49 protein-coding genes, 1 rRNA gene and 1 riboswitch (1 of these 51 running past the window's edge) are annotated in these 57,671 nt (G+C 72.5%); of the genes, 30 read left to right on the forward strand and 20 right to left on the reverse strand.

All coding sequences use genetic code 11. The annotated features are described in order from the left end of the window. The first annotated feature begins 24 nt into the window (after positions 1-24). The 12 genes from rrf (at position 25) to ACXJMZ_RS11850 (ending at position 11,103) form a co-directional block, all read left to right on the forward strand. A 5S ribosomal RNA gene (gene rrf / locus ACXJMZ_RS11795) occupies positions 25-141 on the forward strand. Positions 142-240: 99 nt separating this feature from the next. Continuing rightward, entirely contained in the window at positions 241-855 is a 615-nt protein-coding gene (locus ACXJMZ_RS11800) for a CDP-alcohol phosphatidyltransferase family protein (protein WP_457029952.1), read from the forward strand. 196 nt (positions 856-1,051) lie between these two features. Next, positions 1,052-3,547: a sugar phosphate nucleotidyltransferase gene (locus tag ACXJMZ_RS11805; RefSeq protein ID WP_457029953.1), complete on the forward strand. Its 2,496-nt coding sequence runs from the start codon at positions 1,052-1,054 to the stop codon at positions 3,545-3,547. An 81-nt stretch (positions 3,548-3,628) separates the two neighbouring features. After that, complete coding sequence (locus tag ACXJMZ_RS11810; RefSeq protein WP_457029954.1) at positions 3,629-4,537, forward strand: DUF881 domain-containing protein; 909 nt, start codon at positions 3,629-3,631, stop codon at positions 4,535-4,537. After that, entirely contained in the window at positions 4,534-4,866 is a 333-nt protein-coding gene (locus ACXJMZ_RS11815) for a small basic family protein (RefSeq protein WP_057236160.1), read from the forward strand. The genes ACXJMZ_RS11810 and ACXJMZ_RS11815 overlap by 4 nt, the downstream gene beginning before the upstream one ends. Positions 4,867-4,875: 9 nt before the next feature. Beyond that, positions 4,876-5,700, forward strand: coding sequence for a DUF881 domain-containing protein (locus ACXJMZ_RS11820; protein ID WP_457029955.1), 825 nt, complete (start codon positions 4,876-4,878; stop codon positions 5,698-5,700). Positions 5,701-6,111: 411 nt separating this feature from the next. Further along, positions 6,112-6,681: an FHA domain-containing protein gene (locus ACXJMZ_RS11825; protein WP_457029956.1), complete on the forward strand. Its 570-nt coding sequence runs from the start codon at positions 6,112-6,114 to the stop codon at positions 6,679-6,681. Positions 6,682-6,791: 110 nt separating this feature from the next. Further along, positions 6,792-7,481 carry a transcriptional regulator FtsR gene (ftsR, locus tag ACXJMZ_RS11830; RefSeq protein ID WP_457030009.1) on the forward strand — a complete coding sequence of 230 codons (690 nt, stop codon included), beginning with the start codon at positions 6,792-6,794 and terminating at the stop codon, positions 7,479-7,481. A gap of 63 nt (positions 7,482-7,544) precedes the next feature. After that, a complete protein-coding gene (locus tag ACXJMZ_RS11835) occupies positions 7,545-8,015 on the forward strand; it encodes a bifunctional nuclease family protein (RefSeq protein WP_057236169.1) in 471 nt (156 codons plus the stop codon). A gap of 248 nt (positions 8,016-8,263) precedes the next feature. Further along, on the forward strand, positions 8,264-8,941 hold the full coding sequence (locus ACXJMZ_RS11840; protein ID WP_457029957.1) for a MerR family transcriptional regulator: 678 nt from the start codon (positions 8,264-8,266) through the stop codon (positions 8,939-8,941). Between the two features lie 52 nt (positions 8,942-8,993). Further along, positions 8,994-9,638, forward strand: a complete 645-nt coding sequence (locus ACXJMZ_RS11845) for a SanA/YdcF family protein (RefSeq protein ID WP_457029958.1) — start codon at positions 8,994-8,996, stop codon at positions 9,636-9,638. 64 nt (positions 9,639-9,702) lie between these two features. Continuing rightward, complete coding sequence (locus ACXJMZ_RS11850) at positions 9,703-11,103, forward strand: DNA polymerase IV (protein ID WP_457029959.1); 1,401 nt, start codon at positions 9,703-9,705, stop codon at positions 11,101-11,103. A gap of 142 nt (positions 11,104-11,245) precedes the next feature. Here ACXJMZ_RS11850 and ACXJMZ_RS11855 read toward each other — a convergent pair whose 3' ends face one another. Then, positions 11,246-12,685, reverse strand: coding sequence for an MFS transporter (locus tag ACXJMZ_RS11855; protein WP_457029960.1), 1,440 nt, complete (start codon positions 12,683-12,685; stop codon positions 11,246-11,248). A 136-nt stretch (positions 12,686-12,821) separates the two neighbouring features. Beyond that, a complete protein-coding gene (locus tag ACXJMZ_RS11860) occupies positions 12,822-13,877 on the reverse strand; it encodes a PRC and DUF2382 domain-containing protein (protein ID WP_457029961.1) in 1,056 nt (351 codons plus the stop codon). Between the two features lie 203 nt (positions 13,878-14,080). Next, positions 14,081-14,187, forward strand: a riboswitch (glycine riboswitch). A gap of 238 nt (positions 14,188-14,425) precedes the next feature. Here ACXJMZ_RS11860 and gcvP point away from each other — a divergent pair. Beyond that, on the forward strand, positions 14,426-17,296 hold the full coding sequence (gene gcvP / locus ACXJMZ_RS11865) for an aminomethyl-transferring glycine dehydrogenase (RefSeq protein WP_457029962.1): 2,871 nt from the start codon (positions 14,426-14,428) through the stop codon (positions 17,294-17,296). A gap of 55 nt (positions 17,297-17,351) precedes the next feature. Here the strand turns inward: gcvP and ACXJMZ_RS11870 are convergent, their stop codons facing one another. Both ACXJMZ_RS11870 and ACXJMZ_RS11875 read right to left on the reverse strand, forming a co-directional pair. Continuing rightward, entirely contained in the window at positions 17,352-17,543 is a 192-nt protein-coding gene (locus ACXJMZ_RS11870; protein WP_057236181.1) for a DUF5999 family protein, read from the reverse strand. Positions 17,544-17,863: 320 nt separating this feature from the next. Further along, a complete protein-coding gene (locus ACXJMZ_RS11875) occupies positions 17,864-18,418 on the reverse strand; it encodes a hypothetical protein (RefSeq protein ID WP_457029963.1) in 555 nt (184 codons plus the stop codon). A gap of 340 nt (positions 18,419-18,758) precedes the next feature. On the opposite strand from ACXJMZ_RS11875, the gene ACXJMZ_RS11880 reads away from it, so the two are divergent. The 3 genes from ACXJMZ_RS11880 to ACXJMZ_RS11890 all read left to right on the forward strand — a co-directional run bounded on the left by ACXJMZ_RS11880 (position 18,759) and on the right by ACXJMZ_RS11890 (position 24,373). Next, on the forward strand, positions 18,759-20,258 hold the full coding sequence (locus ACXJMZ_RS11880; RefSeq protein WP_457029964.1) for a glutamate-cysteine ligase family protein: 1,500 nt from the start codon (positions 18,759-18,761) through the stop codon (positions 20,256-20,258). A 135-nt stretch (positions 20,259-20,393) separates the two neighbouring features. Continuing rightward, on the forward strand, positions 20,394-23,510 hold the full coding sequence (locus tag ACXJMZ_RS11885) for a phosphocholine-specific phospholipase C (RefSeq protein WP_457029965.1): 3,117 nt from the start codon (positions 20,394-20,396) through the stop codon (positions 23,508-23,510). 74 nt (positions 23,511-23,584) lie between these two features. Then, a complete protein-coding gene (locus ACXJMZ_RS11890) occupies positions 23,585-24,373 on the forward strand; it encodes a CPBP family intramembrane glutamic endopeptidase (protein ID WP_457029966.1) in 789 nt (262 codons plus the stop codon). A gap of 7 nt (positions 24,374-24,380) precedes the next feature. On the opposite strand, the gene ACXJMZ_RS11895 is transcribed toward ACXJMZ_RS11890, so the two are convergent. The 5 genes from ACXJMZ_RS11895 to ACXJMZ_RS11915 form a co-directional block, all read right to left on the reverse strand. Then, entirely contained in the window at positions 24,381-24,899 is a 519-nt protein-coding gene (locus ACXJMZ_RS11895; protein ID WP_457029967.1) for an HAD domain-containing protein, read from the reverse strand. Positions 24,900-24,969: 70 nt separating this feature from the next. Further along, positions 24,970-26,220 carry an MFS transporter gene (locus ACXJMZ_RS11900; RefSeq protein WP_457029968.1) on the reverse strand — a complete coding sequence of 417 codons (1,251 nt, stop codon included), beginning with the start codon at positions 26,218-26,220 and terminating at the stop codon, positions 24,970-24,972. A gap of 96 nt (positions 26,221-26,316) precedes the next feature. Further along, positions 26,317-27,729, reverse strand: a complete 1,413-nt coding sequence (locus ACXJMZ_RS11905) for a sugar porter family MFS transporter (RefSeq protein WP_457029969.1) — start codon at positions 27,727-27,729, stop codon at positions 26,317-26,319. Between the two features lie 144 nt (positions 27,730-27,873). Next, complete coding sequence (locus ACXJMZ_RS11910) at positions 27,874-28,506, reverse strand: FMN-binding negative transcriptional regulator (RefSeq protein ID WP_457029970.1); 633 nt, start codon at positions 28,504-28,506, stop codon at positions 27,874-27,876. 10 nt (positions 28,507-28,516) lie between these two features. Further along, complete coding sequence (locus ACXJMZ_RS11915) at positions 28,517-29,173, reverse strand: pyridoxamine 5'-phosphate oxidase family protein (protein ID WP_457029971.1); 657 nt, start codon at positions 29,171-29,173, stop codon at positions 28,517-28,519. A 34-nt stretch (positions 29,174-29,207) separates the two neighbouring features. Here ACXJMZ_RS11915 and ACXJMZ_RS11920 point away from each other — a divergent pair, with 34 nt between their 5' ends. From ACXJMZ_RS11920 to ACXJMZ_RS11930, 3 genes are all read left to right on the forward strand, one after another. Beyond that, positions 29,208-30,545, forward strand: a complete 1,338-nt coding sequence (locus ACXJMZ_RS11920) for an aminotransferase class I/II-fold pyridoxal phosphate-dependent enzyme (protein ID WP_457029972.1) — start codon at positions 29,208-29,210, stop codon at positions 30,543-30,545. 275 nt (positions 30,546-30,820) lie between these two features. After that, positions 30,821-31,936, forward strand: coding sequence for a GDSL-type esterase/lipase family protein (locus ACXJMZ_RS11925; protein WP_457029973.1), 1,116 nt, complete (start codon positions 30,821-30,823; stop codon positions 31,934-31,936). A gap of 213 nt (positions 31,937-32,149) precedes the next feature. Next, positions 32,150-34,822 (forward strand): MXAN_6230/SCO0854 family RING domain-containing protein, encoded by a 2,673-nt coding sequence (locus ACXJMZ_RS11930; protein ID WP_457029974.1) that lies wholly within the window; start codon positions 32,150-32,152, stop codon positions 34,820-34,822. A gap of 66 nt (positions 34,823-34,888) precedes the next feature. On the opposite strand, the gene ACXJMZ_RS11935 is transcribed toward ACXJMZ_RS11930, so the two are convergent. After that, complete coding sequence (locus ACXJMZ_RS11935; protein WP_457029975.1) at positions 34,889-36,247, reverse strand: NAD(P)/FAD-dependent oxidoreductase; 1,359 nt, start codon at positions 36,245-36,247, stop codon at positions 34,889-34,891. 119 nt (positions 36,248-36,366) lie between these two features. Here ACXJMZ_RS11935 and ACXJMZ_RS11940 point away from each other — a divergent pair, with 119 nt between their 5' ends. The 7 genes from ACXJMZ_RS11940 to ACXJMZ_RS11970 all read left to right on the forward strand — a co-directional run bounded on the left by ACXJMZ_RS11940 (position 36,367) and on the right by ACXJMZ_RS11970 (position 44,663). Continuing rightward, entirely contained in the window at positions 36,367-37,122 is a 756-nt protein-coding gene (locus ACXJMZ_RS11940; RefSeq protein WP_457029976.1) for a HipA family kinase, read from the forward strand. Further along, positions 37,119-37,505, forward strand: coding sequence for a DUF3037 domain-containing protein (locus tag ACXJMZ_RS11945; protein ID WP_457029977.1), 387 nt, complete (start codon positions 37,119-37,121; stop codon positions 37,503-37,505). Before ACXJMZ_RS11940 ends, ACXJMZ_RS11945 begins: the two co-directional genes overlap by 4 nt. 72 nt (positions 37,506-37,577) lie before the next feature. After that, on the forward strand, positions 37,578-38,006 hold the full coding sequence (locus ACXJMZ_RS11950) for a MarR family winged helix-turn-helix transcriptional regulator (protein WP_457029978.1): 429 nt from the start codon (positions 37,578-37,580) through the stop codon (positions 38,004-38,006). Between the two features lie 71 nt (positions 38,007-38,077). Then, positions 38,078-41,443, forward strand: coding sequence for a hypothetical protein (locus tag ACXJMZ_RS11955; RefSeq protein ID WP_457029979.1), 3,366 nt, complete (start codon positions 38,078-38,080; stop codon positions 41,441-41,443). 69 nt (positions 41,444-41,512) lie between these two features. Further along, positions 41,513-42,952: an adenylosuccinate lyase gene (gene purB / locus ACXJMZ_RS11960; RefSeq protein ID WP_457029980.1), complete on the forward strand. Its 1,440-nt coding sequence runs from the start codon at positions 41,513-41,515 to the stop codon at positions 42,950-42,952. A gap of 134 nt (positions 42,953-43,086) precedes the next feature. Beyond that, entirely contained in the window at positions 43,087-44,064 is a 978-nt protein-coding gene (locus ACXJMZ_RS11965; protein ID WP_457029981.1) for a sensor histidine kinase, read from the forward strand. Between the two features lie 29 nt (positions 44,065-44,093). Continuing rightward, on the forward strand, positions 44,094-44,663 hold the full coding sequence (locus ACXJMZ_RS11970) for a response regulator (RefSeq protein WP_457030010.1): 570 nt from the start codon (positions 44,094-44,096) through the stop codon (positions 44,661-44,663). A gap of 49 nt (positions 44,664-44,712) precedes the next feature. Here ACXJMZ_RS11970 and ACXJMZ_RS11975 read toward each other — a convergent pair whose 3' ends face one another. After that, entirely contained in the window at positions 44,713-46,194 is a 1,482-nt protein-coding gene (locus tag ACXJMZ_RS11975; protein ID WP_457029982.1) for an MFS transporter, read from the reverse strand. A gap of 124 nt (positions 46,195-46,318) precedes the next feature. Between ACXJMZ_RS11975 and ACXJMZ_RS11980 the strand changes: the two genes are divergently transcribed. After that, on the forward strand, positions 46,319-47,104 hold the full coding sequence (locus ACXJMZ_RS11980; RefSeq protein ID WP_457029983.1) for a S1 family peptidase: 786 nt from the start codon (positions 46,319-46,321) through the stop codon (positions 47,102-47,104). 45 nt (positions 47,105-47,149) lie between these two features. Here the strand turns inward: ACXJMZ_RS11980 and ACXJMZ_RS11985 are convergent, their stop codons facing one another. Continuing rightward, on the reverse strand, positions 47,150-48,256 hold the full coding sequence (locus ACXJMZ_RS11985) for a helix-turn-helix domain-containing protein (RefSeq protein WP_457029984.1): 1,107 nt from the start codon (positions 48,254-48,256) through the stop codon (positions 47,150-47,152). A gap of 159 nt (positions 48,257-48,415) precedes the next feature. Next, a complete protein-coding gene (locus ACXJMZ_RS11990) occupies positions 48,416-49,207 on the reverse strand; it encodes a tyrosine-protein phosphatase (RefSeq protein ID WP_457029985.1) in 792 nt (263 codons plus the stop codon). A 187-nt stretch (positions 49,208-49,394) separates the two neighbouring features. On the opposite strand from ACXJMZ_RS11990, the gene ACXJMZ_RS11995 reads away from it, so the two are divergent. From ACXJMZ_RS11995 to ACXJMZ_RS12005, 3 genes are all read left to right on the forward strand, one after another. Further along, on the forward strand, positions 49,395-49,961 hold the full coding sequence (locus ACXJMZ_RS11995; RefSeq protein ID WP_057235105.1) for a DJ-1/PfpI family protein: 567 nt from the start codon (positions 49,395-49,397) through the stop codon (positions 49,959-49,961). A 107-nt stretch (positions 49,962-50,068) separates the two neighbouring features. Next, complete coding sequence (locus ACXJMZ_RS12000; protein ID WP_457029986.1) at positions 50,069-50,734, forward strand: SDR family oxidoreductase; 666 nt, start codon at positions 50,069-50,071, stop codon at positions 50,732-50,734. Between the two features lie 423 nt (positions 50,735-51,157). Further along, on the forward strand, positions 51,158-51,484 hold the full coding sequence (locus tag ACXJMZ_RS12005) for a hypothetical protein (protein ID WP_457029987.1): 327 nt from the start codon (positions 51,158-51,160) through the stop codon (positions 51,482-51,484). On the opposite strand, the gene ACXJMZ_RS12010 is transcribed toward ACXJMZ_RS12005, so the two are convergent. The 7 genes from ACXJMZ_RS12010 to ACXJMZ_RS12040 form a co-directional block, all read right to left on the reverse strand. Then, on the reverse strand, positions 51,459-52,907 hold the full coding sequence (locus tag ACXJMZ_RS12010; protein WP_457029988.1) for an MFS transporter: 1,449 nt from the start codon (positions 52,905-52,907) through the stop codon (positions 51,459-51,461). The two genes, ACXJMZ_RS12005 and ACXJMZ_RS12010, sit on opposite strands and share 26 nt — an antisense overlap. Before the next feature lie 80 nt (positions 52,908-52,987). After that, positions 52,988-54,013, reverse strand: coding sequence for an SDR family oxidoreductase (locus ACXJMZ_RS12015; protein WP_457029989.1), 1,026 nt, complete (start codon positions 54,011-54,013; stop codon positions 52,988-52,990). Between the two features lie 51 nt (positions 54,014-54,064). Next, positions 54,065-55,330, reverse strand: coding sequence for a beta-ketoacyl-[acyl-carrier-protein] synthase family protein (locus ACXJMZ_RS12020; protein WP_457029990.1), 1,266 nt, complete (start codon positions 55,328-55,330; stop codon positions 54,065-54,067). After that, entirely contained in the window at positions 55,321-55,575 is a 255-nt protein-coding gene (locus tag ACXJMZ_RS12025; protein ID WP_457029991.1) for an acyl carrier protein, read from the reverse strand. Before ACXJMZ_RS12025 ends, ACXJMZ_RS12020 begins: the two co-directional genes overlap by 10 nt. Positions 55,576-55,600: 25 nt before the next feature. Next, positions 55,601-56,827, reverse strand: coding sequence for an aspartate aminotransferase family protein (locus ACXJMZ_RS12030; protein ID WP_457029992.1), 1,227 nt, complete (start codon positions 56,825-56,827; stop codon positions 55,601-55,603). Then, entirely contained in the window at positions 56,824-57,309 is a 486-nt protein-coding gene (locus ACXJMZ_RS12035; protein ID WP_457029993.1) for a type II toxin-antitoxin system RatA family toxin, read from the reverse strand. Before ACXJMZ_RS12035 ends, ACXJMZ_RS12030 begins: the two co-directional genes overlap by 4 nt. Beyond that, on the reverse strand, positions 57,296-57,671 hold the 3' portion of the coding sequence (locus ACXJMZ_RS12040; RefSeq protein WP_457029994.1) for a GNAT family N-acetyltransferase. The gene runs 827 nt beyond the window's last position; 376 of the gene's 1,203 nt are visible here — the last part of the coding sequence; its start codon lies beyond the right edge, outside the window; the stop codon is at positions 57,296-57,298. Before ACXJMZ_RS12040 ends, ACXJMZ_RS12035 begins: the two co-directional genes overlap by 14 nt.

A 57,671-nucleotide genomic window follows, 5' to 3' on the forward strand; every position in this document is an offset into this window, starting at 1 on the left:
TGCGGTCATACAGTTTCATAGTGTTTCGGTGGTCATAGCGTGAGGGAAACGCCCGGTTACATTCCGAACCCGGAAGCTAAGCCTCATAGCGCCGATGGTACTGCAGGGGGGACCCTGTGGGAGAGTAGGACGCCGCCGAACAATCATTCAGAGAAGCCCCTCATCCTCAGCGGATGGGGGGCTTTTCTGTTGTAGGGTCAGTGCCGCAACGTATTACGTACCGTACAGGGAGGCCCCCGAGTGGAGGTCCAGGAGACGCGCGTCCAGACCGACCGCGTCCTCACCATCCCCAACCTGCTGAGCATGGGCCGGCTGGTGGGCGTTCCGATCTTCCTGTGGCTGATTCTCTGGCCGGTGTTCGACGGGCCCAACAACGACGGTTGGGCGATCGCGATCCTGATGCTGAGTGGGATCAGCGACTATCTGGACGGCAAGCTGGCCCGGCGGTGGGGGCAGATCAGCCGGCTCGGTCAGATCCTGGACCCGGCGGCGGACCGGCTGTTCGTGCTGTCGACGCTGGTCGGGCTGACCTGGCGGGGGATCCTTCCGTGGTGGGTCACCGCGCTTCTGCTGGCGCGGGAGGTTTTTATCGGTGCGTTGTTGCCGATTCTGAGCAAGCACCGGTACGGGCCCTTGCAGGTGAGTTTTCTCGGCAAGGCGGCGACCTTCAATCTGATGTACGGTTTTCCGCTTCTGCTGCTGGGTGACGGCTCGGGCTGGCTGGCCGACGTGGCCGGTGTGGTGAGTTGGGCGTTCATCTGGTGGGGGACGGTGCTCTACTGGTGGGCGGGCATCCTGTACGCGGTGCAGGCCAGACAGCTGGTGAAGGCGGACGCCGCCGCGGCCGCGAGCTGAGCCGCCGGTACCCGTAGGGCACCCTTTGCACGCCCTTACGGTGCACGACACACCCCCTGATGGGGCGTGGGACGAGACGAGTCCCACGCCCCATCGGTGCGTCGGGAGGGGGTTACCGGGTAGAGATGCCTTCGGAACGGTTTGATGGAACCCCGTGAAGGGGCATTCCAGAGCCGCGAAGGAGGACGCACCCGATATGAAAGCCGTTGTGATGGCAGGGGGCGAGGGAACTCGCCTTCGCCCGATGACCTCGAGCATGCCCAAACCACTGCTACCGGTGGCGAACCGCCCGATCATGGAGCATGTGCTGAGGCTGCTCAAGCGTCACGGCCTCACCGACACCGTGGTCACCGTCCAGTTCCTCGCCTCGTTGGTGAAGAACTACTTCGGTGACGGCGAAGAGTTGGGCATGCACCTAACCTATGCGAACGAAGAGACCCCGCTCGGTACTGCGGGAAGCGTGAAGAACGCGGAGGACGCGCTCCGGGACGACTCCTTTCTGGTGATCTCCGGGGATGCGCTGACCGACTTCGACCTCACCGACCTGATCGCGTTCCACCGGCGCAAGGGCGCGCTGGTGACGGTCTGTCTGACCAGGGTGCCCAACCCGTTGGAGTTCGGGATCACCATCACCGACGACGAGGGCAGGGTGGAGCGGTTCCTGGAGAAGCCGACCTGGGGTCAGGTCTTCTCGGACACCGTGAACACCGGTATCTACGTGATGGAGCCGGAGGTCTTCGACTACGTCGCGGCGGGCGAGTCGGTGGACTGGTCCAGCGACGTGTTCCCGCAGTTGCTCAAGGAGGGCAAGCCGGTCTTCGGGTACGTCGCCGAGGGCTACTGGGAGGACGTGGGCACCCACGAGAGCTACGGCAAGGCGCAGGCCGACGTCCTGGAGGGCAAGGTCGACGTCGAGCTGGACGGCTTCGAGATCTCCCCGGGGGTCTGGATCGCCGAGGGTGCCGAGGTGGACCCGGAGGCGATCCTGCGCGGGCCGCTGTACATCGGCGACTACGCCAAGGTCGAGGCCGGGGTGGAGCTGCGCGAGCACACCGTGCTGGGCAGCAACGTGGTCGTCAAGCGCGGGGCGTTCCTGCACAAGGCGGTGATCCACGACAACGTCTACATCGGGCCGCAGAGCAATCTGCGTGGCTGTGTGGTCGGCAAGAACACCGACGTGATGCGGGCCGCCCGGATCGAGGACGGGGCGGTGATCGGTGACGAGTGCCTGATCGGCGAGGAGTCGATCATCTCGGGCAACGTCCGGGTCTATCCGTTCAAGACCATCGAGGCCGGGGCCTTCGTCAACACCTCGGTGATCTGGGAGTCGCGGGGCCAGGAGCACCTGTTCGGGGTGCGCGGTGTCTCCGGCATCCTGAACGTCGAGATCACCCCGGAGCTCGCGGTCCGGCTGGCCGGCGCGTACGCCACCACGCTCAAGAAGGGCGCCACCGTCACCATCGCGCGTGACCACTCGCGTGGTGCGCGGGCGCTCAAGCGGGCGATGATCTCGGCGTTGCAGACCAGTGCGATCGACGTTCGTGACCTGGAGAACGTGCCGCTGCCGGTGGCGCGTCAGCACACCGCCAGGGGCAGTGCGGGTGGGATCTTCCTGCGGACCTCGCCCGGGGTGCCGGACTCGCTGGACATCCTGTTCTTCGACGAGCGCGGTGCCGACCTCTCGCAGGCCGGGCAGCGCAAGCTGGACCGGGTCTATGCCCGGCAGGAGTACCGGCGTGCGTTCCCCGGTGAGATCGGTGACCTGTCGCACCCGGGCAGCGTGTTCGACTCGTACGCGGGCAATCTGCTGCGGGCGGTGGACACCAGCGGGGTCCGGGAGGCCGGGCTGAAGGTGGTGGTGGACGCCGCGCACGGCAGTGCCGGGCTGGTGCTGCCGAGCATCCTGGGCCGGCTCGGGGTCGAGGCACTGACCGTCAGCGGCGGTCTTGACGAGGCGCGGCCGACCGAGGACGCGGAGTCCCGGCGGGCCGGGCTGGCCCGGCTGGGCGAGCTGGTGGCCTCCTCGCGGGCGGCGTTCGGGGTGCGCTTCGACCCGGTCGGGGAGCGGGTCTCCTTCGTGGACGAGCTGGGCCGGGTGATCGGGGACGACCGGGCGCTGCTGGTGCTGCTCGACCTGGTCGCGGCGGAGCGGCGGAGCGGGCAGGTGGCGCTGCCGGTGACCACCACCCGGATCGCCGAGCAGGTCGCGGCGTACCACGGCACCCAGGTGACCTGGACCAGCACCTCGCCGGACGACCTGGCGAAGGCGGCCTCGGCCGAGGGCACGGTGTTCGGCGGCGACGGGCGCGGCGGCTTCATCGTGCCGGAGTTCAGCGGAGTGCTGGACGGCGCGGCGGCCTTCGTCCGGCTGGTCGGCCTGGTGGCCAGGACGCAGCTGACGCTCAGCCAGATCGACGCCCGGATCCCGCAGGCGCACATCCAGCGCCGGGACATCGCGACGCCGTGGGCGGCCAAGGGCATGGTGATGCGTTCGGTGGTCGAGGCGGCGGGCAGCCGACGTCTTGACACCACCGACGGCGTCCGGGTGGTCGAGCCGGACGGGCGGTGGACGCTGGTCCTGCCGGACCCGGCCGAGGCGGTCACCCACCTGTGGGCCGAGGGTCCGGACGACGAGGCGACGCAGCAGCTGCTGGACGAGTGGGCGGCCGTGGTGGACGGCGCCGGCCGGTAGCGAAACAGTCGGGGCGGGTGGCCATGGCCGCCCGCGTGTACGGCGGGGGGTGTGCACGGCCGTCCCGCGCGACATGGGACGATGGTCGGCATGCCAGCATCGCCGACGCCGAGTGACCGGGACGGACGCTACTCGCGCCCGGACGCCTCGATGTCCCTGCTGACCAGCGTGATGGACCACGGACTGGACGAGGGCTACGCCGAGGCGGCCAAGGCCCGCGCGGACCAGGGCCCCCGCCGGATGCCGACCGCGCTCAAGGGCAAGGCGGTGCTCGCGCTCGGACTGGCGCTCGCCACCACCGTGGTGACGGTCGGCGCGGTCACCTCGCGCCAGGCGGCGCCGACCCTGGCCAAGGAGCGGGACGCCCTGGTGCAGCGGGTCAAGGACGCGAACGGCAACACCGACCAGCTCCAGCAGCAGATCCAGGATCTGCGCGGCAAGGTCGACCGGGCGCAGAGCCAGGCCCTGCAGGCCGACGGCAACGGCGCGCTCGCGCAGCTCGCAGGCCAGGCGGGCACCGCCGCGGTCAGCGGCCCCGGCGTGAAGCTGGTGCTGGAGGACGCCTCCGGTACGGGCGCGGGCGGCTCGGTCTCCAACCCCCGCGAGGCGGACGGCTTCCAGAACACCGGCCGGCTGAGGGACCGTGACATCCAGCTGGTCGTCAACGGTCTGTGGCGGTCCGGGGCCGAGGCGATCTCGGTGAACGGGCAGCGGCTGACCGCGCTCTCGGCGATCCGGGCGGCCGGCGACGCGGTGCTGGTGGACAACCGGCCGCTGGTGCCGCCGTACACCGTGCTGGCGATCGGCAACGGCGCGAAGTTCGCCCAGACCTTCCAGGACGGCGAGGCAGGGCGCTACCTCAAGCTGGTCCAGGACGGGTACGGCATCAAGTCCACCCTGTCCGTCCAGAAGAAGCTGACCGTGCCGGGCGCGCTCGGCATCACGCTGCGGTACGCGCAGCCCGACACCTCAGGAGCAGCTACACCGTGATTGCCGTTCTGGGTCTCGTGATCGGCGTGGTCGTCGGTCTGATCGTCCAGCCCGAGGTGCCCGACGCCGTGGTGCCGTACCTGCCGATCGCGGTGGTGGCGGCGCTCGACGCGGTCTTCGGCGGGGTCAGGGCGATGCTCGACGGCATCTTCGACGACAAGGTGTTCGTGGTCTCGTTCCTCTCCAACGTGGTGGTCGCGGCCCTGATCGTCTACCTGGGCGACCAGCTGGGCGTCGGCTCGCAGCTGTCCACCGGCGTGGTGGTGGTGCTCGGCATCCGGATCTTCTCCAACGCGGCGGCCATTCGCCGGCATGTGTTCCGGGCCTGAGGAGGACCTATGGCAGCGGAAGAACAGCCTGAGGAGCAGCAGCCCGAGGAGCAGCAGCCCGAGCCGGCGGAACCCGAGGCGGAGCCGAAGGTGGAACCCACGGCGGAGCCGGAGCGCAACCCGCGCCGTCGGCTGACCGTCGCGCTCTGGCCGCCCCGGCTGTCCCGGGGGCAGGTCGTGGTGGCGACCCTGCTGATGGTGCTCGGCTTTGCGCTGGCGGTGCAGGTGCGGTCGACCAACGACCACAACCAGCTGCGCGGCGCGCGGCAGGAGGACCTGGTTCGGATTCTCGACGAACTGGACAGCCGTCAGCAGCGTCTCCTCCAGGAGAAGACGCAACTGGAACAGTCCCTGGCGCAGTTGGAGAACAGCTCCAACCAGGCCAAGGAGGCCCAGGAGCAGACCAGGAAGAAGGCGACGGAACTCGGGGTGCTGGCCGGTACGGTCCGGGCCACCGGCCCGGGGATCGTGCTGACGATCGATGATCCCCAACGGCAGGTGAAGGCGGATATGCTGCTGGACACCCTGCAGGAACTCCGAGCCGCGGGGGCGGAGGCGATTCAGATCAACGATGTGCGAGTGGTGGCAGGCACCTACTTCACCGACACGGACGGGGGCGTGCAGGTCGACGGCAAGAACGTGTCGGCGCCGTTCCGGTTCACCGTGGTGGGGAATCCGCAGGACCTGACACCCGCGCTGAACATCCCGGGCGGCGTGGTGCGCAGCCTGGAGAAACAGCAGGCACGCGCCACCATCACCCAGGAGCAGAAGGTCGTCGTCGACGCCCTGGCCGCTCCGACGGTGCCTCAGTACGCCAAGCCGGCGGCGAAGTGACGGCTCGACTTCCGTACGGTCCGTCAGTTCTCGACCGCCCCCGGTGCGGGAGGTCGCCCCGGCATCGGAGACACTGGGACGTACCGCTCGTCCGATCACGGCCGTCAGTCCGGCCGACCGCCTGTCCGAGCCTCACACCCTGCCCCGCGGGCGGGTCTGTCACACGCAAGGGGATTCGCCCGTGAGTCTGTTCTCGAAGCTGTTCGGCCGTTCGAAGAGCCGCGTCGCGGTCGAGGAGCCGASCGCGCGGCCCCCCCCCGCGGCCGTGGGCAGGCGCCGGTGAATTCGGCGGGTTACGGCGCGTCGGTCGATGCTTCCGGTGCTCCGCGCATAGGTTTCCAGTCGGGACCCTCAACCTCTGGTGGAGGGTTCGCCCAGGAGAACCCCTATGCCGATCACACCCTGCCGGGTGTGCCGCACCAGGAGGCAGCGCAGATGGCCGGTGGTCCGACTCCGTGCCTCCGGTGCGGGAACCTGAACCCGGCCACGGCACGCTTCTGTTCCAACTGCGGCACGGCGCTGCGCGGCGGGCAGCTGCCCGAGGGCGCGGCCGAGACCACCTCGACCATCTCGATCTCCGGCCTGGAGTCGTACGACCCCAACACCACCACCGGCACGGGCACCACCCCGGCGCTGTCGGCCGAGGTGCTGTCGGCGATCGACGCGCTGCCGCCGGGCTCGGCCCTGCTGATCGTGCAGCGCGGCCCGAACTCGGGCAGCCGCTTCCTGCTGGACGCGGACGTGACCACGGCCGGGCGTCACCCCGAGGGTGACATCTTCCTGGACGACGTCACGGTCTCCCGCCGGCACGTGGAGTTCCGGCGTCAGCCGGGCGGCTTCTCGGTGGCCGATGTGGGCAGCCTGAACGGCACCTACGTCAACCGCGAGCGGATCGACGAGGTGCAGCTCAACAACGGCGACGAGGTGCAGATCGGCAAGTACCGGCTGGTCTTCTTCGCCAGCCACCAGCGGGGGTACTGAACCCAACGTCGGCAGGAGCCCGAGTGACCGCGCACACCCCCAGCACCGTCGAGCTCTCGCCCGTCCCCGGTTCGCGCCGGGCGGGCGAGGCGCGGCGGCGTGGTGACGAACTGCTCAGCATCGGTGCGGTGCTGACGTTCCTCAGGGACGACTTCCCCGAGGTCACCATCTCGAAGATCCGCTTCCTGGAGGCGGAGGGCCTGGTGGAGCCGCAGCGGACCCCCTCGGGCTACCGCAAGTTCAGCTCCGCCGACCTGGACCGGCTGGCGTACGTGCTGCGGATGCAGCGGGACCACTACCTGCCGTTGCGGGTGATCCGCGAGCACCTGGACGCGATCGAGCGCGGTGAGGCGCCCCCGGCGCTGCCCGCGCCCGACAACCGGCCCGGGCCGGTGGAGGAGGCGGACCGCGAGCTGGTGGCCGCCCCTGGCGGCGGGGTGCGGCTGGGGCGTTCCGAGCTGCTGGCGGCCGCCGAGGCCGGCGAGCCCGAGCTGGTCGAGTGGGAGTCGTACGGGCTGATCTCGGCCGGTCCGGACGGTGGGTACGACGGCGAGGCGCTGCAGGTCGCCCGGCTGGTGGCGGAGCTGGGCCGGTTCGGCCTGGAGCCGCGGCACCTGCGGGCGATGAAGGCGGGCGCCGAGCGCGAGGTGGCCCTGATCGACCAGGTGGTGGCTCCGCTGCGGCGGCACCGCAACCCGCAGACCCGGGCCCACGCCGAGGCCACCGCGCGCGAGCTGGCGACTCTTTCGGTGCGGTTGCACGCGGCCATGGTGCAGGCCGGACTGCGTTCGCGGCCCTAGGGTTGACCCTGGCGCTGACCGGCTGCGCTTTCATATCCGGGGCAGGGGTCATAGGGTTGCGATGTGAACGAGCTCGACGTCGTGGGTGTCAGGGTGGAGATGCCTTCCAATCAGCCGATCGTGCTGCTTCGGGAGGTAGGGGGCGATCGGTACCTGCCGATCTGGATCGGTCCCGGTGAGGCGACGGCGATCGCGTTCGCCCAGCAGGGGATGACGCCGGTACGGCCGCTGACCCACGACCTGTTCAAGGACGTGCTGGAGGCGCTCGGCCAGCAGCTCACCGAGGTGCGGATCAGTGACCTGCGGGACGGGGTGTTCTACGCCGAGCTGGTCTTCTCCGGCGGGGTCGAGGTGAGTGCCAGGCCGTCCGACGCGATAGCGCTGGCGCTGCGTACCGGGACGCCGATCTTCGGGACCGAGGAGGTGCTCGCCGAGGCGGGTATCGCGATCCCGGACGAGCAGGAGGACGAGGTGGAGAAGTTCCGCGAGTTCCTCGACCAGATCTCGCCGGAGGACTTCGGCGGCCAGCAGTAGCCGGGCCGCAGCAGCCCGGCGGCGGTGGTCCGCCACGCCGTACGTCCGCAAATCTTGTTTTGCCAAAAGGCGTTCGCATACCCACACTGAGGGCACGAAAAACCACTCGGCCGAGTGACATTGTCACCGGAGCCCGGCGTGGCGATCGTTGACGGGTCCGGGGCGACTGCTTACCGTCAGGAGTGGCTCCGGTCGGTTACGCCTTCCGGGGGCCGACGGGGCATCAGGACGAGCGGACGGAGGTAGGCATGAGCGGCATGGGCGACGAAGCAGCCGTCGGAGGCCAGTGCTCCGTGCACGTCCCGCGCTCCGCGCGCAGTGTGCTGGAGCGGGCCCGGGACGGTGCCGGGGCCGAGTCGGAGTTGCCGAGAGTCAGCCGGTTCCCTGCGGTGCAGGCGGGCCAGCCCGCGATCGAGCGCCTCACGCCGACCTCGGCACTGGTCGGCTACCGGGGCCCGACGGCCTGTGCGGCGGCCGGCATCACCTACCGTCAGCTGGACTACTGGGCCCGGACGGGCCTGCTGGAGCCGAGCGTGCGGACGGCCTACCCGGCCAACTCGCAGCGGCTGTACAGCTTCCGCGACATCCTGCTGCTGAAGATCGTCAAGAAGCTGCTGGACACCGGTGTTTCGCTGCAGAACATCCGGGTGGCGGTCAGCCACCTGCGCGGCACCGAGGCCGAGGACCTGACCGGGCTGACCCTGATGTCGGACGGCGCCACCGTCTACGAGTGCACCTCCCCGCAGCAGGTGGTCGATCTGCTGAAGGGTGGTCAGGGCGTCTTCGGGATCGCGGTGGGCGCGGTCTGGCGGGAGCTGGAGACGGCCCTGAGTCGGCTGCACGCCGAGCGCACCGACACCGGCGAGACCCTGGTCGGCCAGGACCCGGGCGACGAGCTGGCCCAGCGGCGCAACCGCGCGGGCTGACGGAGCGTCGCTCTCCCCGGACGAAAGATCAAGGGGAGGCACAGTGCGTCGGGTGGTCCAGCGGAGGCTGTTCCAGAGCGTGGTGGCGGCGAGTGCGGTGGCGCTGGCGCCGATGACCTGGCTCTGGCTCGGCGCCGGGGAGCGGGTCGGCACGGTGGCGCAGGCGCCGAGTGCCCCGGTGGCGGTGGTGTTCGGGGCCGGGCTGTTCGACGGCAAGCCCTCGCCCTACCTGGCGCACCGGCTGGACGCGGCGGTGACGCTCTATCAGGACCACCGGATCCAGGCCGTCCTGGTGACCGGCGACAACAGCCGGACCGAGTACGACGAGACCGACGCGATGCGCGACTACCTGGTCGAGCACGGCGTGCCCGCGGTGCGGGTGGTGGAGGACTACGCCGGTTTCGACACCTGGGACTCGTGCACCCGGGCCCGGAACATCTTCGGTGTGGAGCGGGCGGTGCTGGTCAGTCAGACCTTCCACGTCCGCCGCGCGCTGGCGCTCTGTCAGGCGGCGGGCATCGACTCGTACGCGGTCGGGGTGGACGAGGACCCGAACAGTACCTGGTACTACGGCGGGCTGCGGGAGATCCCCGGGGCGGGCAAGGCGGCGCTGGACGCGCTGTTCGAGCCGGACCCGACGTTCCTCGGCGAGCAGGAGCACGGCATCGGCCGGGCACTCGCGGACGCCGCGCACTGAGACCCGGCGCCGCGCAGAACCGAATCGCCCGGTAACTGTCGTACCCCTGCGGGATGATCGGCGGGTGCGGTCAGTGCCGAGCATCCTCCACCTCGACATGGACGCCTTCTTCGCGGCGGTGGAGCAGGCGGCCAAGCCGAGCCTGCGCGGGAAGCCGGTGATCGTCGGCGGCCTGGGCGGTCGGGGTGTGGTCTCGACCGCCTCGTACGAGGCGCGGAAGTTCGGCGTGCACTCGGCGATGCCGATGGCCCAGGCCCGGCGGCTCTGCCCGAACGCGGCCTTCCTGACCGGCAGGTTCGAGGCCTACCGGCAGGTCAGCGAGCTGGTGATGAGCCTGCTGCGAGAGCTCTCCCCGCTGGTCGAGCCGCTCAGCCTGGACGAGGCCTTCGTCGACCTGGAGGCGGGTCCGTACGGGCCGCTGCTGGCGGCGTCCGGGCCGGTGGCGGCGCCGGAGCTGATCGTGGCGATCGCCGCCGACCTGCGGGCGGACATCACCGAGCGGACGGGGCTGACCGCCTCGGTCGGCCTGGCCAGTTCCAAGCTGATGGCGAAGATCGCCTCCGAGCAGGCCAAGCCGGACGGGCTGGTGCTGGTCGAGCCCGGGCAGGAGCGGGCCGTACTGGCCACCATGCCGGTCCGGGCGCTGCCCGGGGTCGGCCCGGCCACCGAGCAGGCGCTCCGCCGGGTCGGCCTGGAGAAGGTGGCGGACCTGGCGGCGGCGGGGGAGGCGGAGCTGGTCCAGCTGCTCGGCCGCTCGCACGGTCTCGGCGTGTTCCAGATGTCGACCGGTCAGGACGACCGGCCCGTGGTGCCGGACCGGGACGCCAAGTCCGTCTCGGTCGAGGACACCTTCGAGGTGGACCTGCTGGACCGGGGGCGGGTGCTGCAGGAGATCGACGTGCTGACGGCCCGTTGTGTCCGTCGCCTGCACGCCAGTGGTCGCTCGGGGCGGACGGTGGTGCTCAAGGTGCGGCGCTTCGACTTCTCCACGCTGACCCGCTCGGAGACGCTGCGGGCGCCCACCGACGACGAGACGGTGATCGCCGAGACGGCCCGGCGGCTGGCCCTGCAGGTGGACATCACCGGTGGCGTCCGGCTGCTGGGGGTCGGGGTGTCGCAGCTGGCCGACTTCACCCAGGAGGACCTGTTCGCCCAGGCGGAGCAGGCCGAGCGCGCTGAGCGGGCCGCTGCGGCAGTGGAGGAGCCGACCGTGGCCCCCGAGCCGGAGCCGGTGGTGGAGGAGACCAGGCACTGGCGCCCGGGGCAGGATGTGACGCACGCTCAGCTCGGCCCCGGCTGGGTTCAGGGCAGCGGGGTGGGCCGGGTGACGGTACGGTTCGAGACCCCGCAGAGCGAGATCGGCCGGGTCCGCACCTTCGCGGTGGACGACCCGGAGCTGACGCCGTCCCGCCCGCAGCCGCTCCGGCCGGGGATGGTCCTCCCGGACGAGGAGGAGGAGTACTGAAAACGGGAGCGGCCCCCGCACCGTGTCCAGTGGTGCGGGGGCCGATCATCCGGCCGGGCCCTCGGTGCGGTCGTGATGCCCTCACGTACCGCCTTGGACCCGGTGACCGCGCGACCCGTCCCTGAGCGCGCGGTCGACGCCGTCAGGCGTCGGTCTTCACCAGCTCCGGGGCGACGGCGGCAGCCTCGACCGGGGCGGGAGTGGTCTTGATCCGGCGGATCGCGAACGGCACCACGGCCGCCACCAGGCACATCGCGCCGGCCACCCAGAAGGCGTGCTGGTAGGCGTCCAGGGTGGGCAGCGGGACCGGCAGGTTCGGGATCAGGTCACCGGTCAGGATGGCGCCCATCACGGCGGTGCCGATGGCGCCACCGACGGTGCGCAGCACGGCGTTCATGCCGTTGGCGATGCCGGACTGCTCGGCCGGGACGGCGCCGTTGATGTAGGCGGGCATCGCGGCGTAGGCCAGGCCGACACCGAGGCCGAAGACGGCGGAGGAGAGGTAGATGTCAGCCTCGGCCCCGTGCCGGACCGCCAGGTACATCAGGCCGACCGCGCCCAGCAGGCCACCGAGGACCAGCGGCAGCCGGGGCCCGCGGCGGGCGATCAGCAGCGCGCCGACCGGGGCGGCGACCATCGAGCCGATCGCGGAGGGCAGCAGCATCACACCGGCGTGCAGCACGCTGGCGGTGAAGCCGTAGTGCGCGACCTTCTCGGGAGTCTGCGCGAAGTTGCTGATCACCATGAACGAGCCGTACATGCCGAAGCCGATCAGCAGCCCGGAGAGGTTGGTGAAGGCGACGGCCGGACGGGCCATCATCTTCATGTCGACCAGCGGGTGGGCGACCTTGACCTCGATGAAGCCCCAGATGAGTGCGATCACGGCGGCGACCGCGAACAGGCCGAGGGTGCGGGTGGAGGTCCAGCCCCAGGTGTTGCCCTGGCTGACCGCGACCAGCAGGGCGCAGAGCCAGCCGGCCAAGGTGAGTGCGCCGAGCGGGTCGGCGCCGCCGTTCTTGTCCACCACCGGGTCGGTCGGGACCCGGAAGATCACCAGGACGACGGCCAGCAGGCCGAAGGCCAGGCCCATCCAGAAGATCGACTTGTAGTTCCAGTGCTCCAACAGCATGCCGGTGGCGACCAGGCCGAGGCCGCTGCCGACGCCCATCGAGGCGCTGATCAGCGCCACGCCGCCGGTGACCTTCTCCTTGGGGAGCTCGTCCCGGACGATGCTGATCGCCAGCGGGAGCACCCCGCCGCCCGCGCCCTGCAGGACGCGGGCGACCACCAGCCAGGTGAACGAGTGGGTGCCGACCGCCAGGGCGGACCCGGCGACCAGGCCGCCGAGCGACACCAGCAGCATCGGCTTTCGGCCGCGCAGGTCGCCGAAGCGGCCGAGCAGCGGGGTCAGTACGGCGGCGGACAGCAGGTTCGCCGTCATCAGCCAGGTGATGTTCGAACCGGAGACGTCCAGTTCCTTGGCCAGTGACGGCAGGATCGGGACGACCGCGGTCTGCACCACGCTGAACGCCAGCATCGCCAACACCAGGGCGGGGAGCACGCGCGCGCTGCTCGGCCTCACGGATTTTCCTCCAGTTCGGGCCACCCGGGCGGAGAGCTTCAGGTGGGAGAAAGTCAATGAACTGAAGTAAAGATGCCGTCAGATACTTCACTGTGTCAAATATTGCTTGGTGAAGCTTTGGCAAAGTGGCGAGGCGTCAGGACGGACGGAGCGGCTCCGGGCGCAGCTGGCCGGTGTTCGAGGCGGCCGTCGGTGGCGACGTGGGCGCCGGTGGCGAAGCGGGCGCGGGCGGCGAGGAGGTGGTGCTGTCGTGGATCTCCACCTGCTCGCGGCGCAGCTCGTCGCGGACCACCGCCTCCTCGGTGAACCGCTCGACCACCATCCGGACCCGCTCGACCGGTGCCAGGTACTTGCGCACCACCGGCCGCTCCTCCCGGAGCGTCACCTCCTCGACCGCCTCGGCGATCTCCTGCTCGCTGAGCGCGGCCCGCTCGGCCTCGGTGACCGGCACCCGCTCCACCCGGACCCGTTCCTTCACCACCGGCACCTTGCGCTCGACGGCCTCGGTGGTGACGTACTTGCGCAGCTTGGCCGTCCCCAGCACGTGCCACTCGGTGGTGACGTCCAGCCGCTCCTCGCGGCAGGTGATCTCCACCGGATCGGCGGGCGCGTTGCCGGGCACGGTCGGGACCGTGGCGGTGGGGTTGGGCGGGGTGATGACCGGCTCGGGCTGCTGCTTGGCGGCCTGGGTGTCGTGGGTGGCGGTGAAGGCCATCGGGGCGGCCGCCACGGTCGCGGCGGCGGCGGGTGAAGCATTCATGCTGGTTTCCTTGCTGAGGGTGCCGAAGTCGAGGTCCTGGCTGGTCCCCGACCCGTTCCTGGCCGCGGCCGGGGGAACGGCACCGCCCGCGTCCAGGCCGTAGTAGCGGTAGAGCTGGAGCTCCTGGGCGGGGGAGAGGTGCTGGCCGACCCCGAAGTCGGGAGAGTCCTTGATCAGCGACTTGTCGTACGGCACCTTGAGCTCCTCCCCGGAGAACTCGCTGGTGGTGAGCGGGACGAAGGCGTCCCGGCCGAAGATCCCGGTACGGACAGCGGCCCACTCCGGCTCGCCGGTCGCGTCGTCCAGGTAGACCTCGTCGACCGTGCCGATCTTGTCGCCGTTCCGGTCGACCGCCTTGTGGCCGATCAGGTCTCGCGGGTCGATGTCGGTCTGCACGCTGTCCTCCAGCAGGTACGAAAGCCCCGTTGACACACCGTCAGGGGGCGGCCGAAGGAGCTGGACGGCCGCACTTCACACGAAAAGCCATCAAAGGGACGGTGGCGAGCCAGGTGCACCCGTCCGGGGCTGGAGGGGTTGTCCGACAATTCACGTCGGATTGTCAGACAACCCCTGGCAGTCGAGCCGGGGCACCCGTGATCAACCGGCGCTCCGCTGGTACCCTGGGCCGCGACTGCCGACCCCGCTCGGGAGAGTCCCCGCACCGTTGCACGTGGTGTCACGGGGACGCCGAAGGAGCAAACCCTCCCCGGAATCTCTCAGGCATCCGTACCGTGCGGGGTAGGTCACTCTGGAAAGCAGGGCAGGACCGACGGCGAGGGAGCCGACGGACCCCACCCTCACCGACGGTGCAAGCCGACGGGGCGGCTCCCGGGCCTCCGCGTGCGGGCGAAGCTCTCAGGTACCGATGACAGAGGGGGAGGCCTGACGGGCTCGTTCGTCCCCGGCTCCGCCGTCCCCCGGTGGTGTTGCCGTCCGGCGTGCGTGCCCCCGCCGGTCCGTGACCAGGAGGCCTCGACCCCATGAATGCCCAGCCGACCCTCACCGAGCTCGAGCAGTCGAGCCCCTTCGAGAACCGTCACATCGGCCCCGACGCCGCCGCCCAGGAGAAGATGCTGGCGCAGGTCGGGTACGGCTCGCTGGACGAGCTGTCCGACGCCGCCGTGCCGGACGCGATCAAGAGCCTGACCGCGCTCGGCCTGCCGGCCGGCCGCAGCGAGGCGCAGGTGCTCGCCGAGCTGCGCGAGCTGGCGGACCGCAACCAGGTGCTCCAGCCGATGATCGGCCTGGGCTACTACGGCACCTTCACCCCGCCGGTGATCCTGCGCAACGTGCTGGAGAGCCCGGCCTGGTACACCGCGTACACGCCGTACCAGCCGGAGATCTCGCAGGGCCGGCTCGAGGCCCTGATCAACTTCCAGACCGTGGTCGCCGACCTGACCGGCCTGGACACCTCCGGTTCCTCGCTGCTCGACGAGGGCACCGCCGCCGCCGAGGCGATGGCGCTGGCCCGCCGGGTCGGCAAGGTCAAGAACGGTGTCTTCCTGGTCGACGCCGACACCCTGCCGCAGACCATCGCGGTGATCCAGACCCGGGCCGAGCCGACCGGGGTCGAGGTGGTCGTCGCCGACCTGTCCGAGGGCATCCCGGCCGAGATCGCCGAGCGCGGTGTCTTCGGCGTGCTGCTCCAGTACCCGGGTGCCTCCGGCGCGGTCCGCGACCTGGCCCCGGTGATCGAGCAGGCGCACGGCCTGGGCGCGATCGTCGCGGTCGCCGCCGACCTGCTGGCGCTCACCCTGCTCAAGTCGCCGGGCTCGCTCGGCGCCGACATCGCCTGCGGCACCTCGCAGCGCTTCGGTGTCCCGATGGGCTTCGGCGGCCCGCACGCCGGCTACCTGGCGGTCCGCGCCGCGTACGCCCGCAGCCTGCCAGGACGCCTGGTCGGCGTCTCGGTGGACGCCGACGGCAACCGCGCCTACCGCCTGGCGCTGCAGACCCGCGAGCAGCACATCCGCCGCGAGAAGGCCACCTCCAACATCTGCACCGCCCAGGTGCTGCTGGCCGTGATGGCCTCGATGTACGCGGTCTACCACGGCCCGGACGGCCTGGCCGACATCGCCCGCCGGACCCACCGCTACGCCGCCGCGCTGGCCGAGGGCCTGCGTGCGGGCGGCGTCGAGCTGACCACCGGTCAGTTCTTCGACACCGTCACCGCCAAGGTGCCGGGCCGCGCTGCCGCGGTGGTGGCCGCCGCCCGTGCCAACGGCGTGAACGTCTTCCAGGCTTCGGAGGACCTGGTCTCGATCTCCTGCGACGAGACCACCACCCGTGAGCACCTGGCCGCCGTCTGGGCCGCCTTCGGCGTCACCGCCGAGGTCGCCGAGGCCGCCGACGCGCTGCCCGCCGGGCTGCTGCGCGAGGACGAGTACCTGACCCACCCGGTCTTCCACAGCCACCGCTCGGAGACCGCGATGCTGCGCTACCTGCGCCGCCTCTCGGACCGGGACTACGCGCTGGACCGCGGCATGATCCCGCTGGGCTCCTGCACCATGAAGCTCAACGCGACCACCGAGATGGAGCCGGTGACCTGGCCCGAGTTCGGCCAGCTGCACCCGTTCGCCCCGGTGGACCAGGCCGAGGGCTTCCTGACCCTGATCCGGCAGCTGGAGCAGCAGCTGGTCGAGGTGACCGGCTACGACGCGGTCTCCATCCAGCCGAACGCCGGTTCGCAGGGCGAGCTGGCCGGTCTGCTCGCGGTCCGCGCGTACCACCGGGCCAACGGCGACACCCAGCGTGACATCTGCCTGATCCCGGCCTCCGCGCACGGCACCAACGCGGCCTCCGCCGTGATGGCCGGCATGCGGGTGGTCGTGGTGAAGACCCTGACCGACGGCGACGTGGACGTCGAGGACCTGCAGGCCAAGATCGAGCAGCACCGCGACCAGCTCGCCGTGCTGATGGTCACCTACCCGTCCACCCACGGCGTGTTCGAGACCCAGATCACCGACATCTGCGCGGCCGTGCACGAGGCCGGCGGCCAGGTGTACGTCGACGGTGCCAACCTGAACGCCCTGGTCGGCCTGGCCAAGCCGGGCAAGTTCGGCGCGGACGTCTCGCACCTCAACCTGCACAAGACCTTCTGCATCCCGCACGGCGGCGGCGGCCCGGGCGTCGGCCCGGTCGCGGTGCGCTCGCACCTGGCGCCGTACCTGCCGAACCACCCGCTGCAGCCCGAGGCGGGCCCGGCCACCGGTGTCGGCCCGATCTCGGCCGCTCCGTGGGGCTCGGCGGCCATTCTGCCGATCTCCTGGGCGTACGTCCGGCTGATGGGCGGCGAGGGCCTCAAGCGCGCCACCCAGGTCGCGGTGCTGAACGCCAACTACATCGCCAAGCGGCTCTCCCCGCACTACCCGGTGCTCTACACCGGCCCCGGCGGTCTGGTCGCGCACGAGTGCATCATCGACCTGCGTCCGCTCACCAAGGAGACGGGGGTGACCGTGGACGACATCGCCAAGCGCCTGATCGACTACGGCTTCCACGCCCCGACCATGTCCTTCCCGGTGGCCGGCACGCTGATGATCGAGCCGACCGAGTCCGAGGACCTGGGCGAGATCGACCGGTTCTGCGAGACCATGATCGAGATCCGCGCGGAGATCGAGAAGGTCGGCAGCGGCGAGTGGGCGGCGGACGACAACCCGCTGCGCAACGCCCCGCACACCGCCGCCACGATGGCCGGTGAGTGGACGCACGGCTACTCGCGCCRGGAGGCCGTCTTCCCGGCCGGCGTGAACCCGGCGGACAAGTACTGGCCGCCGGTGAGCCGGATCGACGGCGCGTACGGCGACCGCAACCTGGTCTGCTCCTGCCCGCCGCTGGACGAGTACGGCTCCTGAGCCGATGACCGGGTGCCCCCGACAGCGTGTGCTGTCGGGGGCACCCGGCGTTTGGTCAGGAGGCGATCGCCAGCGGGCGGCGCGGGGCGACCACTCGGCCGTCGGGCAGCAGCTCGCCGGTGTCGTCGAACAGCAGGACGCCGTTGCAGAGCAGGCTCCACCCCTGGTCGGGGTGGCAGGCCACGGTGATGGCGGCCTCGTGGTCGGTGGACTCCGCTGACGGACACTCAGGACGGTGCTGGCACATCTTCGTACCCTCGCTTCGCTGCTTACGACCCGGTCGGCCGGGTACAGGCAGCCGCTGGGCGCCCCACCCCGTCGATCCGATCCCCTCTGCCCGGCCCAGGTGTGAACCGGCGCTCCGACGGGTAGGACAGGTCGCCCCCCGCGTCGGTTCCCAGTGTCGTCATCCCGAGAGCATCCCGCAGCGATTTCGTGACATGCGCCACAACTGGATCTCGGGGATCACCCGTTCAGATGGCACCCGGTGCCGGGCAGTACGGAACGGGCCATCGGCGGACGGCCCGTTCGGGGCGGCGCCGATGGCCCGTTCGGGGGGCCTGTGTCTCAGGAGCGGCCGAGGGCCAGCGGCCGGGCCAGCAGGGCGAGCAGCTCGCCGGCCGGGTAGACCCGGTGTGCGGTGATGCCGAGCGGTGCCGGGGCGAGCGGGATCAGCAGGTCGACCGAGGGCCCCGGCTCGGGATGGTGCAGCCAGAGCGCGGTGGCGTAGTGGCCCGGCATGGAGAGCAGCCGGGGCTGGTGCCTGGCCCGGGAGGCGAGGGCGAGCTGCCCGGCCTGGCGCAGCGCGCGCAGGGTGGAGTCGAGGTAGGGCCCGGCGGTGAAGTGCGAAAAGGTATGGCCGTCCGCCGACTCGAGCACCTCGGCCGCCGCGGCGGTCTCGTTGCCGGATCGGATCAGGAAGCGCCAGCCCGTTCGGCGGGCGGTGGCCAGGGCGGCACCGGGCTCGTCGAGCACGTGCACCGCGAGCGGGTGCGCGGGTAGCAGCCGCTCGGCGCCGCGCAGGGCGGTGGCCGAGGGCGGGCTGAGCGCGGCTTCGGAATCCAGTGCGCCGAGGACGGCGCGCAGGGCGCTCAACGGGGGCTGGGGCGTCTGCATGGTCATGGCGGGTCGCCTCTCCGTGCTAGATCGGCGTGCGAGTGCGGCATACCGGCATGGCGCTGGCGGAGCCTGGGCCGTGTCCGGTTGGGCATGATCGCGGCGTGGGCGCGGGCCTGCCGTCGCGAGGGCTTCGGGAGCGGCGAGCGCCGGGCGGGAGCTGTGCGAATTCTACTCGAACAGGTGCACAGGGTGACCTTCATATCACGTTCGGTATGCGATAGCAAGCCAGGAATTCGCTGACGCGCCGTCAACAACCTTGTTCGGCCGCTCTGTTCGGGTACGGGCTAGGGATCTTCCGGTGGGGCATGATGCAGGGACGGTCGACCTAGGTGAAGGGGCACCCATGGGCGAGAAGGTCGTGGCTACTCGCGCGGAACTGTCCGATCGGCAGTTGTACCGCCGAAAGCTCCAGTCCTGTCTGGACGCGCTGGAGCGGATGCTGCGCGAGGGGCGTTTCGACCGGCCGAAGGCCATGGTCGGCCTGGAGATCGAGCTCAACCTGGCCGATGACCTGGGCCGCCCGGTGATGCGCAACGAGCAGGTGCTGGCCGCGATCGCCTCCGGTGACTTCCAGACCGAGCTGGGCCAGTTCAACATCGAACTGAACATCGCCGCCCGCCGGCTCACCGGCCATGTGCTGGACGAGCTGCGCGAGGAGATCGACACCGGGCTGCGCTACGCCGACCGGAAGGCCGAGGAGGTCGGCGCCAGGATCGCGATGGTCGGCATCCTGCCGACCCTGGACCTGGACCACACCGGCCTGGACGCGATGTCCCACAACGACCGGTACACCCTGCTCAGCGACCAGATACTGGCCGCCCGCGGCGAGGACATCGCGCTGGACATCGAGGGGGTCGAGCGGCTCACCGTCGAGTCCGTCACGATGGTCGCCGAGGCCGCCGCCACCTCACTGCAACTGCACCTCCAGGTCACCCCGGAGCGCTTCGCCTCGGTCTGGAACGCGGCCCAGGCGATCTCCTCGGTGCAGCTCGCACTCGGGGCCAACTCGCCGTTCCTGTTCGGCCGCGAGCTCTGGCGGGAGACCAGGCCGGTGCTGTTCCAGCAGGCCTGCGACACCCGTTCGGCGGAGCTCAAGGCGCAGGGCGTCCGCCCGATCACCTGGTTCGGCGAGCGCTGGGTGGACTCCGCGCTCGACCTGTTCACGGAGAACCAGCGCTACTTCCCCGCCCTGCTGCCGATCTGCGACGACGAGGACCCGGCCAAGGTGCTGGCCTCCGGCGGGATCCCGAAACTGGCCGAGATGCGCCTGCACAACGGCACCATCTACCGCTGGAACCGCCCGGTCTACGACGTCGCCGACGGCGTGCCGCACCTGCGGGTGGAGAACCGCTGCCTGCCCGCCGGGCCGACCGTGGTCGACACGCTGGCCAACGCCGCCTTCTACTACGGCCTGGTCCGGGTGCTCGCCGAACAGCCCCGGCCGATCTGGACCAGGCTGCCGTTCGCCCAGGCGGACGAGAACTTCCACACCGCCGCCCGGTACGGCATCGACGCGGTGATCCAGTGGCCGAAGGCCGGCCGGGGCGCCCGGGGGACCGTCCCGGTGGCAGCAACCGACCTGGTGCTGAACGAGCTGCTCCCGATGGCGAAGCAGGGCCTGGACGAGTGGGGCATCGAGCCGGGCGACCGGGACCGCTACCTCGGCATCATCGAGCAGCGCTGCCTGCGCCGGACCAACGGCGCCTCCTGGCAGGCCGCCACCGTGCACGTGCTGCGCGAGCGGTACGGGATGGACCGCTCCTCGGCGATCGCCGCGATGACCAGGCGTTACCTGGAGCACATGCGCGGCGGCGAGCCGGTGCACACCTGGCCGGTGGGCTGATCGGCTGTCAGGTTGTCCAGACAACTTCGTCATCGCGGCGTCATGTGATCACCGGGACGCGTACACCTCGGGCACTTAGACATGTCTGGTCCGGGCCGATCCCCAGGCCCAGTGCCGTGTACGAGGAGTACCCCGATGAGTCCCGAAGTCTCGCGTCGCACCCTGCTCGGCGGCGCCGCCGCGGCCGCCGTGCTGTCCGCCCTGCCGCTCAGCGTCCGGGAGGCGCTGGCCGCCCCCGGGAAGCCGGGGCGGCTGACGGACATTCAGCACGTGGTGGTGCTGATGCAGGAGAACCGCGCGTTCGACCACTACTTCGGCACCCTGCCCGGGGTACGCGGCTTCGGCGACCGGGCCGCGGTGCGCGGGGTGAACGGCCGCTCGCTGTTCCACCAGCCGGACCCGTCCCGCAAGGAGGGCCACCTGCTGCCGTTCCCGATGAACGCCGCGCACACCAGCGCGTACCAGCAGGGCGCGCCGGCCTTCGGCTTCGTCGACTCGATGAAGGCGTGGAACGACGGTCTGGCCGACGGCGCGGTCTCCCGCCGCTCCGGCGGCTGGCTCGGCCAGGGCTACTACGAGCCCGCCGACATGCCGTTCTACAACGCGATCGCCTCGGTCTTCACCACCTGCGACGCCTACCACGCCTCGGTGCAGTGCAACACCAACACCAACCGCGACCACTTCATGACCGGCACCAGCGGCGGCACCGTGCGGGACGTCCCGGTGACGGACAACAGCTACGTCCCCGGCGGCTACGAGTGGACCAGCTACGCCGAGCGGCTCGAGCGGGCCGGGATCAGCTGGAAGACCTACCAGGCACTGGACAACTACGACGACAACGCGCTCGCCTGGTTCGCGCCGTTCCAGCAGGCCAAGCCGGGGGAGTCGCTGTACGAGCGCGGGATGCGGATGGCCGGCGACCCGGCCAAGGAGAAGGACCCGTTCGCGATGGGTGACGCGCTGGTCCAGGCGTTCACCGCCGACATCCAGGCCGACCGGCTGCCGCAGGTCTCCTGGCTGGTCGCCCCCGCCGCACTCTCCGAGCACGCCAACTACGCGCCGCCGAACGGCGAGCACCTGACCGCCCGGCTGCTCTCCGCGCTGGCCGCCAGGCCCGAGGTGTGGGCCAAGACCGTCTTCATCCTCAACTACGACGAGCACGGCGGCTTCATCGACCACCTGCTGCCCCCGGTGCCGCCGCTGGCCGCCGGGCGCGGCAAGTCCACCGTGCCGGTGGACGGCGAGGTGGTGGTCCGGGTCAGCAAGGGCAGCTCCACTTACCACCGGGTGGTCGGCCAGGACGGCCGGTACCGGGTGAAGGCCGCCGACGGCGCGCTCACCTGGTCCGACACCCTGCCCGAGGGGGAGAGCGTGGTGTCAGGCCCGTACCCGATGGGCCTGGGCGTGCGGGTGCCGATGGTGGTCGTCTCGCCGTGGACCCGGGGCGGCGTGGTGGACTCCACCGTCTACGACCACACCTCGGTGATCCGCTTCCTGGAGCAGCGCTTCGGCGTCGCCGAGCCGAACATCAGCCCCTGGCGGCGGGCCGTCACCGGTGACCTGACGTCGGTCTTCGACTTCTCCGGCCGCGACCCGGTCTGGCCGCAGCTGCCCGACACCAGCGGCAACCGGCAGAAGGTCACCGACACCGGCAAGCTGCCCGCCCCGAAGGTGCCCAGCCCGCAGACCCTGCCGAAGCAGCAGACCGGCACCCGGACCGCCCGGCCGACCCCGTACGCGCTCCAGCTCAGGCCCAAGGTGCACAAGGGGCAGCTGACCCTGGACCTGGCCAACCACGGCAAGCAGGGTGCGGTGTTCGCCGCCTACCCCGAGCCCGGCACGCCGCCCCGGCACTACACGGTGGGGGCGAAGGAGAAGCTCGCCGACAGCTGGCAGATCGGTCCTGAGGGGTACGACCTGCGGGTGCACGGCCCGAATGGCGCGCTCTGGCACCTGCGCGGCGACGCCGCCGGGGCGTACGAGGTGGAGCTGGAGGCGGAGTCCGGTGCCGAGCGGGTGCTGGAGTTCCAGCTGATCAACCGTTCGAAGAGCCCGCAGGTCTTCCTGGTCGGCGACCTGGCGTACGGCGGCGGGGTGCAGGAGGTCCGGATCACCGGGCAGGACTCCCGGCCGGTCCGGGTCCCGGTCGGCCGCGAGGGCTGGTACGACCTGGCGGTCTCGGTGCAGGACGACCTGACGTTCCGTCGGCGCTACGCCGGACGGATGCCCGGGCAGGAGCAGGGCGTGACCGACCCCGCGATGGGCCTGGCCGACGCGCTCACCCTGGACGTGGCGCTCGGCGCGGCCTCGGCCACCATCGACGAGCCGATCCTGATCCAGGGCAAGGCCGCCCGGGTGACCGCGCGGTTCACCGCCACCGCCGCGCTGGCGGGCATCGAGGCCACGCCGGTGCTGCCGCCGGGCTGGACCGCCGCGGTGGTCACCGCACCGCCGGCCGGTCTGGCCGAGGGTGCCACCGCGACCGCCGAGTGGGAGGTGCAGCCGCCCGCCGTGCTGCCGGACGGCGCCGCCCACCGCATCCTGGTCACCGCCCGGGCCCGGGCCGGGGAGCGGTTCGTGCTCGCCGACGGCGAACTGGCCGCCCGGACCGCTCCGGTGATGGCCGGTCACCTGCTCGGCGAGGACTTCGAGTCGCTGGCCCCGCTGCTCCAGCCGGTCGGCACCGTCTCCGGCTGGACCGGGCAGGCCCCGCAGGGCTGGTCGGTGGTCAACGCGGCGGGCATGCCGCAGGGCACCGCCCGGCTGCAGGGCTGGACCTTCCACACCAAGCGGGCCTGGTCCGTACCGGCCGGGCAGGACCGGGGCGCCTTCACCCGGGGCCTGGGCATCCTGGCCGTGGCCGACCCGGACGACTGGGACGACACCGGCGCGCCGTCCGGCAAGGGCCGCTTCGACTCCACGCTGGTCTCCCCGGCGGTGGCGATCCCGGCGGGGGTGGGCACGCTGCACCTGGGCTTCGACTCGCACTACCGGCAGGAGGCTCCGCAGAAGGCCGCTGTGACGGCCGTCTTCGACACCGGCCAGGAGGCCCGGGTGGTGTTCTACAGCTCCGACGCGACGGGCAACGACAACGCGGGCAAGGACGTCCAGAACTCGTTCGTGACCCGGCAGTTCGCCGTGCCGGCGGGCGCGTCCTCGGTGACGCTGAAGTTCCGGATGTACGACGCGGGCAACAACTGGTTCTGGGCGGTCGACCACGTCCGTCTGGACAGCTCGCCGATCAAGGGCTGACCGGCTCTCAGGCCCGTGTGCGAGGATGATCGGCCCGGCGCATCGCCGGGCCGATCATCGTTGTGGGAGACCAGGTGACCACCGTATCGACCCCGCCCGGGACCGCCGGGATCTCGCGGAAGCTGCTCGGGATCGAGCTGCTGGTGGTGCTCGGGCTGTCGTTCGGGATGAGCGGGCTGGGCGCGCTGATCAGCTTCCTGGGATCGGTCACCGAGCCCGCGCAGCTGGCCAAGCAGGTGGCCACCCTGAACGGCTCGCGTGCGCCCGGCCGCCCATGGCTGGACCTGGCCTGGCAGCTGTACTACATCCTGCGCGGCCTGATGCCGGTCGCCCTGGTCGGCTACCTGCTGGTGCGCGAGGGCGTCTCGCTGCGGGTGCTCGGCTTCGACCTCCGGCAGAAGTGGCGCGACCTGGGCCGGGGCACGGCGGTGGCGGCCGCGATCGGCGGCACCGGCCTGCTGTTCTACCTGGCCTCGCAGGCGGCCGGGGTCAACCTGACCGTGGCCCCGTCCGGCCTGCCGGACGTCTGGTGGCGGGTGCCGGTGCTGATCTGCTCGGCCTGGGAGAACTCGATCGCCGAAGAGGTGATCGTGCTCGGCTTCCTGCTCCGGCGGCTAGGGCAGCTCGGCTGGAGCTGGCCCGCGATGGTGGTCACCAGCGCGGTGCTGCGCGGCTCTTACCACCTCTACCAGGGCATCGGCGGGCTGATCGGCAACATGGTGATGGGCGTGGTGTTCTGCCTGCTCTACCGCCGCTGGGGCCGGGTGATGCCGCTGGTGGTGGCGCACGGCCTGATCGACACGGTGGCCTTCGTGGGGTACGCCCTGTTGGCGGGTCACGTGAGCTGGCTGCCGACGGGCTGACGGGCCGTCAGGCACAGCGTTGCCCCAACCGTCCGGCGGCGGGCGGCCGTTGCAGCAGCCGGTCGACGTGTTGGCGCTGCAGGCCCTGGCCCGGGTCGACCGGCAGCAGCAGCCGGTCCCGGCGCAGCAGCGAGCGGCGCAGCAGGCTGCCCGGGATCACGTCGTCCACCCAGGCGAACGGGCGGCCGTCGGCGTACCGGAGCAGCGGGGCCCACTTGTGCGCGGCGATCAGGTCGAGCACCGGGATCTTCGGGTCGTCCGGCTGTGGCACGTACCCGGAGAACCGGACCACCGGCAGCCGGGGCAGGCCGAGCGCCGGGGCGATGTGGATGTTTGCGTGCTCCTCCCAGGTGGTGGCCCAGCAGAGCTCGTACGCCTCGGCAAGCTCGCGCAGCCAGGCGGCGTGCCGGGCCGAGAGCAGCACCGCGTAGCCGAGCAGCGTGTGCGAGTCGAAGCCCGCGTCGGGGTGCGGGCAGACCGGGTTGAGGACTCCGTCGACGTCCAGGAACAGCAGCGGCTTTGGCATTTGGCTCCCCCCAAGATGACACCGTTGTCACATGGTCGGACGAACGAATCCGGGGGACGGTTGCCTGGTGTCACCCGGAAGTGACGGTTTCCCGTTCCGGTACGAGGTCCGGGGCGGCCCGGCGGAGGCGGCGGACCTGGGGCTCGGCCAGCACCAGCAGCGCGAGCAGGGCGATCAGCGCCGCGCAGGTCCAGAGCGCGCCCTCCATGCCGAGGATCAGGGCGACCGGGCCCGCCGCGGCGGTGCCGAGCGGCATCAGGCCGATCGAGCCGAAGTGGTCGTAGGCGGCCACCCGGGAGAACAGCTCCGGCGGGATCTCCTGCTGGAGCGCGACCATCCAGTTGACGCCGAAGACGGTGATGCCGGCCCCGCTGAGGAACATCGCAACCGAGAGCACGGGCAGTGAGGCCCCGGCGGCGAGTGCGACGGCGGGTAGGGCGAACAGGAAGACCCCGTAGTTGCCGACCAGCAGGATCCGCTGTGGCTGCCAACGGACCATCAGCGGACCGGCCGCCAGCAGCCCGAGGCCGAAGGCGGCCAGCGCCAGGCCCCAGGCGTCCGCGCCGCCGAGCCGCTCCTTGGCGACCACCGGGCCGTACACCGACTCGACCGCGCCGAGCGCCGCCATCAGCACGCTGAACTGGAGCACCACCACCCAGAGCCAGCGGCGGCCGGTGAACTCCCGCCAGCCCTCCCGGAGATCGGCCAGCAGACCGCCGCCGTCGGCCTGCCGTACCGGGGCGTCCAGGTCGAGCAGCAGCCGCAGGGCGGCGGCGCCCAGGAAGGTGCCGGCGTCGATGGCCAGCACCCAGCCCGGGCCGACCGCCGCGACCAGCGCGCCGCCGAGGGCCGCGCCGCCGATCTGAGCACCGTTCAGCGCCATCCGGAAGACCGCGAAGGCGCGGGCGGAGTGCTCCTTGGCCACCGACTCCATGATCATGCCCTCGGCGGCCGGGGCGTAGAACGCGAAGCCGACACCGCCGGCCGCGGAGAGCAGCAGCAGGTGCCAGAGGCCCGCCTCGCCGGTCAGCACCAGGACGGCCAGCACCGCCTGGGAGAGCGAGCTGAACAGGTTGGCGGCGACCATCACATGGTGCCGGGGGAGCCGGTCGGCCAGCGCGCCGCCGAGCAGGAGCAGCAGCACCATCGGGACGATCCGGGCCGCCGTCACGTAGCCGACCTCGGTGACCGTGCCGCCGAGTGCGAGCACGGCGAACGCGGTGGCGATCGGCGCACCCGAGGTTCCGATGCCGCTGATCACGGTGGCGGCGGTCTGGACCCGGTAGTTCCGGCCGGCCCAGGGGAAGCGGGTGCTGTTCATCCGGTGACTATCGCCGGACCGGCGGACGGTGTCATCCGATTATCAGGACAGAGCTGGCCGCTCTGGCCTGATGACGTTTGGACGCAGGGTCCGGAGTCAGCCCATCTCCTCCAGGCTCCGGCCCTTGGTCTCCTTGATGCAGTACGCCACGAAGGGGATGGAGAGCAGGGCGAAGGTCGCGTAGATGACGTAGGTGGCGGAGAGGTTCCAGTCCGAGAGGCTCGGGAAGCTGACGGTGATCGCCCAGTTGGCGATCCACTGGGCCGAGGCCGCCACCGAGAGGGCCAGTGCGCGGATCTTGTTGGGGAACATCTCGCCCAGCAGGACCCAGACCACCACGCCCCAGGAGAAGGCGAAGCAGAACACGAAGACGTGCGCGGCGACCAGCGCGACGGTGGCGTGGGTGTCGTCCAGGGTGGCGGTGTCGCCGGTGCCGTTCCGGTAGGAGAACGCCCAGGCGGCGGTGGCCAGTGCGGCGGCCATGCCGACCGAGCCGGCCAGCGCCAGCGGCTTGCGGCCGATCCGGTCGACCAGGGCGATCGCGATCACGGTGCCGACCACGTTGACGATCGAGGTGGAGAGGCTGATCAGCAGCGAGTTGGACTCGTCGATGCCGACCGACTGCCAGAGGAAGGAGGAGTAGTAGAAGATCACGTTGATGCCGACGAACTGCTGGAAGACCGAGGCGCCGATGCCGATCCAGACGATCGGCAGCAGGCCGAAGCGGCCGCCCAGCAGGTCCTTCAGCCGGGGCTTGTGCGAGGTGTCCAGCACGGCGCGGATCTCGGCCACCCGGGCGTCCAGGTCAATACCGTCGCCCTCGACCTCGAGCAGCACCTTGCGGGCCTGCTCCTCCCGGCGGTCGGCGATCAGGAAGCGCGGCGACTCGGGGATGGCCAGCGCCATCAGGCCGTACACCAGGGCCGGGATCGTCTCCACGCCGAGCATCCACTGCCAGGCCTGGATGCCGCCGAGGTGGCCGTTGGAGGAGCCGCCGGCCGCCTCGTTCAGCGCCCAGTTGGCGAGCTGGGAGACGGTGATGCCGAGCACGATGGCGAGCTGCTGGAAGGAGGCCAGTCGGCCGCGGTAGGCGGTCGGGGCGACCTCGGCGATGTAGGTCGGGGCGATCACCGAGGCGATGCCGATCGCGATGCCGCCGATCACCCGCCAGAAGCCCAGCACCTCGATGCTGGGCGGGAACATCGAGCCGATGCCGCTGATCGCGAACAGGGTCGCGGCCAGCAGCATCGTCCTGACCCGGCCCAGGTGGTCGGCCAGCCGCCCGGCCAGCACCGCGCCGACCGCCGAGCCGAGCAGTGCGATGGCCACCACGAAGGCGGTCTCGCCGTTGCCGACGGCGAAGTGGTTCTGAATACCCGTCACCGCACCGTTGATCACGGCACTGTCGTAGCCGAACAGGAAGCCGCCCATGGCGGCGGCCGCCGAGATGAAGACCACGTGACCCAGATGGGCCTGATCGGCCGACTGGACCGGAGAGCCGGTGGACACGACGCGCTCCTGAGGTTCGACGGCCCAGCAGAGTGGCCGATTGGGCAGGGAATATCCCTTATTTCACCAGTCGGCCGCGCAAAAAGCGTGTTCTGTCGTTGATCTGACTAAATGTCGTATCCGGCGATGGCAGCTGGGGGTGGGTCAGCCCAGCGGGCAGCTCGCCCGCTGGGCGTTGCGCCGCAGCAGCTGCTCCCTGGCCCCCGCGTCCCGTCCGGTGCCGCGCTCGGCCAGCCGGTCGGCGAAACCCGCCTGCTGCTCGACCGGCTTCTTGTCGTCGTACTTGAACTTGGCGTCCACCCGGTCGATGGTCAGCCGCAGCCCCCGGATGCCGGACAGCTGGCTCCCGTACGGCTCCTGACCCGGCGTCACCGGAGTGCTGCCGGGCCAGTCGGGCTCGAAGTGGGCGAGCTGGCGGTTCAGGATGTCGGCCTTGCCGGCCGCGTCTTCGACCGCCTCGGCGGTGCAGGAGAAGTGCACCGAGGCGTAGTAGCTGGTCGGCACGTACGGCTCGGCGCGCCAGGCCCCAGGGGCGAAGGCGTAGTCGTCGGTGACCGCCAGGGTGACCTTCGGGTCGGCGCGGATCGCCGCCCAGAACGGGTTGGGGGCGCCGAGGTGCAGCACGATCTCGTCGCCGGCCAGCAGGAAGTGGGTCGGCACCAGGACCGGCCCCCGGCCGTCGGTGCCGTTGGCGGCCAGCAGCCCGAAGTCGCGGCCGTCCGCGAGCCAGTGGCGCCACTCCTGCTCGCTGCCGCGGTCCCAGGATCTGATCAGCACAGCGAGCTCCTCAGCTTCGGAAGTCCTGCAGGTGGGCGGGCAGCGGGATGGTGGTGGAGGCGTCCGGCTCGGGAGTGCCGTGCACGGTGCGGACCGGGATCACGCCGGCCCAGTACGGCAGGCCGAGGTCCTCCTCGTCGTCGTCCGCGCCGTCCGCCCGGGTCTTGGCCGAGACCTCGTCGAGCACCAGCCGGACCACGGCGGTCTTGGCCAGCTCCTTGGCGTTCGGCCGGCGGACCTCGCCCGAGCGGCCGGGGATGCTGTGGTCGACCAGGGCGTCCAGGGCCACCGCCAGCTCCTCGGGGTCGGTGACCTGCTGGGCGATGCCGTGGGCCACCACCGAGCGGAAGTTGACGGAGTGGTTGAAGGCGGACTTGGTCAGCACCAGACCGTCGACCAGAGTGACGGTGACGCAGACCGGCATGCCCTGGCCCGCTGCGCCGCGCATCGGGCGGCTGCCGGTGGAGCCGTGCACGTAGAGGCGGTCGCCGACCCGGGCGAAGATGGTCGGGAGCACCACCGGGGCGCCGTCGGCGACGAAGCCGAGGTGGCAGATGTAGGCCGCGTCCAGGATGGCGTGGATCGCGTCCTGCTCCCAGGTGGCCCGGTCGCGATAGCGAGTCGGGGTGGTGCGCTCGTTCCGGGTGTACGAAGCCGTGTCTGACATGACAACCTCTATGTACTAGTGCATACTCGTGTTTGTGCTAGGAGAATATCCGATCAAGGGTCGCCGTGCCAGTGAGATCGCCGCCGACATCGAACAGGCCGTCAGCTCGGGCGGGCTGCAACCAGGGGCGGCGCTGCCGCCGCTGCGCGACCTCGCGGTCGAGCTCGGCGTGAACCCCAACACGGTGGCCGCCGCCTACCGGCTGCTGCGCGACCGGGGCGTGATCGAGACCGCCGGGCGCAAGGGCAGCCGGGTGCTGCCCCGGCCGGTCACCAGCCCGCGCGACCAGATCCCGATCCCGGTCCCGGCCGGCGCCCGGAACCTCGCCGACGGCAACCCCGACCCGGCCCTGCTACCCGCGCTCACCCCCGCGCTGGCCCTCGCGGCCGCCGCCGGTGACGCGCACCCGGTGCTGTACGGGGACCCGGTCGCCGACCCCGGGCTGCTCGCCCTGGCCCGGGCCGGCTTCCTGGCCGACGGCGTGCCCGAGGGCGCGCTCGCGGTCTGCTCCGGCGCCCTGGACACCATCGGACGGTTGCTCAACTCCGCGCTGCGGCCCGGCGATTCGGTAGCGGTGGAGGACCCGGGCTGGGGCAGCCTGCTGGACCAGCTGCCCGCGCTCGGGCTGCGCCCCGCCCCCGTCCGGCTCGACGACCAGGGTCCGCTGCCCGAGGCACTGGCCGCCGCGCTGACCGGCGGCGCCCGGGCTGTGGTGATCACCGTCCGGGCGCAGAACCCGACCGGCGCCGCCGTCACCCCCGCCCGGGCGGCCGAGCTGCGCACGGTGCTGGCCCGGCACCCCGGCACGCTGGTGATCGAGGACGACCACGGGCACGGCATCGTGGACCAGCCCTACCAGGCGGTGGCCACCGCCGACACCCCGCACTGGGCGGTGGTCCGCTCGGCCGCCAAGGCGTACGGGCCCGACCTGCGGGTCGCCGTGGTGACCGGGGACGAGACCACCATCGGGCGGGTGATGGGCCGTCAGCGGCTGGACAGCGGCTGGGTCAGCCTGCTGCTCCAGCGCACGGTGGCCGAACTCTGGCGCACCGACGCGGCTCCGGCCGGCTCGGTGGCCGCGGTCTACCGGGCCCGGCGGGAGGCGGTGCTGACCGCGCTGGCCGGGCACGGCATCACGGCGTACGGCGCCAGTGGGCTGAACGTCTGGGTGCCCGTCCCCGAGGAGTCCGGCGTGATCGCCGGGCTGGCGCAGCGGGGCTGGGTGGCCGCTCCCGGGGCCCGGTTCCGGCTGCAGTCGCCGCCCGCCGTCCGGCTGACGGTGGCCGCGCTGCCGGCCGAGCTGGCGCCCGCGCTGGCGGCCGACCTGGCGGCGGTGCTGCTCCCGGCCCGGGCGGGCTCCCGGCTGGGCTGAGGGCGGGGCCGGCGGCAGGGTCGGCGGCTGGTTGGTGCGGGCGAGCTGACATACCGGGTGTAGTCGGCCCATCACCCGACATAAGTCGTGGAAGAAACTCTGGTCGGATACCTAGCGGTAACAACGGTGGGCATGTCACATTCATCGCGCCACCGGCCGGCGGCTTACCCTCACCCGCGCCTCCCCACCCCACTCATCGGGAGGCCGTTCGCAGGAGTTTCGCCGTGCTCGAAAGCTGCCGAAGCGTCACCCGCGTCACCAGAAGAGCCGCCACCATGCTGGCTGCAGCAGTCCTGACCGCACCACTGCTGGCCCTCGCCACCCCCGCCCAGGCCGCCACCGGACCGACCGCCAGCGTCACCCTGGGGGACAGCTACATCTCCGGCGAGGCCGGGCGCTGGAAGGGCAACAGCATCGTCACCTCGGGGAGCCGGGCCGGTACCGACCGGGCCTGGACCGGCAGCGCGTACGACCCCAGCCGCGCCTACGGCACCAGCTACGCGAACGGGTGCGACCGTTCGGACTCGGCCGAGGCGCGCAGCGCGACCGGCATCGCCCAGACCCAGATCAACCTGGCCTGCTCGGGCGCCGTCTCGGCGAACGTCTTCCGGGCCAGCAACGGCGGCCAGTCCTACAAGGGCGAACTGCCGCAGGCCGACCAGCTCGCCGCCGTCGCGGCCGCCAACGACGTCAAGCTGATCACGCTGTCGATCGGCGGCAACGACCTCGGCTTCGCCGACGTGATCGAGACCTGCGTCAAGGACTACCTGATCTGGTACTCGTACTGCCACGACGACCAGCAGGAGGTGGTCGACTCCCGGATGCCCGCCGCGATGGCGGGCGTGGGCAAGTCGGTCGACGAGATCCGCGCGGTGATGACGGCTGCGGGCTACTCGTCCTCCTCGTACCGGATCGTGCTGCAGTCCTACCCCTCGCCGATCCCGCGCGGCGCGGACATGCGCTACTCCGAGAGCGGCTGGAGCCGTGCCGACACGGGTGGCTGCCCGTTCTGGAACGGTGACGCCGACTGGGCCCGGAGTTCGCTGGTCCCGCAGATCTCCGACGAGCTGGCCAAGGTGGCCAAGGCCAAGGGCGTGCAGTTCCTCGACCTGCGCGACATGCTGGCGGGCCGCGAGGTCTGCTCCAAGGCCACCAGGCAGGCCACCTCGACCACCGCCCCGAGCGCCACCACCAGCGAGTGGGCCCGCTTCGTGGACGCAGGCCTGAGCGCCTCGCAGGGCGACACCCGCGAGTCCATGCACCCGAACTACTACGGCCAGCTCGCCCTCGGCCGCTGCCTCACCCTGCTCTGGGCCAAGCCCACCGGCGACCAGTCCTGCCGCAACACGGCCGGCCAGGACGCCACCGGGATGTACCTGGTCGCGAAGTAGTCCAACACCCGGGCCGGTCCCCGTAGTTCGGATCTCCGAGCCGCGTGGGCCGGTCCGCCGATTTTAATCGGTGGGCATCGCCGCACCCGCTCGGCTACGGTGGCGCAGCGGGCGGCTCCGCGGCGTGCTTCCTTCTCCTTTCCCCTCGAAAAAGACCAGCGCGCCCCCTTTCCGCCCCCCTCTTCTTCCCGTCTCCCTGGGGGATCTCTCCGTATGACCCGAGCCTCCTCGGCTCCCCTCGACGTCGATCTCGACCTCGACTCCTTCCTGCTCCGCCGTCGCAGTGCGGTCTGTGTCCCCGCCGCCGATCTGTTGGCCTCCGCCGACCCGTGGAGTGTGCGCGGGCTGGTGGCCCTCGACGCCGACCTGGCCCGGCGCGGCTATCTGATGACCGCTCAACTTCGCAGTGCACTGGGCAAGTTGCCGCCGACAAAGCTGGCCGACACCGGGGCCGGGCTGCTCGACCGGATCGACCACCGGCTCGGCTCGGACCGGCAGCACACCCCGCTCTTCCGCCGGTTCCCGGACGCGGTGCCGGACCATGCGCAGCTGCTCTACTCGCGGCAGATCCGGGTGTTCCTGCTCAGCCAGCCCCGCCAACCGTGCGCCCTCTGCGGCCGTGCGGGCTCGGAGGCCGGGGTCGGGGCGCTGGCACCGTGTGCCCACCTGATCTGCGGCGGCTGCTTCGACGGGCTGACCGCCGCCGGCCGGGCCGAGCGCTGCCCGCTGTGCGACACCCCGCTCGCCGCCGGTACCTATCTCGGCGAGGACAACCGGGCGGGCCGCAAGGCCGCCGAGGCGTTCGAGCTTCAGCAGACCCTGCGGCCGCTGCGACTGATCGAGCAGGACACGATCACCGCCGTGACGGCCGAGTTCGACCGGCTGCTGGGCCGGCGCACCCCGCTCTCCCCACAGGACCGCGAGGACCTCACCGCCCTGCTGGCCATCGCTCCCGAGGACCTGGCCGACCGGCTGCCCGAGCGGATACCGATCCGGGAGACGAAGGCGACCGTGCTGGCCGCGCTGCTGCGCCGGGACGCCGAACGCGCGCTGCCGGTGCTGACCGCCCGGATCGACACGGCGACGGACGTGCTGCGGCTGCTCTGGGCCTGGTCCGGCGCCGAGCCGGATTTGCTGCCCGCCACTGCCCGGGGGCTGCGGCTGCGCAGCCTGCCCCGGCCGCTGCGCCGTCACCTGCTGGCACTACTGGACGCGTTGCCCCTGGAGACGCTCGCCGAGGACCTGCGCCGACACCGCTCCGCCTGGCTCAGGGCGGGCGAGTCGCTGCACCCCTTCGAGCACCGGCACCGGTACCGGAAGGTCGCGGCGGCGTTCGTCCTGCTGCGGGAGAACGACCTGCGGACCCACCCGGTCGGCGCGGAGTTCGCCGAGCCCCCGGCACCGCTGCGACAGGTCACCGTGGCGAACCGGACCAGGCTGGGCTTCACCGGCTTCGCAGGGCGGGTCGAGACTCTGCTCGCGGCCGGTGACACCGAGGGTGCCGTCCGGGTGCTCGCCGCCCGCCCGGGCGAACTCGCCCGCCGCCTGCACCACCTGCTGCGGGTGCACGCCACCACCGCCCCAGGGCACCCGCTTCCCGAGGGCCTGCGACGGACCCTGGCCACCGCACTGCGCCGGGTGGCGCCGGGCCCGCTGCTGGGTGCGTACGGGCGGCTGCGCGGTCCGCGCGAAGTGGGGGAGCGGCGGCTGTACTTTCCGCGCGGCACGGTGTCGCTGGCGTACGGCCGGGAGGACCATGGCACCGTGGTGCCAGCCGAACTGAGCTCCCCGGTCTGCGAGTTGATCGAGGCCGAGCTGGTGCGCAGGGTCGGCGGTGCCCGTTACGACCTGGCGCTGATCGACGAGGGGCTGGTCGACCTGGTCGCGCCGTTCGCCGAGCGGGCGGCGGCGCGGACCCTGGTCTCGGTGCCGCGCGGCAGCCGCCAGCGGCTCCCGGCCGGCGACCGGCTGCGGCTGTTCCTGCACTGGATGCAGCCTGAGCATCTGCGGGTGGACCTTGACCTGTCGCTGGCCCTGTACGACGAGGACTGGCGGTTCACCGGGCTGTGCGACTTCACCGGTCTGGTGCACGGTGACCGGGCGGCGGTCCACTCGGGCGACTTCGTCTCCGCGCCGCCGCCGGACGGCGCCTCGGAGTTCATCGACCTCGACCTGACCAGGCTGGCGGCCGGCCGTTCGCGATACGCGGTGATGATCGTGTTCAGCTACAACGACATCTCCTTCGACCAACTGCCCGACGCCTTCGCTGGGTTCATCCAGCTCGACGCCGCCACCCCGGGCACTGGCCACTTCGATCCGCGCGCCGTACGGCAGCGGCTGGATCTGGCGGGGGACGCCAAGGTCTGTGTGCCGATGATCATCGACCTGGCGGAGCGCCAGTACACCTGGACGGACCTCAACACCGGTGCCGACGGCGGTTTCCACAGCGTTCGCCAGCACCAGGAGGAGGTCGGCCGACTCAGTCAGGACGTGCTCGCCCACTTCTCACCCGGCAACCGGGCCACGCTGTGGGACCTGGCCTGCGCGACGGCCGCCGCCAGTACGGCCGAGGTGCTGGTCCGTCGCAGGAGTGGCGGGGTGCTGGCCTTCCACCGAGCTCCGGACGAGCCGGCCGAGGAGTTCGCTGCCCGGTTGCGAGGGCTGCGAGCGGTGGAGCAGAGCGGCCCCGGCGCTGCCCGGCTGACCGAACGGCTCGCCGGACAGCGGGCGTTCGTGGCTCTGGTGGACGGCGACGTCCCGGCTCCCGAGCGGCTGTCCGGGGCGCTCTACCGGCTGTATCCGGGCCCGCTGGACGCCGCGCCGGAGGAGCTGGTGAGGCTCACCGCAGGCGATCTGGTCGCCACCTTCGGGCCCGACAGTGGATAGGCGTCAAGTGCGGACGCCGGCGCTCCCGTCCAGGTCGGACGGGAGCGCCAGTGTCGGGGCGGGGGATCAGCCCTTGGCCAGCAGGGCCTGGGCGTGTTCGCGGACCTGGTCCTTGGTGAGGTACGCGTCGGTGTACTCGAAGTCGCGCAGCCGGGCGGGCTGGCGGGCCAGGAAGCCGGTGCGGACGAAGTCGTCGCCGGCGGTGGCGTTCAGCAGCCAGTTGGCGCCGACCCGGAACTTCGCGGCGTTGGTCCGCATCGCCATCATGTGGTAGCCGCGGGCCACCAACTGGGCGGGTACGCCCTTGAGTTCGATGCCGAGCGGCTTGGAGACGGCGTCCTTGCCACCGAGGTCCACCACCAGGCCGAGGTCCTTGTGGTAGTACGGCTCGAGCGGCTGGTTGCGCAGCGTGGCCACCACGTTGTCGGCCACCGCCCTGCCCTGCCGGGCCGAGTGCTGGGCGGTCGGCGGGCAGACCGCGCCGTCGCCCTTGGCGAGGTCCGGTACGGCCGCCGCGTCGCCGAGTGCGTAGATGCCCTCGAACTGCGGGATCCGCATCTCGGCCGTCACCGCGACCCGGCCGCGGACGGTCTCCGCGTCCAGGGTGCCGATCAGCGGGCTGGCCGCCACGCCGGCGGTCCAGATCAGGGTCCGGCTGGGCAGTACCCGGCCGTCGGTGAACTTGACCGTCTCGGCGCCGACTTCGGCCACCGAGACACCGAGCGAGACCTCCACGCCACGGGCCCGGAGCACCTGGAGCGCGGTGGTGCCGAGCTTGTCGCCCAGCTCGGGCATCAGCTTCGGTGCGATGTCGATCAGGTGCCACTTGATCAGCCGGGGGTCCAGCCGGGGGTAGCGCTTGCTGGCGGCGGTGGTCAGGCGTTGCAGGCAGGCCGCCGTCTCGGTGCCCGCGTAGCCGCCGCCGACCACCACGAACTGCAGCCGGGACTCCCGCTCGTGCTGGTCCAACGTGGCGGAGGCCAGGTCGAGTTGGGCGATCACGTGGTCGCGTACGTAGGTCGCCTCGGCCAGCGTCTTCATGCCGCGCGCGTAGTCGGTCAGCCCGGGGATGTCGAAGGTCCGGGTGACGCTGCCGGGGGCGAGCACCAGCTGGTCGTACTTCTCCGCCACCACCTCGTCGGTGATCTTGCGGACCACGCAGACCTTCGAGCGCGGGTCCACCCCGATCGCCCCGCCCGGCAGGATGTGGGTCCGGCGCAGCGTGCGGCGCAGCGAGATCGCCACCGACTGCGGGGTGAGCACCCCGGCGGCGACGTGCGGCAGCAGCGGCAGGTAGAGCTGGTAGTTGAACGGCGTGACCAGGGTGATCTCCGCCTCGGAGGGGGCGAGCTTGCGCTCCAGTCGGCGCGCGCACTCCAGACCGGCGAAACCGCCGCCGACGATCAGGATTCGAGGTCGTGCCATCGTCCATCCCTTACCTGTGCTGGGGTCGAGCCGTCCTTCGAACACGGGGGGCAACTGTTCGCCACCCTCGCACGGGGTGTGACGGTCTGCCACCGGACCGCTGGGGCTAGGGTGGCGGGGTGCTCCACGAGGTGACGGCGGTCCGGTATGTGACGCCACTCAGAGAAGGCGGCTCGATGCCGGGCCTGGTCGAGGCCGACGACCATCGGCTGTACGTGCTCAAGTGGTCGGGCGCGGCCCAGGGCCGGAAGGCGCTGGTCGCCGAGGTGCTGGCCGGGGAGCTGGGGCGCGGGCTCGGGCTGCCGGTGCCGGAGCTGGTCCGGCTGGACCTGGACCCGGTGCTGGCGCGGAGCGAGCCCGAGGTGCAGATCCAGGAGCAGATCCGGGCCAGCGGTGGGGTGAACCTCGGGATGGCGTTCGTCAGCGGGGCGCTCAACTTCGACCCGCTCTGCTTCGAGGTGGACCCCGGACTGGCCGGGCGGGTGCTCTGGTTCGACGCGCTGATCGGCAACGTGGACCGCTCCTGGCGCAACCCCAACCTGCTGGTCGCCACCGGCGGCCTGCGGCTGATCGACCACGGCGCCAGCCTGATCTTCCATCACCACTGGGCGGGCGCGGCGAACTGGGTGAGCAGGCCGTACGACGCAGCCGACCACGCGCTGCTGGGCGCCGAGCCGGACCTGAAGGCGGCGGACGAGGCGCTCGCCCCGCTGGCCGGTGCGGCGCTGGCGAAGGCGGTGGCCGCGATCCCCGAGGAGTGGCTGACCGACGAGCCGGGCTTCGACGGCCCGGCGGCCGTCCGGGCGGCGTACCTGGAGAAGCTGACGGCCCGGCTGGCCGGGCGGCGCGACTGGCTCCCGGAGGTGGCGGCGTGAGCGGCGGGCTGCACGACTACGAGTACGCGGTGATCCGGGCGGTGCCCCGGGTCGAGCGCGGCGAGTGCATCAACATCGGGGTGCTGCTGTACTGCCGGCAGAGCGCCCACCTGGCGGCCAGGACGCACCTGGACCAGGCCAGGCTGCTGGCGCTGGACCCGGTGGCGGACGTGGCCGGGGTGCGCCGCGCGCTGTACGGGATCGAGGCGGTCTGCACCGGGGGCAGCCAGGCCGGTCCGGCAGCGGGGGACAGCCCCGGGCAGCGGTTCCGCTGGCTGACCGCGCCGCGCAGCGCGGTGGTCCAGCCGGGGCCGGTGCACACCGGGCTGACCGCCGACCCGGAGGCCGAGCTGCGGCGGCTGTTCGATCAGCTGGTGCTCTGACCGGGTGGCCGGACAACCCTTGACGAGGTCGAAACTGGAGGAACTGAAGCACCTGTGCGTACCCTGATCCACATGGGCACCACCACCCCTCCCTCCACGGCCGACCTGATGGAGGCCGTCGCCGCAGTCGGCGCCGCCTACTTCCAGGACTTCGCGGCCGCCGCCGCCCGGCACGGGCTGAGCTCCTCGCAGGCCAAGGCGCTCAAGGCCGTCCAGGAGCCGGTCCCGATGCGGGCGCTGGCCGGGCGGCTCGGCTGCGACGCCTCGAACGTCACCGGCATCGTCGACCGGCTCGAAGGCCTCGGCCTGGCCCACCGCGAAGCCGCCCCGGGCGATCGGCGGGTGAAGATCGTGACCATCACCGACCCCGGCCGCCAGGTGCTGGACCGGGTCCGGGACGACATGGCCAGGGCGCACCGCGCGTTCGGCTCGCTGAGCCCCGAGCAGCGGGTCGCGCTGGAGGGTCTGTGCCGGCAGGTCCTGCCGCTGCTCACCGCCTAGCGTCGGCGCCCCGGCGGCCGGAGCGGAAAACCGGATGACCCCGGGGCCGTCGGCGGCCACAATCGCAGGCGATGACCCACTTCACCGCCGAGCGTCTGCTCGCCGCCGTTGCCCCGCTTCCCCATCCGCTCCGGCTGCGCGAGGTCGCCCGCGCCGGTGCCGCGCTCGCCCCCTCCGGAGAGCTGCCTGCGCTGCTCGCCGAGCTCGGCTCGGGCGGGCCGTACGAACGCAGACTGGCCGCGCTCGCGGCCCAGGCCGGACGGCAGACCGACTATCTGGCCGAGCGGCTGACCGACCCGGACCGGGTGGTGCGTTGCTACGCACACCGGGCGGTCGGTCAACTCCCGGTCCCGGACGGGGTAGTGGAGCAGGCGCTGCTCGACGCGCCGACGGCGGTGCGGGCCGAGCTGAGCACCGCGGTGCTCCGGGCGCGGCGCACCGCACTGGCCGAGCGGCTGGTGCCGCAGCTCCGGGAGCGCTGGGGCGCGGCCGAGGCGGCGCGGCTGCTGCCGGTCTGCTCGGCGGAGTTCGTCGCTCGGGAGCTGCCCGGGATGGCGCACGCCGTCGCGTTCTCGTCCTCGCTCGGCCGTCGTCACCCGGCCGCCGTGCTGGCGGAGGCGGAGCGTCAACTCGCCGACCTGTCACGTGGGATGGGGCCTGCTCTGTGGAAGCGGCACGTTCTCGGGCTGGCCGCCGCCGCTCGCGCCGAACCTGCCGGGGCGCTCGGGCTGATGGAGCGTCACCCTGCCGGGAAGCTGCTCAGGCCGCTGCGCGACCGGCTGGCGGACCTGGCCGGGGCGGACGCCGAGCGCACCGTCCGGTTGCTGCTCGGCTTCGGCCGCGAGCGCTATGCGCCGCCGCTGCGGCGGGCCTTGGCCCGTCGGCTGGTCCGCAGCATGCCGCCGTCGCTTCCCGAGCTCGCCCACCGGTACCACGACGACCACCTGGCGCTCCTCCGGCAGCTGCCGCCCGCCCGCCGGGCCGCGTTCTTCGACTCGGTGGCAGCTCTGCCGGGGCACACCCTCTCCTGGTGGGGCTCCAACCTCCTCGCCGTGCTGCCGCGCTCCGAGCGGCGCTCCCGGGCGATGGCCCTGCTCGCGGAGCGTCGCGCCGAGGACGGCCACGGGGGCGAGCTCGCGGACTGGCTGGCGATGCGGGTCACCGAGCCGGGCGAGGACGGTTCGCTCAGCCTGCTGACCGTGCTGCCCGTCGCCGAGGGTCGGCCCCGGCTGCTCGAAGCCACCCGCAGCGCGGAGTGGTACGAGCGGGGCCAGGCCTGGTCGGAGCTGATCCTCGCCGCAGGCCGGTCCGGCGATCCCGAGGCGGTCCGCGAGGTGCTGGAACTCGCCGAGCGGCTGCGCAACGAGCAGGACCCGGTCCGGCGCGAGGCCGTCGAGGCCGTCGCGGAGCTCGGGCCTGACCTGCTCAGGACCTCCGCCGAGCCGTTGGCCAGGTTCACCGGCGCCGCCCTCGACGCACGGGACTGCTCGCCCGACACGCGCGCCCAGCTCACCCGCCTCGCCGTCGGGGCGCTCCGGACGCCCGGAGTACCGGCGGACTGGGCCGTCCGGGCCATCGAGCGGACCGAGGGGCACGGGCTGACCCTGCCGCAGGGAGGCGAGGAAGCCGTCGTCGCGCTGCTCCGGGAGCTGCTGGAGCGCTCGGCCGGGAGCAGCGACGCCCGGCTGCTGCTGACCGCGGCCGATGCCCTCGGCAGCCGGGTGCGCGGACTCCCCGTCGTCCTCGCCCTGCTGGAACAGGTGCTGCGCAGCGGGGATGATGCCGCGTACGAGAGGGCCGTCGGGCACTTGCTGGGCGATCCCGGCACCCGGGACGAGCGAGTCGCCGTGCTGCTCGCCGCCGAACCCTCTGCCGTCCTGCTCGCCCCCGTCCGGGCGGTGCTCTCCCGGACCCGTACCGACCTGCTCGACCGGCTGCTCGACGCGCCCGTCGCGGGCCGCTTCGGCCGCGCGGATCACCCGCTGCCCGACCTTTCCGTCGCCGACCGGTGGCTGCCCGAGCAGCAGCGCACGGTCGCCGGCCGGCTGGCCCGTACGGTGGACGATCCGGCGCGCAGCCAGGCAGAGCGGACGGCAGCGGTTCGGGACGCCGCCCGCGTCCCCGGGTACGGTCTCGCGCTGCTCCGCCGGTGGGCCGCCGCCGGGGACACCGTGGTCGCGGAGGCCGCGCTCGGTGCGCTGCCCTGGACCGAGGATCCGGCTGCGGCGGTGCCCGCCCTGTTCGCCCTCGCCGGGGACGAGCGGGCCCGGGTCGCGATGTTCGCGGCGAGCCGGGCCGCCCGGTTCGCCCGGGCCGGAGACCTCGCCCCCGCGCTCGGGACGATCGCGACCGGCGACGTGCCGGGCGGGCTGACGGACGGTCAGTACGCCAAGGTGACGAGCCGTAAGCAGGCCGTCCGGTTGGCCGCCGAAAACCTTCCGCTCGACCGGGCCGCCGAGTTGCTGAGCGCCGCCTTCAGCACACCCGAGCAGCACTCGGACGTCCGCCTCGCGGTGGTCGGACGGGCCGCCCGGCGGCTGGGCGACGAGCGGCTGTGGGCGGTGCTCGACGCCGCTGCCGACGGAGCGCCCGGCTTGCAGCAGGCGGTCCTGTGGGGCGTCAAGCCGTACGAGCTGTCGGCCACGGACCGCGGTCGCTGGGCCGCGCTGGTCGGCCGACTGGCCGGATCGGGTGACCACCAGGTCTCCTGTATCGCCCAGGGGCAGATGGCCCTCTGGGCCCGCTACGCGCCGCAGGCGGTGGCGGGCCTGGCCCGGTCGGTCACCGCGCTGGACGAGCCCGGCCGATGGACCGCCGCCGCCCGCACCCTGGCCCAGGTGGCGCTGTCCGACGTGCCGCACCCGCTCGGGGGCTGCGAGACGGGGAGCGTCCTGGCGGACACGTTGACGGTGCTGGTCGAGGCGGTCCGCGCCGGGGAACCGGAAGGGCCGGACCGGGACCGACCGGCCCGGCGTCGGATCATGGGCCTGGTCCAGTCGATGTGGAACTGGGAGGCGCTGCCCGAGCAGGCCCGCGCGACCCGGCTCGGTATCGCGGCCATCCTGGCGGCCGAGCCCTCGCTGCGGCCGTTCGCCGCATCTCAGCTGGCCAACGCCCTGGACCCGGAATCGCCGGACTTCGGGGACCGGCTGGCCGAGCTGGCCGTCCTGCTGGCCGACTTCCCCGTGATCGCCGCCGGCCTGGCCGTCAACCTCGGTGGCATGCAGGGAAGTTCCGAGCACGTACTCGCCGCCGCCGAGCGGCTGGCCGTCGACGGCGGGCTCGTTCCCGGGCTGTTCGCCGTCGCACTCGTGACCGGCCACGGTGCCCGGTACACCTGGGCGGAGCCCTGGCGGGAGACGTTGTACGCACTGCGGGCGCACCCGTTCCCGGACGTTCGGCACCTGGCCCTCCAGGCCTCGATCGGCCGGGACTGAGAGCGGGATTCCGGCCCCGGCCCCCCGCGGGCGCGCCGCGGGGGTCCGGGCTGACCTGGGCTGTTAGGCTTGCGCAGCGTGAGCGCGAAGCCCCAGATCCCCAATGTCCTGGCCTCCCGGTACGCTTCGGCGACCCTGGCCCAGCTGTGGTCCCCCGAGCACAAGGTGGTCCTTGAGCGCCACCTGTGGCTCGCCGTCCTGAAGGCTCAGCAGGACCTCGGCATCGAGGTGCCGGCCGATGCGGTGGCCGACTACGAGCGGGTGATCGACCAGGTCGACCTCGGCTCGATCGCCGCCCGTGAGCGGGTCACCCGGCACGACGTCAAGGCCCGGATCGAGGAGTTCAGCGAGCTCGCCGGTCACGAGCAGATCCACAAGGGCATGACCTCCCGGGACCTCACCGAGAACGTCGAGCAGCTGCAGATCCGGCAGTCCCTGGAGCACGTCCGGGACCGTACGGTCGCGGTGCTGGTCCGGCTCGGGAAGCTCTCCGCCCAGTACGGCGACCTGGTGATGGCCGGCCGTTCGCACAACGTCGCCGCCCAGGCGACCACCCTCGGCAAGCGCTTCGCGACCGTCGCGGACGAGCTGCTGGTCGCGTTCGCGCGGCTGGAGGAGCTGATCGCCCGTTACCCGCTGCGCGGGATCAAGGGCCCGGTCGGCACCGCCCAGGACATGCTGGACCTGCTCGGCGGCGACGCCGACAAGCTGGCCGAGCTGGAGCAGCGGGTGGCCGGTCACCTCGGCTTCGAGAACGTCTTCACCAGCGTCGGCCAGGTCTACCCGCGCTCGCTGGACTTCGAGGTCACCACCGCCCTGGTGCAGCTCTCGGCCGGGCCGTCCAGCCTGGCCAAGACGATCCGTCTGATGGCCGGTCACGAGCTGGTGACCGAGGGCTTCAAGGCCGGTCAGGTCGGCTCCTCGGCGATGCCGCACAAGATGAACACCCGGTCGTGCGAGCGGGTGAACGGCCTGGCCGTGATCCTGCGCGGCTACGCCTCGATGACCGCCGAGCTGGGCGGCGACCAGTGGAACGAGGGTGACGTCTCCTGCTCGGTGGTGCGCCGGGTCGCGCTGCCGGACGCGTTCTTCGCCTTCGACGGCCTGCTGGAGACCTTCCTGACCGTGCTCGACGAGTTCGGCGCCTTCCCGGCCGTGATCGAGGCCGAGCTGGACCGCTACCTGCCGTTCCTGGCCACCACCAAGGTCCTGATGGGCGCGGTGCGGGCGGGCGTCGGCCGGGAGGTCGCGCACGAGGTGATCAAGGAGCACGCGGTCGCTTCGGCGCTCGCGATGCGTGAGGGCGTGCGGGAGAACGCGCTGCTCGACAAGCTGGCCGCCGACGAGCGGATCCCGCTCGACCGCGCCGCGCTGGACGCGCTGCTCGCCGACCGGCTCTCCTTCACCGGCGCGGCCGGTGCCCAGGTCGCCGAGATCGTCCGCCGCATCGAGGCCGTGGCCACCGCCCACCCGGCGGCCGCGAAGTACACCCCGGGCGACATCCTGTAGCGGAGCGTCGCGTACGACGGCCGTGCCGTGCCCCGTGGAGGGGTGCGGCACGGCCGTTCGGCGTTTCGGGGCCGGCCGGGAGATCAACCGTGCGGTTGACGACGGCTGTTCGGGCAGGGTCTAGCCTCCCTGTGATGGGGCAACGGACGATCACCGGGCGTCAGGCGCTGGACGTGGCGGCTGCCGTGGCGTTCACGGTGGCCGGGTGCGTGGCGGGGCACGAGTACCAGCCGTACGGGTGGCGGCAGTTCGACCTGGCGGCCGTGCTGCTGACGCTGGCGACGGCGGCGCCGCTGGCCGTGCGGTACCGGTTCCCGGTGCCGGTACTACTGGCCTCCTGCCTGGCGTTCTCCTACTACCTGGACGCGGGCTACCAGCCGTCGATGAACTGGTGGGCGCCGCTGCTCGCGCTGATGGGCGTGTGCGAGCTGCGGCCGTTGCGGGTCGCCGTCCCGGCGCTCGCGGTCACCGTGGCGGTGGTGGTCCAGGACGGCTGGGTCGCCGGGCTGCCGGTCGGGGTGGTGGTGAGCCAGGCGCTGCTGGCGCCGTCGGTGGCCGCCCTGGTCGGCCGGGCGCAGCGCCGAACTGCCCGGCGGAACGCGGAACTTCGTCGGCTGTCCGCCCAACTGGCCTGGGAGCAGGAGGACCGGGCCCGCCGCGCGGTGGTGGACGAGCGGATGCGGATCGCCCGGGAGCTGCACGACGTGGTGGCCCATCACATGGCGGTGATCTCGGTGCAGGCCGGACTGGCCGGGGTGCGGGCCGGCTACCGCGAGGAGGGCCGGGCCGGACGGCTGGCGCCGGGCGTCGAGCTGTGCGCGTACCGGGCGGTCCAGGAGGCGCTGACCAACGTGGCCAAGCATGCCGGGAACGCGACCACCGAGGTGACGGTGAGTCAGGCCATCGGGCTGCTCCGGGTGACGGTGCGGAACGCGGGCGACGGCGACCGGCCGGCCACGGCAGCGGGCCGGGCCGGGAACGGGTTGATCGGGATGCGGGAACGCGCCAGGATCTGTGGCGGTGAGCTGCGGGCCGGGGAGACCGGCGACGGGGGTTTCGAGGTCAGGCTCACGCTGCCGGTCCGGGCGGTGCCGGGGCGGCCGGAGAGCTGAGCGTTTCGAGGGGCGGATTCGTGCCGAGCGTGCTGGTGGTCGACGACCAGATCCTGATCCGGGCCGGGGTGGCGGCGCTGTTACGCGCGGCCCCCGGCTTCTCAGCTGTCTGGGAGGCGGCCGACGGTGAGCAGGCGTTGTCGGTGGCGGCCCGGCACTGCCCCGACGTGGTGCTGATGGACATCAGGATGCCGGGCATGAACGGGATTGCCGCGACCGAGCGGCTGCTCGCCGACGAGTCGGGCGTCCGGCCCTGCGTGATCATGCTGACCACCTTCGACCTGGACGAGTACGTCTACGCCGCGCTGCGCGCCGGGGCGAGCGGCTTCCTGCTCAAGGACACCCCGCCGGAGCGGTTGCTCGCCGCGGTCGGCACGATCGCGACCGGGGACGTGCTGTTCGCCTCGGGTGCGACCAGACGGCTGGTGGAGGTCTTCGCCCCGAGGGCGGCGGAGCGGTGCGGCGAGGGGGCGTTGGGGCAGCTGACGGGGCGTGAGCGCGAGGTGCTGACCTGGGTGGCCCGGGGCCTGGCGAACGACGAGATCACCTCCCGTCAGATCATCACCTCGCTGAACATCCAGGACGCCGCGAGCTGCTGATCCGCCCGCAGGCCCCGCCCGGGTGTACGGGGATGACCCGGGCGGGGTCCTACGCGGTGCTGTCAGGCCCCGAGTCGATCGGCGGGACCGTGCCGTCGCAGTACCACTCGCAGGCCGGGGCCGCGGTCGGGTGCTCCGGTTCGAGGGCGGTGCGCGGGATGGTGAGCAGCGAGACCAGTGCCCCCAGGGCGAGCAGGCCGGCGCAGACCAGCATCGAGGTGTGGAAGGCGTGGTCGACCTGGACCGGGTCGAGGTAGGCGTCGCCGGTGAGACCGGCCAGCGCGGGGAGGGCGGCCACGGCGAGCAGGCCCGCGGCGCGGGCGGCGGCGTTGTTGACGCCGCTGGCGATACCGGCGTGCCGGACCTCGACGGCGGCCAGCACGGTGGCGGTGAGCGGGGCGACCAGCAGGGTCATGCCGGAGCCGAGCACGGTGGCGGCGGGCAGCACGTCGGTCCAGTAGGAGGCCCCGGGGCCGATCCGGAGCAGCAGCAGGACACCGGCCGTGCAGATCAACGGGCCGAGGGTGAGCGGGATCCGGGGGCCGACCCGGTGGCCGAAGCGGCCCGCACGGCCGGAGAAGGCGAGCATCAGCAGCGTGATCGGCAGCAGCGCGACCCCGGCGGTCAGTGGGGCGAAGCCCGAGACGGTCTGCAGCTGCACCATCAGCAGCAGGAAGATCCCGCTGAACGCCGCGTACACGCAGAGCGTGACCAGGTTGACGGCCGAGAACAGCCGGGACGAGAAGAGCGAGAGCGGCATCATCGGCTCGGCGCTGCGCCGTTCCACCAGGACGAAGGCCACGCCCAGCAGCAGGCCGGCCGCGCCGTAGAGCAGGGACAGGCCGTGCAGCCCGGCGGTCAGCGCGTAGGTGACGCCGGCCAGGGACAGGGCGGCGAGGACGGCGCCGGTCACGTCGAACCGGCCGGTGGCGGCCTCGTCGCGGGTCTCCGGGACATGACGGACCGTCACGGCGGTCACCAGGGCCGCCAGCGGTAGGTTGAGCAGGAAGACCCAGCGCCAGCCCGGGCCCTCGACCAGCCAGCCGCCGAGGAAGGGACCGGCGGCCGCGCCGACGCCGCCGAGGCCGGACCAGAAGCCGACCGCGCCGGAGCGGTCGTCCGGGTGGAACGAGGCCTGCAGCATGGCCAGCGAACCGGGCGTCAGGAGGGCGCCGCCGACGCCCTGGAGAGCTCGCGCGGCGATCAGCAGCTCGATGTTCGGCGTGAAGGCGCAGAGTGCGGAGGCCAGCGCGAACCAGCCGACGCCGATCAGGAAGACCCGGCGGCGGCCGTAGCGGTCGCCGAGTGAGCCGCCGAGCAGGATCAGCCCGGCCAGCGTGAGCAGGTAGGCGTTGACCGTCCACTGCAGCTGGGCCATCGAGGCGCCCAGGTCGGCGCCGATGGTCGGGAGCGCGACGTTCACCACCGTGCCGTCGAGCATCGCCATGCCCGAGCCGAGTGCGGTCGCCGCGAGCACCCAGCGGCCACGGGCGGTGCCGAGCCTGAGCTCGACCGGGGTTTCGGTGTCCACGCCCTGATCCTCCGCTGTCGGCCGGGCTTCTGCCAGTTCCCGGTGGCAGGTCCCCGCCCCTGCCGCTGACGGTGTTCAGACAACGAAGCTGGGGGCCTCCCGACCCCCACTTCGGAGGAACCTGATGAAGCGTCAACTTACCCGGTGGACCACGCTCGCGGCGGGTGCCCTGCTCGCGACCGGCACCATGGTGCTGCCTGCCCAGGCCGGGGAGGTCACCCCGAGTGTGGTCGGCGGCACCCGGGCCGCGCAGGGCGAGTTCCCGTTCATGGTCCGGCTGTCGATGGGCTGCGGCGGCGCGCTGCTCACCAAGCAGATCGTGCTGACCGCCGCGCACTGTGTCGGCGCCAGCGGGAACACCACCAGCATCACCGCGACCATGGGCGTGGTGGACCTGAACAGCACCAGCGCGATAAAGATCAGGTCCAGCAAGGTCTACCGGGCGCCCGGGTTCACCGGCGCCGAGAACGGCAAGGACTGGGCCCTGATCAAGCTCGCCTCGCCGGTCACCGGCACCGCCGTGACCACGCTGCCGATCGCGGGCAGCACCGCCTACGACAGTGGCACCTTCACGGTGGCGGGCTGGGGCGCCGCCACCGAGGGCGGTGGCCAGCAGCGGTACCTGCTGAAGGCGGCGGTCCCGTTCGTCAGCGACGCGAACTGCGCCTCGGCCTACCCCGGCCTGGTCACCGGCGCCTCGCTCTGCGCGGGCAACCTGGCCAACGGCGGGGTGGACACCTGCCAGGGCGACTCGGGCGGCCCGATGTTCCGCCGGGACTCCGCGAACAACTGGATCCAGGTCGGGATCGTCAGCTGGGGCGAGGGCTGCGCCCGGCCCGGCCTGCCCGGCGTCTACACCCAGGTGAGCACGTACGCCGCGGCGATCACGGCGGCGGCCGCGACGCTCTGACCCGGTGGTCGGTACGGCCCCTCCGCGATCGAGGCGGAGGGGCCGTCACCTGTTGTGCCGGGACAGCCAGCGCTCGGACTGGCGGCGCTCCAGTGCGACCCGGCCCTGGGCGGCCGCCGACACCCGGGCCAGCACGGTGGTGGCCGCCTCCGGACGTCCGGCCCAGACGTGCGCGCCGGCCAGCCGGGCCGTCACCAGGGCGCGGTAGTGCTGCTGTTCGAGCGGCAGCCGGATCAGCGCCTCGTCCAGGCCTGCGGTGGCCAGCCGGGCGTGGACGCGGCGGCCGGTCCGGACGGCCAGGTCGCGGTGGCAGGTGCCGTGCACCAGCAGCAGGCGGGTCCTGGCCTCGGCGGTCGGCTCGGCCTCGGTCAGCCGAGCGGCCTGCTCCAGGGCCCGCTCGGCCTCCCGGCGGTCGGCGGCCAGTGCGTGGCCCCTGGCCCTGGCCAGCAGTGCGCGGGCCTGGGCGGCGGGCCCGCCGGCCAGGCCCGCCTGCTCGAACGAGGCACCGGCGGAGCCGATCGCGGCGGCCGAGTGCCCGCAGGCCCAGTGCACCGCGCTCTGCCGGGCCAGCAGCAGTGCCACCCCCGCCGGGTCGCCCGCAGCGGCGGCCCACTCCCGGCCGCAGTCGTACCAGGCGAGAGCGCGGCCGTACTCCAGGCGGTCGAACCGGGCCCAGCCCGCGAGTTCGGCGTAGCGGGCGGCGAGCGAGCCGAGCCGGGCCCGTTCGGCCGAGGGGGCGGTGCGCTGCTGACGGGCCGCCAGCCGGGTGTGCTGCTCCAGTACGTCCACCAGGGCGTGGCCGCCGACGGCGTGGGCGGCGGTGCGGTAGGCGGTCAGCAGCTGCTCCAGGGCCTCCGGGCCCGGGGCGGCGGTGACCGGCCGGCCGTACTGCGCCAGCCGGCGGCGCTCGCGCTCCACCTGTGGCCAGAGTGCGGTCAACTCGCCGGCGGTGTCCAGGAGTTCATCGAGCCGCTCGGCCATCCCGGCCGGTGGCCAACGCCGGGTGTTCTCCACCCGGCTGATGTGCGAGTCGTCGTAGCCGAGCCGTCGGCCGAGCTCGGCCTGGCTGAGCCCGCGGAGCAGGCGCCAGTGGCGTAACCGGGCGCCGAAGTCGGAGCGGGCCGTGGCGGTCGGCTGCAGATCGAGGGACACGGGACCTCCGGTGGGGGGTGTCCACACCGGGGAAGGGGTGTCCAGCGGGTGGACGGACTGGTCGGAGCCTCGCAAGGATTTGTCATGGACAGGTATCCCCGGGATGCCAAGAACGTCAAACCGACACAGTCGCGCCGACGGGCCGTCAGCGCCGGTGGCTCAGGCGGCGAACCGGTCGTGCAGGGCGGCCAGGGTGGCGTCGTCGAGGCCGAGTGCGGTCCGGGCGTACTTCTCGGGGTCGCCCCACCCGTCGGCGAGGGTCTCCAGTGCGGCCGCGAGGTAGGCGGGCCGGACGGTGAGCAGCGCCTCGGTGATCGCGGGGTCGCCGCCCGCGTCGGTGAAGGCGGTGATCACCGGTGCGAAGGCGGCCCGGACGGCCGGGTTCACGGCCAGGTACTCGTCCCGGACGGTGGCCGGGTCGGCGCCGAGCAGGAGCAGCAGGAGGGCCGCGCCCCAGCCGGTGCGGTCCTTGCCGGCCGTGCAGTGGAAGAGCAACGGGTCGGTGGTGTGGGCGAGTTCGGTGAGCAGCAGGCGGTACGCCGCCCGGCCGGAGGCGCTGGTGACGAAGGCCTGGTAGTCGGAGATCAGCGCCTGCTCGGCGCGGCCGTCGCCGAGCAGCCGGTTGGCGGCGGCCGGATCGGTCATCACGGTGCCGAGCTTGGAGGCGGCGCCGGCGCTCATCGCGTCGGCGAGCACGTCCGCCACGATCAGGTCGGTGGCGGGCGGGAGCCGGTCGGGCCGGGCGCTGCGTTCGGCCGCGGTGCGCAGGTCGACCACGGTGCGGACACCGAGCGCGGCGAACGCCGGGTCGGTCGCGGGGGCGAGCCGGTCGAGCTGTCCGGAGCGGAACGCCAGCCCGGACCTGACGGTCCGTCCGCCGGGCAGCGGGACGCCGCCCAGGTCGCGGAGGTTGGCGACGGTGGTGGCCTCGACGGGCAGCGAGTAGGGCATGGCGGGCGCTCCTCCGGGCGGGCGGCCGGCTGGGTCTGCTGTCGACCATAGGCGGTGGGCGCACGGGGCGCGCGGGGGCGCACTGGGGCATTGGTGGGGCGTGATCGACGGCGTTCCTGGCGGTGCGTCGAGCGCGGGCGGCAGGGTGGGCGGCGAAGGCAGGTCGGCAGTTGAGAGAGGGGTCGGGATGGCGGCGAAGGTACTGATCGTCACGGGGGACGCGGCGGAGTCGCTGGAGGTGCTCTACCCCTACCAGCGGCTGCTGGAGGAGGGGTACGAGGTGGTGCTCGCGGCCCCGACGAAGAAGACCCTGCAGTTCGTGGTGCACGACTTCGTGCCGGGCTTCGACACGTACACCGAGAAGGCGGGCTACTGCTGGCCGGCCGACGTGGCCTTCGCCGACGTCGACCCGGCCGAGTACGTGGCGCTGGTGATCCCCGGCGGCCGGGCGCCCGAGTACCTGCGCAACGACCCGGAGGCGCGGCGGATCGTGGCGCACTTCTTCGAGCTGGACAAGCCGGTCGCGCAGATCTGCCACGGCCCGCTGCTCAGCCTGCCGGGCGGCGCGCTGACGGGGCGTCGGACGGCCGCCTACCCCGCGCTCGAGCTGGACGTGGTGGCGGGCGGCGCCACGTACGAGGACGGTGACGCGGTGGTCGACGGCGTGCTGGTCTCGGCCCGGGCCTGGCCGGACCACCCGGGGTGGATGCGGGCGTTCGTGGAGATCCTGCGGAAGAAGGCTCCGGCCAACTGACGGGCCGGACGGCGCGGTGGGCGGTGGCGCGCAGGCGCGGCCGCCCACCGGCGTGTCGGTCGTGCCCCGTGGTGCGGCGGCTGTGCGGCGGCGTTAGCGTCGGGGACATGCATGTGGTGATCGCTGGTGGGCATGGCAAGATCGCGCTTCGGCTGGAGCAGCTGCTCGCCGAGCGCGGTGACTCGGTGGAGGGGCTGGTCCGGTCGGCCGGGCAGCTCGACGACCTGGCCCGGGTGGGTGCCCGGGGAGTGGTGTGCGATCTGGAGACGGTCTCCCTGGAGGACCTGGCGGGCGGCCTCAGCGGCGTGGACGCGGTGGTCTTCGCAGCCGGTGCCGGGCCGGGGAGCGGCAGCACCCGCAAGGACTCGGTCGACCGGGGCGCGGCCGTACTCTTCGCCGACGCGGCCGAACTGGCCGGGGTGCCCAGGTATCTGATGATCAGCACGATGGGCATCGAGCGCGCCGGGGCGGCGGGGATGGACCAGGAGTTCACCGACTACCTGCGGGCCAAGGGCGCGGCGGAGGCCGACCTGCGGCCCCGGGACATCGGCTGGACGATCCTGCGGCCGGGACCGCTGATGGACGAGCCGGGCAGTGGCTTCGTCCGGCTGGCCGTGCCGACGCTGCCGTTCGCCCCGGTGCCGCGGGACGATGTCGCCCTGGTGCTCCGGGAGCTGCTGGACACCCCGGCGGCGGTCGGCCGGACGCTGGAGCTGACCGCCGGAGCGGAGCCGGTGGCCGAGGCGGTACGGGTGGCGCTGGCAGTGGGCTGACGGTGGCTCAGGAGCTGAACTCCGGGCGGTGACCAGGGGCCTTGGAGTTCAGGATCGGCAGCATGGACCGGTGTCGGTGTGCTGCGTCACGATGAGCGTATGACGGACAGCGGATCGGACCGGCCGGACGGTGACGGGGCGTCCTCGGGCGGTACGAACAGTACGAACTGGACAGCGGTGGCGGCCGTCGCGGGGGCCCTGGCCACTGCCGTGGCGGTGCTCGCGTACGTGGTGCCGCCGAGTCCTCCGGCGGCCCCGGCACCGGTGCCCGTCGTCTCCACCTGGTCGAGCCCGCCGCCCTTGCCTTCGCCCTCGCCAACTCCGACTCCGACGCCTTCACCGACTCCGTCGCCCACCCCTGAGCCGGAGCCCACGCCGACCCTCTCGCCGACGCCGACGCCGACACCGAAACCGACTCGTTCGGTGGTGGTGCCGATGCCCGCCCCGGCGCTGCCGGCCGTCCGCCCGGGTGGCTGCGACCCGGCGGACGCTGTGCTGGACAGGTACAACAAGGTCGTCGGGACGACCAAGGGGAGCCGGATCGCCGCTGCGCAGGAGGCGCGCGACGGCATGATGAGCGCGAGCCTGAGTGCTACGGGCGGGGTCTATTCGATCATCACGCGGCTGGCACAGGGGTTCCAGGAGTTGGGATTCATCCTGACGGGCATGGTCGGCGGCGACTACAACGCGGTGGTCGCCGAGATGAACGGCGACATCAAGACGCTCAAGAGCCTCTGCGACTCCCACTGACCTGACGGTCGGTCACGGTCGAGGCTTCGTGCTCCGAGCGCCGGGCGCTCCGGTTGGCCAGCAGCGCGAGGACGAGGGAGAGCGTCGCGACCGCCAGGCAGGCGAGGGTGGCGTGGAAGAAGGCGGTGTTCGGGGTGGCGGCCGAGCTGTTCAGGTAGATGCCCGAGATCGCGGAGATGCCGACGGCGGCGGCGATCCGCTGGGACATCTGCAGGATGCCGCCCGCGACCCCGGCGGCCTCCGCCGGGGCGTACCGGAGCACCTGGGCCTGGTTGGGGGAGATGGACAGACCGGTGGCGGCGCCGGTGCAGAGCTGGCCGAGGGCGAGCAGCGCCGGGACCCAGCCGGACGGGGCGTACAGCGCGGCCAGGCCGCCGAGCAGCAGGGCGCCGATCCCCAGCCCCAGGCCGAGCGGCACCACGTGCCGGCCGAACCGCTGCACCGCCCGCCAGGCGAAGGACGAGACCACCGCCATCGCCAGCGCGGACGGCAGGGTCACGGCGGAGGCGGCGAGCGGGGAGAGGCCGAGGCCGTCCTGGAGGAACATCACCAGCACCAGACCGGCGGCCAGCGCGGCGCCGAACTGGCACATCGCGGTGAGCGTGCCCAGGGTGTACGGCGCCGAGCGGGGCAGCGCCGGGTGGATCAGCGGCTGGCGGCCGGTCGCGGCGTAGTGCCGCTGCCAGGCGACCAGCAGGCCGGTGAGGGCCAGCGCGGCGACGCCCAGTGCGATCTTGGTGCCGGGGGCGGCGGGCTGGACGAACGGGAGCATCACGGTGACGGTGATGGCGGCGGTCAGCAGGAGGCCGAGCGGGTCCAGGGTGGTGCGCACGGTGGTGCTGCGGGGGGTGGGTGTGGGCAGGTGACGGATCGCCAGGAGAAGGGTGGCCAGACCGGACGGCGCGCTGACCAGGAAGGCGAGGCGCCAGCCCCAGTCGGGCCCGGCCAGCGCGATCAGGGCGCCGCCGAGGGGCGGGCCGAGGGCGATCGCGACGGCGCAGGTCACCTGGTAGAGGCCGAGGGCACGGGTGCGGGCGGGGCCGGTGAAGACGTCCTGGAGGGTGCCGATCATCTGGGAGTTCACCAGCCCGGCGCCGGCGCCCTGGAGGAGGCGGACCGCCACCAGCAGCCAGGGGGTGGTGGCGGTGGCGGCGAGCAGTCCGGCGCCCACGAAGAGCGCGATCCCGGCGACGAAGAACGGCTTGCGGCCGCGCAGGTCGCCGAGGCGGCCGCCGGGGATCAGGGCGAGGCCGAAGGCGAGGGAGTAGCCCGCGACGATCCACTGGATCTGGGTGGAGTCGGCGTGGAGTGTGCTGCGGAGCGCCGGGATGGCGATGTTGAGGACGGAGTTGTCCAGCATGGTGGTGAAGCCACCGGCCAGGCAGACCGCCAGGATCTGCTTCTGCTTCGCTGTTTTGTGCACGGAGGGAGGCTAACGGGCGCGGGGCGCTCCGGGGAGAGGCGGGGTGAGATCGGGGCAGGACGGGTCGGGGCGGGCGGTGGTCAGGCCGAGGCGGCCAGCAGCGTCCAGGGTTCGGGGCGGGCGAGGGCGAGCCGGGGTTTGCGGTCGGCCCAGTGGCGGACGGCGGTCGCCATCACGGCGGCGGGGTCGGTGACCTGGTGGGTGGGGGTGAAGGGTTCGGTCATGGCGGTGTAGCTCTGGAACATCGCGAGCAGTCTGACGGCCTGGGTCTGGAACGGCGAGAGGTGCTGGTCGGCGAGCGGGAGGAAGAAGCGGTTCCAGCTCTCGACCGGGACCAGCGGCGGCCGTTCGATCGGCGGGACGCCGTGCCGGGCCCGGTACTCGTTGAGGGTGTCGCAGATGACGTCGAGCAGGGCGGTCAGGGTCAGGCAGGCCGGTCCGGCGGCGATCACCTCGGTCCTGGGGACTGGCGGCGGATCGCCGAGGGCGGCGTCGGCGATCACCGCGGCGACCTGGTCGACCGGGCTGATCTCAGCGAAGCCACCGGGGTCGCCGACCACCACGGCGGCCAAGCCTGAGACCAGGGCCTGCAGGATGGTGTACGGACCGGAGAACCGGGCGATCCGCCCGTCCGGCCGGCGGCCCACCACCAGGGGCGGCCGAACGACCGTCAGGGCGCCGGGATGGTCGGTTCGGACCAGGTCCTCGCCGCGGGCCTTGGACCACTCGTAGCCGTTGCGGTAGCCCTCGAACTCGGCGCCCCGGAGATCCTCGGGGTTGCGGGTGCCGCCGACGTAGGCGGTGGACACGTGGACCAGGTGGGTGTCCCGGTCGGCCAGGCCGAGCACCGCCCGCAAGGGGGCGAGGTTGGCGTCGACCGCCTGCTCACGGGTGAGGGTCCAGCGGGTGCTGGCCGCCGCGTGCACGATCACGTCCCAGTGGCCGGTCAGCGCGGCGGGCGGGGGCTCGGCGCCGAGGTGCCAGCTCACCGGGGCGTCGGCGGTGGGGCGTCGGGCGACCTGGACGAGCGTGTGCCCGGAGGTCTGCAGCAGGTCGGCGACCTCGGTGCCGACCACACCGGTGGCGCCGGTCAGAAGGATTCGCATGTCGTCGTTTCTGGTGGAGTGTCAGGTGACTGGGGTTCAGGTGGCCGGGGTTCAGGCGGTCGGGGTGAGGACCAGGCAGGCGTTCTGGCCGCCGAAGCCGAAGGAGTTGGAGAGCACCGGCGCGGGCCGGACCGCGCGGGGGACGGTCGTCACGAGGTCGACCAGGTCGGCCTCGGGACTGGTGGTGAGGTTGGCGATCGGCGGGACCACACCGCGGCCCGCGCAGAGCAGGGCGAGTGCGGCCTCCAGGGCGCCCGAGCCGCCGATCAGGTGGCCGGTGACGCCCTTGAGGGCGGTGACCGGTGGCGACTGGCCGTCGAAGCAGCGGTCGATCGCGCGGGCCTCGGCGCGGTCGTTGAGCAGCGTCGAGGTGCCGTGTGCGTTGACGTGCCCGATGTCGGCCGGGGCGAGGCCGGCATCGGTGATCGCCCGGTGCATGCAMCGGGCGGCCACCTCGCCGTCCTCGCGCGGGGCGACGATATGGAAGGCGTCGCAGTTGTCGGCGTACCCGGCCACCTCGCCGTGGATGGCGGCGCCCCGGGCGACGGCCAGGTCCCAGCGTTCGAGCACCAGGACGGCGGCGCCCTCGGCCATCACGAAGCCGTCCCGGTCGGTGTCGAACGGGCGGCTGGCCAGCTCGGGTTCGTCGTTGCGGACGGACATCGACCGCATTCGGGCGAAGGCGCCGACCACGACGGTGCTGACCGAGGAGTCGACGCCCCCGGCCACCGCTGCGTCCAGCTCGCCGTAGCGGATCCGGCGGGCCGCCTCGCCGATCGCGGTGGTTCCGCTGGCGCAGGCCGAGGAGTAGGTGGTGCAGGCGCCCTGGAAGCCGTAGCGCAGGGCCAGCCGGCAGGCGGCCGAGTTGGCCATGGTCCGGGGCACGGTGTGCACCGGCATCTCCCGGGGCCGGGTCCCGTGGCTGAGGGTGACCTCCTCCATGCTGGGCAGACCGCCGATACCGGTGCCGATCTGGACGCCGATCCGGTCGGGTGCCAGGCCGGTCGGGCCGGTCAGCGTGGTCAGGGCGGCCTGGTCGACCGCGTCGGCGGCGGCGCAGAGCAGCAGGACGGTGGCCCGGTCGACCTGCCGGGCCACCCGGCGGGTGACGTACGCGTCGACGTCGAACGGCGGGACCAGGCAGGCGAAGTGCACCGGCAGGTCCTGCTCGATCAGGTGGTCGACCAGGGTGGCGGTGGACCGGGCCTTGAGCACGCTCTCGTACGCCTGCTCCAGGTCGTTGCCGGCCGGGGACTTGATGCCGATGCCGGTCACCGCGACCCGGTGGCCGCCGGAGGGGTGGGCGGTCACGGGCACCCGACCGTCCGGGCCGACAGCAGGTCGATGGCGTGGCCGACGTCCTGAGCGCTCGTCAGGTCCTCGACCGCGATCCGCAGGGTCAGGGCGCGTTCCAGCCGGGCGCCGATCTCCATCAGCTCCAGGCTGTCGATGCCGTGGTCGGCCAGCAGGCTGGTGCGCTCCTGGATCTCCTCGATCCCGGTGCCGAGTACGTCCGAGATGGTCGTCCTGACCGTCAGGGCCAGTTCCTCGCGGGTGGGCATGTGTTTGGTTCCTTCCGATGGTGGGTCAGGGGGTCGGTGCGGCGGCGATCGCGGCGTCGAGGATGTCGAGCGCCTCGGCCAGGTCCGCCTCGGTGCTGACCAGGGGCGGCAGCAGCCGGACGGTGGTGGGGCGGCCCAGGCAGGGCGACACCAGCAGGCCCCGGGCGGCGAGTTCGACCACCACCGCCCCGGCGGTGGCGGGCGAGACCAGGTCGAGGCCGCGCAGCAGGCCCCGGCCGGGTACGGCGCGGACGGTGTCCGGGTGGCGGCTCCGGAGCCGGTCCAGGCCGGTGTCCAGGAGGGTGGACAACAGCCGCCCGTGCCCGGCGAGTTGTTCGATCGCGTGGAGGGCGGCGGGCAGGGCGGCGCAGCTCAGCGGGTGGCCGCCGAAGGTGGCGGAGTGCAGGAACGGGTCAGCGGCCAGCGGGGCGTACAGCCGCTCGGAGCAGACCAGGGCGGAGAGCGGGACCACGCCGCCGCCCAGCGGTTTGCCGAGCAGCACGCCGTCCACCGGCAGGCCCTCGGCCAGCGCGACCGAGGGCTCCCCGCAGCGGCGCAGGCCGCACTGGATCTCGTCGGCGATCACCAGGGTGCCGTGCTGCCCGGCGTCCGCGCACCAGCGCCGCAGGACGTCGGTCCGCAGCGGGACGGCGCCGTTCTCGCCCTGGACGGGCTCGAAGACCAGGGCGGCCGCCGGGCCGGTGGCCAGCTCCCTGGCGACGGCCTCCGGGTCGTCCGGGTCGATGTGCACGACATCCACGGCGCAGCCCTGCAGGCCGATCCGGTAGAGCGGACTGTGCGTCAGGGCGAGCGCGCCGAGCGACTTCCCGTGGAAGCCCCCGCGCACCGCGATCACCCGGTCCCGGCCGGTGGCGAGCCGGGCCAGCTTGACCGCCACCTCCACCACGTCGGCGCCGTTCAGCCCGAAGTAGACCTTGGGCAGCGTGCCGCCCAGGTGGCCGGCCAGGCAGTCGGCCGCGCGGGCGGTCACCGGGTTGGCCAGGCTGCGGGTCGCGGTCGGCATGGTGTCGAGCTGGTGGCGGACGGCGGCCACCACCTCGGGGTGCCGGTGGCCGAGCAGGGTGACCGCGTAGGAGCCGAAGTCCAGGACCGAGCGGCCGTCGGAGAGGGTCACCCGGACGCCGTCGGCCGTGGCCTCCACCGCGCCCCGGCCGGCGAAGCTGCCGGTCAGCGCGAGTTTGGGGGAGAGATGGCGGCGCAGCTGGTCGAACACCTCGGTGGCGGTGGTCACTTGGCCGCCGCCGGGTGCAGCGGCTGGTCCGTGCGCCGGCTGTTGAGCGGTGCGAGCTGTCGCCGGAGGGCGGCCAGCATCTCCTCGGCGTTCTCCCGCAGGGCCTGCGCCGCGATCGGGTTGAGCATCTCGGCGAGCAGCGGGATGCCGATGTCGAAGTCCGCGTGCAGGGTCACCAGACTGCCGCCCGGGGCGGCGTCGACCGCCCAGTGGCCGACGAACTCGCCGAGATCGCCGGTGAGTTGGCGAAAGTCGAAGCGGCGGGCGGCCGGGTCGATCACCTCGGCCTCGGTCCAGCGCAGCACCGAGCCCTGCAGCCGGACCGACCAGGCGGTGGTGCGGTGCCACGGGTCGGACTGCTCGGTGATCTCCACCGAGTCGACGCTCGCCATGCAGTGCGGGTAGCGCTCCACGTCCACCACCGCCGCCCAGACGGTGTCGGGCGGTACCGCGATGGGCAGTTCCACTTCAACGCGTGGCATGGGAGAACCCCTTCTGGTCGTGGTCGGCAGCGAACGCGGTGGTGAACGTGGCGGCGTGCGGGCCGAGCGCTTCGGTGAGTGCGGAGGTCAGCGCGGGAGGCAGTACCCGGCGGAGCAACGCCCTTGGCAGCGGGCGGAGATGGGTCATCGCGTAGCACTGCTCGACCAGCTCGCAGCCGAGCTCCAGCTTGGGCTGGTACGCGGTCTGGGCGAACCGGATCTGCCGGCAGCCGGAGTCGATCGCCAGCCGGATCGCCGCGTGGTGCACGGCGTGGTAGAGCCCGGCGTCGTGGGCGATCCGGTAGTCAAGGCCGATCCGGGCACCGGTGGCGCCGGTGCCCTCGAAGAAGCAGAGCAGGAAG

Source organism: Kitasatospora sp. P5_F3 (genome assembly GCF_054049135.1).

Excerpts from the sequence above, each read along its gene's own strand:
- ACXJMZ_RS11805 (WP_457029953.1), top strand. The coding sequence starts at position 1,052 with ATGAAAGCCGTTGTGATGGCAGGGGGCGAGGGAACTCGCCTTCGCCCG.
- ACXJMZ_RS11810 (WP_457029954.1), top strand. The coding sequence starts at position 3,629 with ATGGTCGGCATGCCAGCATCGCCGACGCCGAGTGACCGGGACGGACGC.
- ACXJMZ_RS11820 (WP_457029955.1), top strand. The coding sequence starts at position 4,876 with ATGGCAGCGGAAGAACAGCCTGAGGAGCAGCAGCCCGAGGAGCAGCAG.
- ACXJMZ_RS11840 (WP_457029957.1), top strand. The coding sequence starts at position 8,264 with ATGAGCGGCATGGGCGACGAAGCAGCCGTCGGAGGCCAGTGCTCCGTG.
- ACXJMZ_RS11870 (WP_057236181.1), bottom strand. The coding sequence starts at position 17,543 with ATGTGCCAGCACCGTCCTGAGTGTCCGTCAGCGGAGTCCACCGACCAC.
- ACXJMZ_RS11875 (WP_457029963.1), bottom strand. The coding sequence starts at position 18,418 with ATGACCATGCAGACGCCCCAGCCCCCGTTGAGCGCCCTGCGCGCCGTC.
- ACXJMZ_RS11880 (WP_457029964.1), top strand. The coding sequence starts at position 18,759 with ATGGGCGAGAAGGTCGTGGCTACTCGCGCGGAACTGTCCGATCGGCAG.
- ACXJMZ_RS11885 (WP_457029965.1), top strand. The coding sequence starts at position 20,394 with ATGAGTCCCGAAGTCTCGCGTCGCACCCTGCTCGGCGGCGCCGCCGCG.
- ACXJMZ_RS11895 (WP_457029967.1), bottom strand. The coding sequence starts at position 24,899 with ATGCCAAAGCCGCTGCTGTTCCTGGACGTCGACGGAGTCCTCAACCCG.
- ACXJMZ_RS11900 (WP_457029968.1), bottom strand. The coding sequence starts at position 26,220 with ATGAACAGCACCCGCTTCCCCTGGGCCGGCCGGAACTACCGGGTCCAG.
- ACXJMZ_RS11915 (WP_457029971.1), bottom strand. The coding sequence starts at position 29,173 with ATGTCAGACACGGCTTCGTACACCCGGAACGAGCGCACCACCCCGACT.
- ACXJMZ_RS11925 (WP_457029973.1), top strand. The coding sequence starts at position 30,821 with ATGCTGGCTGCAGCAGTCCTGACCGCACCACTGCTGGCCCTCGCCACC.
- ACXJMZ_RS11930 (WP_457029974.1), top strand. The coding sequence starts at position 32,150 with ATGACCCGAGCCTCCTCGGCTCCCCTCGACGTCGATCTCGACCTCGAC.
- ACXJMZ_RS11935 (WP_457029975.1), bottom strand. The coding sequence starts at position 36,247 with ATGGCACGACCTCGAATCCTGATCGTCGGCGGCGGTTTCGCCGGTCTG.
- ACXJMZ_RS11950 (WP_457029978.1), top strand. The coding sequence starts at position 37,578 with ATGGGCACCACCACCCCTCCCTCCACGGCCGACCTGATGGAGGCCGTC.
- ACXJMZ_RS11955 (WP_457029979.1), top strand. The coding sequence starts at position 38,078 with ATGACCCACTTCACCGCCGAGCGTCTGCTCGCCGCCGTTGCCCCGCTT.
- ACXJMZ_RS11965 (WP_457029981.1), top strand. The coding sequence starts at position 43,087 with ATGGGGCAACGGACGATCACCGGGCGTCAGGCGCTGGACGTGGCGGCT.
- ACXJMZ_RS11980 (WP_457029983.1), top strand. The coding sequence starts at position 46,319 with ATGAAGCGTCAACTTACCCGGTGGACCACGCTCGCGGCGGGTGCCCTG.
- ACXJMZ_RS11990 (WP_457029985.1), bottom strand. The coding sequence starts at position 49,207 with ATGCCCTACTCGCTGCCCGTCGAGGCCACCACCGTCGCCAACCTCCGC.
- ACXJMZ_RS11995 (WP_057235105.1), top strand. The coding sequence starts at position 49,395 with ATGGCGGCGAAGGTACTGATCGTCACGGGGGACGCGGCGGAGTCGCTG.
- ACXJMZ_RS12000 (WP_457029986.1), top strand. The coding sequence starts at position 50,069 with ATGCATGTGGTGATCGCTGGTGGGCATGGCAAGATCGCGCTTCGGCTG.
- ACXJMZ_RS12015 (WP_457029989.1), bottom strand. The coding sequence starts at position 54,013 with ATGCGAATCCTTCTGACCGGCGCCACCGGTGTGGTCGGCACCGAGGTC.
- ACXJMZ_RS12025 (WP_457029991.1), bottom strand. The coding sequence starts at position 55,575 with ATGCCCACCCGCGAGGAACTGGCCCTGACGGTCAGGACGACCATCTCG.
- ACXJMZ_RS12035 (WP_457029993.1), bottom strand. The coding sequence starts at position 57,309 with ATGCCACGCGTTGAAGTGGAACTGCCCATCGCGGTACCGCCCGACACC.